The organism is Streptomyces sp. NPDC038280 (assembly GCF_055600045.1).
The window spans coordinates 54496-109453 of sequence record NZ_JBVJYZ010000018.1; the positions used below are offsets into that span (position 1 = coordinate 54496).

The window sequence follows — 54958 nt, forward strand, 5'->3', positions numbered from 1 at the left end:
GATGAGGTCACCGAGCCGCCCGGCGAGCAGCAGCAGGCTCCCGAAGGCGATCAGGTAGGCGTTGACGACCCAGCTGAGGCCGACGGGGGTGAAGCCCAGGTCGGCCTGGATGGCGGGCATCGCCACGGTGACGATGGAGCCGTCGAGGATGATCATCAGCAGGCTGGTGGCGATGACCGCGAGGGCGAGCCAGCGGTTGCGGGGCGCCGTGGGGGAGGGGACGGGGCTGGAGGTGGCGGACATGACGGCTCTCCTGTCGAATGGGCCAACAGGAGAGACCGTAGCAGATAGTTTTGTTGCAGACTATTTCTTTCGGATCGGCTTGGTACCCCTCGGGCTTGGGTGGGGGCCGGTCGCGGGCGCCTCGGGTTGCCGTGGGCCTATCGCTCCCGCTGACGGGCCCGCCGGGCCGGCCGGGGGCTCTCGGCGGGAGTGGCCAGATGACCCTCGGTCAAGTGCTTCAGTGCCCGCACCAGTACTTCGCGGTCCCCGTCGGTAAGCGCGGCGAGCGCCCGCTCGTGGACGCCGTCGACGATCCCCTGACTGCGGCCCGCGACCCGCGCGCCCTCCTCGGTCACCGCGATGATCCGGGCCCGCCGGTCGTGCGTGGCCGGCCGCCGCTCGGCGAGCCCCGCCTTCTCCAGCGCGTCGACGGTCACCACCATCGTCGTCTTGTCCATGTCCCCGAGCTCGGCCAGCTGCGCCTGTGTCCGCTCCTCCTCCAGGGCGTGGACCAGTACGCAGTGCATCCGCGGCGTCAGCCCGATCTCGGCGAGCTCGGCCGCCATCTGGGTCCGCAGTACATGGCTGGTGTGGTCCAGGAGGAACGACAGGTCCGGTTCGGTGCGGGTGGGCGCCATGGCAGTCATGCGGTCAGCCTAGCAATTCGATCCGTGGCGGATTATAAACAAGCGGACTTTTTGACGCTCGAGAAGCACGCGCCCGGGCCGCCAACTCGGGACCATCGACGCATGGCCTCCCGCGGGCGAATCGTTAAGGATGATCTTCAGGGCGCCATGAGGGCGTTCAGGGGAAGGGACGGGGCGGCGTGGACGGGATTACTTTGCCGGTGGAGGAGTTCGAGGCGCACAGGCCCCGGCTGCGGGCGGTGGCCTACCGGATGCTGGGGTCGCTCAGCGAGGCCGAGGACGCGGTGCAGGAGGCCTGGCTGCGCTACGACCGCGCCGACACCGGCGACGTCGAGAACCTCGCCGGGTGGCTGACCACGGTGGTGGCGCGGGTGTGCCTGACCATGCTTCGCTCGCGTGAGCAGCGGCGCGAGGACTCCATCGAGATACGGATGCCCGACCCCGTCATCAGCAACGAGCGCGGGATCGAGCCCGAGCAGGAAGTGCTGCTGGCCGACTCGGTCGGCCTCGCGCTCATGGTGGTCCTGGAGTCGCTGTCCCCGGACGAGCGGATCGCCTTCGTCCTGCACGACATGTTCGCCGTGCCCTTCGACACGATCGCCCCGCTGCTGGAGCGGACCGCGGCCACGACGAGGCAGCTCGCGAGCCGTGCCCGCCGCCGGGTGCAGGGCCGGGCTCCGGTCCCCGATCCCGACCTCATCCGCCAGCGCGAGGTCGTGGACGCCTTCTTCGCCGCCTCGCGCGACGGTGACTTCGAGGCGCTCGTCGCCGTACTCCACCCGGACGTCATCCTGCGTGCCGACGGCGACCGGGGCGCCCGCGGCACACTCGTGCTCAACGGCGCGCGGACGGTGGCCTCGCAGGCGGTCACCTACCGCAAGCTGTCCCCGTTCGTGCGCCCGGCACTGATCAACGGCGCCGCTGGCGTCGTGGTGATCGCCAACGGTCGGCCGATGTCCGTCATGGCCTTCACCGTCAGGGACGGGAAGACGGTCGCGATCGACGTCCTCACCGACCCGGAGCGGCTGCGCAGGCTGGACCTGACGGTCCTGGAGGGGTGACGCGGCACGGGTGACACCGGGCGGGTGACACGGCGCACTATTGCAAGCGTGTGCTTGCAATAGTTAGCGTCCCGGTGCACCATCGAACGCATGGCATCACTCAACGTCGGCAATCTCGGTGACTACCTCCGTGAGCAGCGGCGCACCGCGCAGCTGTCCCTGAGGCAGCTCGCCGAAGCCGCCGGGGTGTCCAATCCGTATCTCAGCCAGATCGAGCGCGGTCTGCGCAAGCCCAGCGCCGAGGTGCTGCAGCAGGTCGCCAAGGCCCTGCGGATCTCCGCCGAGACGCTGTACGTGCGGGCCGGGATCCTCGACGAACGGGAGCGGGACGAGCTGGAGACGCGAGCCGTCATTCTGGCCGATCCCTCGATCAGCGAGCGGCAGAAGCAGGTGCTGCTCCAGATCTACGACTCGTTCCGCAAGGAAAACGCACTCGAGAACGAGACCGCGGAGCGTGCCGGGCGCAAGGATGCCGAGAGCACGAACGGCTCCGAAAGCACCAGGAACGTCGAAAGCGCCCACAACGCCGATGACACCGCCGAGGACGGCCCCCGCACGGCCGACGGCAGTGGTGCCGCATCACCCGCATCACCCTCATCCGACCTCTGACTCTGCGATCCGGGAGGACCACAGTCATGGCCATCATCGAAGAGCTGCGCACGCCCCTCTACTTCGCGGCCGGCACGGCCGACCTCGCCGTCCAGCAGGCCAAGAAGGTGCCCGGCCTGATCGAGCAGATCGCCGCCGAGGCGCCCGCGCGGATCGACGCCGTGCGCAACACCGACCCGAAGGCCGTGCAGGAGAAGGTGACCAGCCAGGCCAAGGAGGCCCAGGCCACGGTCCAGGCCAAGTTCACCGAGGTGCTCGGGAACTTCGACACCGACCTGAAGAAGCTCGGCGAGACCGCCCAGGACCTGGCCCTGCGCGGTGTCGGCGTGGCCGCCGAGTACGCCGTCAAGGCCCGTGAGAAGTACGAAGAGGTCGCCGCTCACGGCGAGGAGGCCGTACGGGCGTGGCGCGGTGAGGCCGCCGACGAGATCGCCGAGATCGCGGTCGCCGTCGAGCCGGACGCCAAGCCGACCGTGCCGGCGCAGGAGGACGCCCCCGCCGACTCCACGACCACGGGGTCCGAGGCCGCCCCGGCGGGCAAGAAGGGCCCCGCCCGCAAGACGCCGGTGCGCAAGGCCGCCCCGGTCACCGAGAAGTAGTCAAGAGAAGCAGGCGCCAGGAAGACGTAGGCGCGAAGAAGCAGACCGGTCCCGGGGCGGGCACGTTCGCCGTGCCCGCCCCGGCCGCTCCACTCATGCCGCGGACGCGTTCCCGGGATAGGTTTCCGGGGTATGCGGGTACCTTGGCCGCGAGGCGCTCCATCCACTCACTAGGCGGTGCTCACCCATGTTGCGTGCGGGATTCGACAGCATTCTCTGGCTGGTCCTCAGCCTGGTCTTCCTCGGTACTTGCATCGCCGCCTTCGTCCTCGCGGCGATGGCACGCGAGGACGCCTACCGCGCGGCCGAGAAGCAGACCAAGAAGTTCTGGCTGATCATCCTCGGCATCACGGTGGTCGTGAACCTCGTGCTGCCCATGCTCTTCCTGCAGATCGCCGGGCTGATCGCGTCGATCGTGTTCTTCGTCGACGTCCGCCCCGCGCTCAGGCAGGTCTCCGGCGGCGGCCGTGGCCGCAGCGGCGGGTCCAGCAGCGACGGACCGTACGGCCCCTACAACGGCGGCCGGTAGCCGCCGCGCCCCTCAGGGGCGGTCGCGGTCCAACAGCAGCACCGCCACGTCGTCGGTCAGCTCACCGCCGTTCAGCTCCCGCACCTGCGCCACCGCCGCCTCGAGCAACTCCTCGCCGCCGAGGCCCTCGGCCAGCTGGCGGTTGATCATCTCGACCATGCCCTCCTGGCCGAGCCGCGGCGATCCGGGGCCCGCCGAGCGCCCCTCGATCAGGCCGTCGGTGTACATCATCAGGCTCCACGAACCGCCCAGTTCGACCTGACGGCGCGGCCAGCGCGCACGCGGCAGCAGGCCGAGCGCGGGGCCGCTGTCCTCGTACGGAAGCAGCTGCGCGGCCCTGCCGTGCCGGGTGATCAGAGGTGAGGGGTGGCCGGCCAGGCACAGCCCGGCCCGGCGACCGTCCGGCGCGATGTCCACCGTGCACAGCGTCGCGAAGATCTCCTCGCTCTCCCGCTCGTGCTCCAGCACCTGCTGCAGCGTGGAGAGCAGCTCGTCGCCGCACAGGCCCGCGAAAGTGAGCGCGCGCCAGGCGATCCGCAGCTCCACGCCGAGCGCCGCCTCGTCCGGGCCGTGGCCGCAGACGTCCCCGATCATCGCGTGGACCGTGCCGTCGGGCGTGCGGACGGTGTCGTAGAAGTCCCCGCCGAGCAGTGCCCGCAAGCGGCCGGGACGGTAGCGCGCGGCGAACCGCAGGTCCGAGCCCTCCAGCAGCGGGGTCGGCAGCAGTCCGCGCTCCAGGCGCGCGTTCTCCTGGGCCCGCAGCCGGGACTCCGCCAGCTTCACCTGGACCGCGTCGGCGCGCTTGCGCTCCACGGCGTACCGGATGGCCCGGCTCAGCAGCCGCCCGTCGAGCTCCTCGCGCACGAGATGGTCCTGGGCGCCGACCCGGACGGCCTCCGCCGCCAGCTCCGCGTCGCCGGACCCGGTCAGCGCCAGGACGGCGTGGCGGGGCGCGAGACGCAGGACGTGCTTCAGGGGGGCCAGCTCGTCGTCCTCCGGGCGTCCCGGCAGGGCGAGGTCCACGAGGATGCAGTGGATGTCGTCGGTGAGGAGCCGCTCCGCCTCCGTGAGGTTGCGGGCGGTGCGTATCCGGACCCTCGTACCGGCCGCGTCGAGCAGCTCGGGGACGGTGAAGGTACCCGTCGGGTCGTTCTCGATCACCAGAAGGGTGAGATCGGTGCCGTTGACGCCGCCATGCGCGGCCTCCGCGACGGCGGTGTTCCTCTGTCGCGGTACGGGTACGGCCATCGGTCCGGTTTCCTTCCCTCCCCCCGAGGGCGCGGCAGAACGCCGATCGACGCACCGCCAGACGGGGACCATAGCGGTAGGCGGCGGCCCAGCGGAATGGTGATCGACGAAGAGCGGATGGCATATGCCGCGCATGGGGAGGTAGTTGCCCCCCGGGCCATGACGAACATCACGCCGGGGGCGGCGGGCAGCGCCATGGCGTGGGTCACATGTCATGGCGCCGCGCGTACGGTCACTTCCGGCGAAGTCACCTCAATACGGCCGCCGGTGACATGGCACCGCGCCCCCTCACATCGGGCGGACGACCCCCAGGATCGCCATCGAGCCCGCCCCGGTCATCGTCACGTTCCGCCCCGGACGCGGCGCGTGCACGATCGCCCCGCCGCCCACGTACATCCCGACATGGCTCGCGTCGGCGTAGTAGATGATCAGGTCCCCAGGGCGCATGTCCTTGATCTGGACCTTCGGCAGCAGCCGCCACTGCTCCTGCGAGGTCCTCGGAATGCCGCGTCCCGCCGCGCCCCAGGCGCTCTGCGTCAGCCCGGAGCAGTCGAACGAGCCGGGGCCCTCGGCGCCCCACACGTACGGCTTTCCGATCTGCTGGGTCGCGTAGGCGACGGCCTTCTTGCCCTGTTCGGTCGTCGCGCCGCTGAGGCCCTTCAGCACACCGGTGTTCAGCCAGGCCGTCTGCCGCTTGTACTGGTCCTGCTCCTCCAGCTCGAGCAGCCGCGCCAGTTCGGCCGCCGCCAGCCGGGATTCCAGCTTCTTGGCCGCGGCGATCTTGTCGTTGATGTCCTTCTTGGCCTTCGCCTGCTTGACGCGGTTGGCCTCCAGCTTGGTCCACCGGTCGCTGGCGTCCTTGGTGTAGACCGTCAACTCGCTCTGCGCCCGCGTCAGTTCACCGAGCAGGTCCTTCGTCGCCTTCTGGCCCTCCTGAATGCGGCCCGCGCCGTCCAGAAAGAGCTGAGGGTCGTCGGTGAGCACGAGCTGTGCCTCGGGGGGCAGGCCGCCGCCCCGGTACTGCGCGCGGGCGGCCGCGCCGGCCCGGCCCTTCAGGTCGCTGATCCGGTTCTGGCCGGCCACGATCGCCCGTGCCAGCTTCACGATCTCGGCGGACTGCTTCCTCGTCTGCTCCTCGGCGAGGTTGTACGCGTCGGTGGCGACCGCGGCCTTGCGGTACAGGCCGTCGATCTCCTTGCGTACCTCTTCGAGGCTCTTCTTGGGGAGCGGCGGCGGGAGCGGTGACGCGTACGCCGTCTGCATGGATGACGCCAGCACCGTCAGGGCGCAGGCCGCGGTGATCGCGGCGGTGGCACAACGGCGTCGGTTCACTAGCTTCCCCCTCCGGAAACACGCCAATACGCGTATGTGATTTACCGTCAGTAACTTCTCGGTGACGTGGGCGATGGTGCCACGGCCCACGGCAAAGCAACAGGGCCAACCGCCGCCCGACGGGTCACATCCACCCGTGTGGGACGAATGATCGCGGCGATCCGTTCCATTTGGGGGCCAACCATTCGGCGCACACCTGCGCGCGGTTCACCGGGAGTTGGGCGCGAGGGCCGTCCACGCCACCGTGATCTCGCCCTGCCGCCACCGCCGACGCCCGTCCGCGAGCGGCCAGTCGGCCGCCAGGTCCTTCGCCGTCCTGATCCAGCGCTGCCGGGCGCCGAGCGAGGCGTAGGGAGCCGCCGCCGCCCACGCCCGGTCGAAGTCGCGGAGGAAGGCGTGCACCGGTTCGCCGGGCACATTGCGGTGGATCAGCGCCTTCGGCAGCCGCTCCGCGAGGTCCGACGGGCGGTCCAGCGAGCCGAGCCGAGTGGCGAAGGTCACCGTGCGCGGACCCTCCGGCCCGAGCGCGACCCACACGTGCCGACGCCCGATCTCGTCGCAGGTCCCCTCGACCAGCAGACCCTCGGGCGCGAGCCGGCCGCACAGCCGCCGCCAGACGGCGGCCACCTCGTCCTCGTCGTACTGCCGCAGCACGTTCGCCGCCCTGATCAGCATTACCTCGCCCGTCACGGGCACCTCGAACCCTCCGTGGACGAAGGAGAGGCCCTCGCGTGCGTACGGAGCAGCGGCCGCGACGCGCGCCGGCTCGATCTCGACGCCCACCACCCGGGTGCGCGGGGCGGCGGTGCGGAGCCGTTCGAGCAGCTCCACGGCGGTCCAGGGAGCCGCTCCGTACCCCAGGTCCACCGCGACGGGCGCGTCGGCGGCACGCCGCAGGGCCGGGCCGTGCGTGGCGGCGATCCAGCGGTCCATGCGGCGCAGACGGTTGGGGTTGGTGGTCCCGCGGGTGGGCGTGCCGACGGGGCGGGTGCTGCGCGGGGCCATGGAACGAGCGTAAGCCGTCCCTTTGCCCGCCCCGCACGCCTCCCGCCACGAGGCCGGCCCGTCCCCCACGCCTTCCCTCACCGGGCCCGCCCGTCCCGCACGCCTCCCGCGCCCGGCCCGTTCGTACGGGACACGCCGACGCCAGGGCAATGAATTGGCAAAGCGGAAATGAAAGGAGGCGTTCCGCTGTTGAGCGGGTCGTGGAGGCAGGCGCTCGCCTCCCGGTTCGCCATGCCATGCCCCGAGCGGAAGGACCGTCGACGTGAGCCAGTACGTGTCCCGGTTCGCCGGCACCCTGGCGGCGCCGTCCCGGCTGCGGCTCCCCGGCCGCTCCCGGGCCCCCCGCCGGGTCGCGATGCTCAGCGTCCACACCTCGCCGCTGCACCAGCCGGGAACGGGCGACGCGGGCGGTATGAACGTCTACATCGTCGAGCTCGCCAAACGGCTCGCGGCCATCAACATCGAGGTCGAGATCTTCACTCGCGCGACCACCGGCGGGCTCCGCCCCGTCGTCGAGCTGGCGCCGGGCGTGTTGGTCCGCCACATCGACGCGGGGCCGTACGAAGGACTGCCCAAGGAGGACCTGCCGGCCCAGCTCTGTGCCTTCACGCACGGCGTGATGCAGGCCTGGGCGGGTCACCGGCCGGGCCACTACGACCTGGTCCACTCGCACTACTGGCTCTCCGGCCACGTCGGCTGGCTCGCCGCCGAACGCTGGGGCGTCCCCCTCGTCCACGCCATGCACACCATGGCCAAGGTCAAGAACGCGGCGCTCGCCGAGGGCGACACCCCCGAGCCCGCCGCCCGCGTCATCGGCGAGACCCAGATCGTGCGCGCGGCGGACCGGCTGATCGCCAACACGGACGAGGAGGCCGACGAACTCGTCCGCCACTACGACGCCGAACCCGCCAAGGTCGCCGTCGTCCACCCAGGCGTCAACCTCGACCGGTTCCGCCCGCTGGACGGCCGCGCCGCGGCCCGCGCCCGCCTCGGGCTGCCCGTCGACGCGTTCATCCCCGTCTTCGCGGGCCGCATCCAGCCCCTGAAGGCCCCGGACATCCTGCTGCGCGCGGCCGCCCGGCTGCTCGACGAGGACCCCTCGCTGCGCTCCCGCATGGTCGTCCCGATCGTCGGCGGTCCGAGCGGCAGCGGGCTCGCCAAGCCCGAGGGGCTTCAGAAGCTCGCGGCGCGGCTCGGTATCGCGGACGTCGTCCGCTTCCACCCGCCGGTCGGCCAGGACCGGCTCGCCGACTGGTTCCGGGCCGCCTCGGTCCTGGTGATGCCCTCGTACAACGAGTCCTTCGGCCTCGTCGCCATCGAGGCACAGGCCGCCGGGACGCCCGTCGTCGCGGCGGCCGTCGGCGGCCTGCCGGTCGCCGTCCGGGACGGCCTCACCGGATACCTGGTCCCGGGCCACAACCCGGCCGACTACGCACACGCCCTGGGCCGTTTCGTCGACGACCCGTCCCTCTCGGCCCGCATGGGCGCGGCGGCGGCCCGGCACGCCGGATCGTTCGGCTGGGACACGGCGGCCTCGGGGACGGCCGACGTCTACACCGCGGCGATGCACGAACACCGGCGTCGCGTACGCTCCCACCATGGCTGACGTGCGGCAGGTCATCGAGGACACGTTCAAGGACGCCGAGCTGGAGTGGGAATCGCCCGAGCCCGGCTCGTACGTCGTCAAACTCCCCGGCACGCGCAAGCTCTCCACCACGCTGTCCCTGCGGGTGGGCCGCCACTCCCTCTCCCTGAACGCCTTCGTGATCCGTCACCCCGACGAGAACGCCGACAGCGTGCACCGCTGGCTGCTGGAGCGGAACCTGCGGTTGTACGGGGTGAGTTACGCGGTCGACAGCCTCGGCGACATCTATCTGACCGGCAAGCTCCCGCTGTCGGCGGTGACTCCCGAGGAGCTGGACCGGCTCCTGGGGTCGGTCCTGGAAGCGGCGGACGGCTCGTTCAACACCCTGCTGGAGCTGGGGTTCGCGAGCGCGATCCGTAAGGAGTACGCGTGGCGGGTCTCTCGCGGCGAATCCACGCGCAACCTTGACGCGTTCACGAATCTGACCGGTGGCACCTCCGGCTGACGGGCTGTCCCGTACCGGCTCCCTTTCCGAAACCGCCGCACCGCCCCTTCCCGCGCTCTGCCTTGCCATGGCATGCTCACGGCCGTTGTGCACGTACACCTGAACGGCGTTCACATACTGGGAGAGCGGTCATGGCTGGAACCGATATCACCAGGCGCACTCTGCTCGTCGGCGCGACTGCCGTGGGCATCGCGGCGACCACGGGAGCGGCCCCCGCCGCCGGCCCCGCGGCGCAGCACCCCGCTGTCACACCGCTGTGGCGCGAGTTCCTCCAAGGCCCGTACGCCCACCCCCAGATCCCCTACGTCGGTCACGCCGGCGCCCACCCGCGCCCCCGCCGCCCGCTCCTCGTCGACGCCCGCGACCACGGGGCCGACCCGCGCGGCGCCACCGACTCCGCCCCCGCCATCAACCGCGCCCTCACGGCCGCCGGCGAACGCGGCGGGGGCACCGTCCTGGTCCCACCCGGCACGTACCGCGTCGACGGCCTCATCCACATCGGCCACAGCAACGTCGTTCTGCGGGGCGCCGGTTCCTCCCGCACCACCCTCCTCGCGACGAGGAGCCTCACCGAACTCATCGGCCCCTACGGCTCCCGCTACGGCGGCGACAAGTCCTCCTGGTCCTGGGCCGGTGGGCTCATCTGGCTCAGTCCCGCCGCCCGCCACGCCTCGCTCACCGCCGCGATCCGCTCCCGGAACTGGCCCTTCGAGGGCTGGACCGGCAACACCCGCGACGAGTGGCGCACCCTCACCGCCCTTCGCCCCGCCCGGCGCGGCGACTGGTCGGTCACGGTCGACGACCCGTCAGAACTGCGGCCCGGCCGGCTGGTCCTGCTGCGCCTCGCCGACGACACCTCGCACACCCTCCTGCGGCACATGGCGGGTGACGGGCCGGGCCCGGCGGCGTACACCTGGGACGACAAGACCAAGCTGACGTCGTACGTCCCCTACGAGTGGCCGGTGCGCGTCACCTCCGTCCACGGTCGCAGGGTCTGCCTCGAACGCCCCCTGCCGCTGGACGTCCGCCCCGAGTGGGACCCGAGGTTCACCACCCTCGCCACCGCGCTCACCGGCTCCGGCGTCGAGGGGCTCACCCTCGAAGCCGTCGAGACCCCGCAGGCCCCGCACCTCCTCGACACGGGCTACAACGGCGTCACCTTCCAGTGCGCGTACGACTGCTGGGCCGACGACGTCACGGTCCGCCATGTCGACAACGGGTTCGGCCTGGTCGCCGCCTCCGCCTGCACCCTGAGCCGGACCCGGGTGGAGGGCCGGGGCTCCCACCATCCGTACTTCTGCCGCGAGGGCTCCCACGACAACCTGATCGAGGACTTCACGCTCGCCGCGCGCACGACGCCCGCTCCTCCCGGCACCCAGCTCCACGGCATCAACGTGGAGGGGCTCTCCAGCCACAACGTGTGGTCGCGCGGGCTGATGGAGATGGGGACGTTCGACACCCACCGGGGCATGCCGTTCGCCAACGTCCGTACCGAGATCACGGTGAACAACACCGGCCGCCACGGCGGCGACGCCTCCGCCGGACCGCTCTACGGCGCCCGCTTCGCCCACTGGAACGTCACCGTCACCAATGAACGCGCGGGACTCGTCAAGATCGACGGAATCGCGCCCTGCAGCGCGACCGTCGGCGTCAGCGAGGTCCGGGAGTTCGACCAGGTCGACGTCCCGGACTTCGCGGGCGCACTGAACGCACGCCTGGAGGCGTACGGCGCGCCCGGCGCCGTACACCCCCGGAACCTCTACGAGGCCCAGCGCGACCTCAGGCGGTGACCCTCTCGCCGTGGGTCTCGGGGGCGGGGACGGGAGCGGCCGCCACCGCCGGGGCATCTTCCTCCGCCGCCGTCACCGTGCCCGCCCCGGGCTCGGACTCCGCGAGCACCCGCCGCAGCCGCGTCGCGTACCCGACGGCCGCCAGGCACCCGGTGATCCCGCACCCGATCCACAGCACGTCCGGTCCCGGCCCGTCCACGATCCAGCCCGCCAGGATCGGCGCCAGGAAGGCGGCGAGCGACCAGGAGATGCCCATGACGCCCTGGTACTGCCCGCGCGCGTGCTCCGGTGCCAGCCGCGCGGTGGCGGCGGCGTTGGTCGGCACGTGCACCATCTCGCCGAGCGTCCACACCACCACGGTCACCGCGAACAGCGGGGGCGACCCGGCCAGCGCGGTCGCCCCGGTCCCGGCGGCGAACAGCAGCGAGGAGACGGTGAGCAGCGCGGCCGGCGAGCGCCGGTCGGTGATCTTGTTGACGAGCAGCTGGAAGCCGACGATGACGACACCGTTGACCGCGATGACCATGCCGTACGCACTCGGCTCCAGGCCCGCGCCGGCCATCGTCAGCGGCAGCCCGACCCAGGGCGCGGTGAAGATGAGACAGACGAGCAGGTTGAGCAGCACCAGCGTCCGGAAGGGCCCGTCGCGCAGGACCTCGAGCACGTTCACCCGCGGCTCGGCGGGCGCTTGCTCGCCCTTGACGGCCCCTGGGGCGTCCGGCCGGGTCTCCGGCAGCCGCAGGAAGACGATCAGCGCACAGAGCACGGTTGCCGTGGCGTCGACCAGGAACAGCGTCCGGTAGCCGAAGACGATCGCCGCGCCGCCGCCGAGCGCGGCGATGGCGAAGCCGAGGTTGAGCGCCCAGTAGTTCAGGGCGTACGCGCGCCGGCGCTCCTGTTCCGGCACCAGGTCGGCGATGGTGGCATCGATCGGCGGGCGTACGGACGCCATGGCGACGCCCATGACGAGCACCACCACGGCGACGCCGACCGCGCTGGTCACCACGGCGAGCGCGGCCGCCCCGGCCGCCGTGCCCACATGCCCGGCGATCATCGTGGGCCGCCGCCCCCACCGGTCGGCGAGCATCCCGCCGAGCGGCGAACCGGCCACGCCGCCGAGCCCGTGCAGCGCGACGACCAGGCCCGCGTACCAGGCGGAGTAGCCGAGCTCCTGCGTCAGATACAGCGACAGGAAGGTGAGCACGAAGGCGCCGGTGCGGTTCACCAGCGTCGAGGTCCACAGCCACCAGAAGCCGTCAGGCAGGCCCGATACGGTCGCCTTCGTGGCACGTTTGAGCGTGGCCATGGACATTCGCGCATTCCCCCTGGGCCGTCGGCGGCACCGCCGCCTGTAAGTGGCTGATCCGGCACCAGGAACTTACAAGCGCGTGCTCTGGCCCGGCCACTCAATTGACGGGAGTCGTCAAGCGTCGCGCGGCCCGCGAGCCGGTCGGGACGTCCATTAGGCTCGTACGCATGGCCGACGCACCGTACAAGCTGATCCTCCTCCGCCACGGCGAGAGCGAATGGAACGCGAAGAACCTGTTCACCGGCTGGGTGGACGTCAACCTCACCGAGAAGGGCGAGAAGGAGGCAGTCCGCGGCGGTGAGCTGCTCAAGGACGCCGGTCTGCTCCCCGACGTACTGCACACCTCGCTCCAGAAGCGCGCCATCCGCACCGCGCAGCTCGCGCTGGAGTCCGCGGACCGCCACTGGATCCCCGTGCACCGCTCCTGGCGCCTGAACGAGCGCCACTACGGCGCGCTCCAGGGCAAGGACAAGGCGCAGACGCTCGCCGAGTTCGGCGAGGAGCAGTTCATGCTGTGGCGCCGCTCGTACGACACCCCCCCGCCGCCGCTCTCCGACGACAACGAGTTCTCGCAGGCCCACGACGCCCGCTACGCGACGATCCCGAGCGAGCTGCGTCCGCGCACCGAGTGCCTCAAGGACGTCGTCGACCGGATGCTGCCGTACTGGTACGACGGCATCGTCCCGGACCTGCTGGCGGGCCGCACGGTCCTGATCGCCGCCCACGGCAACAGCCTCCGCGCGCTGGTCAAGCACCTCGACGGCATCTCGGACGCCGACATCGCGGGCCTGAACATCCCGACGGGCATCCCGCTCGCCTACGAGCTGGACGCCGACTTCCAGCCGATCAAGCCGGGCGGCACCTACCTGGACCCGGACGCGGCGGCGGCGGCCATCGAGGCCGTCAAGAACCAGGGCAAGAAGTAAGCGGTACTGATCGGGCCCCCTGCCGCGGTTCCTCCGCCGGTAGGGGGCTTCGTCAGCTGCGGGTGCACGCGGGGCGTCAGGCCGGGGCCTTGACCGCCGCGCCCGCCTGGGCCGTCTCCCGCACCACGCGGCGGGGCCGGGTCGGCACGAGCAGCGGGTTGGCGACGCCCCAGGCCGCGCCCTTGCAGACCAGCTCCTTGTAGACGGCGGCGAACCGTCCCGTCAGGGCCGCCCGGACGGCGCGGTCGTCGGCGGTGACGTACTGGATCAGGCCTTCCCTGCGCCCCAGCGAGATGCACTGGTTGAAGTAGCGCACCGGCACGTTCGGCAGCTTCCCGCCGGTCAGGCGCGCCGCGATGGCGTCGGCGGCCTGCCACGCGACGGGGACGCCCGAGGCGCACGACATCCGCAGCGGCTTGTCGCCGGGCCCCCTCACCATGGCCGCGTCGCCGACCGCGTACACGTCCGGGTGCGAGACCGAGCGCATGGTCCGGTCGACCACGATCTGGCCGGTGTCGGTGACCTCCAGGGCGGTGGCCTTCGCGATCGGGTGGACGGCGAAACCGGTGGTCCACACGGTGACCGCGGCCGGGAGGGACGTTCCGTCGGCGGTGGTGACGCGGTCGGCCGCGACGCCGGTGACGGCGGTGTGCTCGCGCACGGTGATGCCGAGCTTGTCGACGACCTTCCGCAGGTGCCGGCTGCCCTTGGGCGAGAGCCAGTCGCCGAGCTCGCCGCGGGCGGCGAGGGTCACCTCGACCTCCGGGCGGGCCTCGGCGATCTCGGTCGCGGCCTCCAGACCGGTGAGGCCGCCGCCGACCACGACCACGGGCTCTCCGGCGGCCAGCCGGGCCAGGCGCTCGCGCAGCCGGAGCGCTCCGGGGCGACTGGCGATCTCGTGGGCGTGCTCGGCGGTGCCGGGGACGCCCTGGTCGTTCCAGCCGCTGCCGAGGGCGTAGACGAGGGTGTCGTACTCCAGCTCCTGGGCGCCGTTCGCGTCGACCACGGCGACCGTCCTGCGGTCGACGTCGACGCCGGTGACCTTCCCGAGCTTCAGTTCGACACCGGTGCCCGCGAACATCTCGCTGAAGGGCCGGGGCTTGAGGTCCTGGCCGACCGCAAGCTGGTGCATCCGGACGCGCTCGACGAAGTCGGGCTCGGCGTTGACGAGGGTGAGGGCGACGTCTTCGCGGTGCAGTCGCCTGGCGAGGCGCCCGGCGGCGATGGCTCCGGTGTATCCGGCTCCGAGGACGATGATGCGGTGCTGCATTTTCTTGCTCCTGTCTTGAGCGGATTCGCCACCTGAACCGGGCGGCCGACCGTTTCCTGACAGGAACGCGATGTGAAGCACCTCACATCAGGGTCAGAAGGCGTTTTTGAGCAGGGGTTCGCCGTGGTCGGCGGCCGCCCATTGCCGGGTCGCGCGTTCGAGCTTGTCGGGGTTGGCCTGGTTGCGGACAGCGGCAATGCCGTCGGCGGTGACCTCCAGGCACATGATGCCGATGACCCGTCCGTCGAGCACCGCCACGAGGGCGGGGTCGCCGTTGGCGGTCGTGGCGTAGACCTCGGGCGAACCGCCGACCAGGTTCCGCTTGGCCTTGCCGGGCTTGAACAGGCCCCGCATGAACGTCGCGACCGCGAGAGCGCCCTCGAACGCCTTGGTGCGGGCCGGGACCTTCCCGCCGCCGTCGCCGATCGAGATGGCGTCCTGGGTGAGCAGCCGTACGAGCGGTTCGGTCCGACCGCTGGTGGCGGCCGCGAGGAACTCGTCGACGATCCGCCGGGCGGCGGCCTCGTCGATCTCGGTGCGGGCCTTGCCGTCCGCGACGTGCTTCTTGGCGCGGTGGAAGATCTGCTGGCTGGCGGCCTCGGTGAGGTCGAGGATCTCGGCGATCTCCCGGTGCGGGTAGCCGAAGGCCTCCCGCAGCACGTACACCGCCCGCTCGTTGGGGGAGAGGCGCTCCAGGAGGGCGAGAACGGCGTACGAGACCGATTCGCGCTGCTCGGCGGTTTCGGCAGGGCCGAGCATCGGGTCGGTCCCGAGCAGCGGCTCGGGCAGCCACTGGCCCACATAGCTCTCGCGCCGCGCGCGGGCCGAAGTGAGCTGGTTGAGGCACAGGTTGGTGAGAACCTTCGTCAACCAGGCCTCGGGGACCACGATGTGGTCGACGTCGGACGCCTGCCAGCGCAGGAACGTCTCCTGCACGGCGTCCTCGGCCTCGCTCGCTGAGCCGAGGAGGCGGTAGGCGATGGCCTCCAGGCGGGGCCTGGCGGCCTCGAAACGGTCGACGTCGTTCATGGTCAGGGCCATGGCCCGGATCCTAGCTCTCGCGGTGCGGACCTTGCCGTGATCCGGGCGGTCTTCAGCCGGTGAACCCCAGGACCAGCGCGCCGACCACCGGCGCCGCGTACACCAGCGGGAAGGGGGCGTGGGCGTACCAGCGCGCCCGGATCACGGTGATGACGGCGCCCGCGTAGTAGAGGACCAGGCCGATGCCGGCGAGGACGCCGATGACCGGGACGGCCAGGCCCACCAGCAGGCCCACGGCTCCGGCGGCCTTGGCGAGGCCGAGCCAGGTCCACCAGGACCGCGGGACGCCGTAGTCGGCGAGGGGCTCGACGACCCACTTGGCGCGGAAGAAGACGGATCCGGCGGAGAAGCCCGTCATGACGGCGGCCAGGACGGTGACGACGACGTAGGTGGTGGACATCGGGAACGCTCCTCTTCGGGCGGAAGCCGGTGCGGAGTCGCTCCGGCGCGGTGCGGTGGGCTTTCACCGCATTGACCCGGCGCGGCGCGCGAATGTGACAGGACGGGGGAAGATTTTTATGGTGCGTGCATGACACCCCGCCTGGAGAAGGTCACCCCCGCCACCGTCGACGCCGCGACAGCCCTGCGCGTCCGGCCCGATCAGGAGCGCAACGTCGCACCGGTCGTCACGTCCCTCGCCGAGGCGTATGCGTACGGTGACACCGCCTGGCCCCGTCTGATCTTCGACGGGGACGCGCTCGTGGGCTTCCTGATGGCGTTCCTGGACATCCGCTGGAACCCGGAGGAGGACCCGGACGACCGCCGCAGCGGACTGTGGCGGCTGAACATCGCCGCCGACCAACAGGGCCGCGGATATGGGCGGTTCGCCGTGGAGGCGGTGTGCGAGGAGGTGCGCCGGCGCGGCGGGACGCGGGTCTACACGACCTGGGAGCCGGACGACGAGGGCCCGGGGGAGTTCTATCGGCGCCTCGGCTTCCGCCCGACCGGCGAGACCAGCGGCGGCCAGACCGTCGGCGTACGGGACCTGCCCACCGGGTGAGCCGTCAACGGCGAAGGGCCCCGCCCCGGGAGGGGGAGGGCCCTTCGTCGTCGTCCGTACGGAACGGCCTCAGCCTCCGCACTGGCACGGCGCGCCGGACTGGCAGCCACAACCGCAGCCCGAGCCGCAGCCGCAGGCGCCGAGAACGGGCAGGAGCACCACTTCAACAGGCGCTTCCTGCGGGGAGTCGGTCGTGGGGGAATCGGCCATGGGGTCCCTCCTCAAAGGCGTACATCGCCTCTCCCCATTGCATGCCCACAACTCCCGGCGCATCAACGGCGCATCGCGGCATCAGGCGCCTTCGACCGGAGCCTCCGACTGCTGGAGATCGTCCGCGTGCTCGCCCGTCACCAGGTAGACGACACGCTTCGCCACCGACACCGCGTGGTCCGCGAAGCGCTCGTAGTAACGACCCAGCAGCGTCACGTCGACGGCGGTCTCGATGCCGTGCTTCCAGCGGTCGTCCATCAGGTGCTGGAACAGCGTCCGGTGCAGCAGGTCCATCTCGTCGTCGTCCTGCTCCAGCTGGAGCGCCAGATCGACGTCCTTGGTGATGATGACCTCGCCGGCCTTCGCCATCAGGCGCTGCGCCAGCTGACCCATCTGAAGGATGGTCGCGTGCAGGTCCCGGGGCACGGCCGTGTTCGGGAACCGCAGCCGGGCCAGCTTGGCCACGTGCTGTGCCAGGTCGCCCGAGCGCTCCAGGTCCGCGCTCATGCGCAGCGACGTCACCACGATCCGCAGGTCCGTGGCGACCGGCTGCTGACGGGCGAGCAGAGCGATCGCCCGGGCCTCCAGATCGTGCTGCAGATCGTCGACCTTCTGGTCCGCCGCGATCACGCTCTCGGCGAGCTTCAGATCCGCGTCGAGCATGGCCGTCGTGGCGCGCCCGATCGCCGACCCGACCAGCCTGGCCATCTCGACCAGGCCCTCGCCGATCGAGTCAAGTTCCTCGTGGTACGCGTCCCGCATGGGTGTCCCTCTCTACACGGCAACCGGGGTCCGGGTGGGGCTCGGACCCCCACGTTCCCACGGTCAGCCCCCTACGCGTCCGGCTCTCCCACCACAAGTGAACCGGCACTTTCACCCGAGTGAACTCTGGGCGACGCGGGCCGGGGTCCGCCGCGGACCAAGTGAACCCGCACCATCCCCTCGGTGAACTCTGGGCGACGACTGTTCGAGCAGCCACCCGGACGGCTGGGAGAGTGTCTGTGACCACGCATAACCTGGATGCATGGACGTGAACGCGGCGGTTGCCGCATTGGCCGCTATCGCCGGGGTGTGCACCGGCGTGATCGCCATGCTGGCGTTCCGCTGGAGCGAGCGCGACCAGGCCAGGCCCACCCGCACCTCCCTGCACACCGACGCCGTGCTCCCGCCCGGCGTCGACACCGTCCTGTCCGTCCTGCGCTCCTCCGCGGTCGTTCTCGACGAGAGCGACTCGGTGGTGAAGGCGAGCTCCGCGGCGTACGCCCTCGGCCTGGTCCGCGGCGGAAAGCTGGCCGTGGAGCCCATGCTCCACATGGCCCGCGACACCCGCAGGGACGGCGAGATACGCCAGGTGGAACTGGACCTGCCCCGGCGGGGCACCGGCCGCGGCGAGGCTCTGGCCGTCTCCGCCCGGGTCGCCCCGCTCGGCTCCCGGCTCGTGCTGCTGCTCGTCGAGGACCTCACCGAGGCCCGCCGTATCGAAGCGGTGCGCCGCGACTTCGTGGCGAACGTCAGCCATGAACTCAAGACTCCGACGGGTGCGCTATCGCTCCTCTCGGAGGCCGTCATGGACGCCTCCGACGACCCCGAGGCGGTCACCCGCTTCGCCGGCCGGATGCAGATCGAGGCCACCCGGCTGACCAACCTCGTCCAGGAGCTGATCGACCTCTCCCGGGTGCAGAACGACGACCCGCTGGAGGACTCCGAGCCCGTCCGGGTCGACGAACTGGTCGCCGAGGCCATCGACCGCTCCCGGCACACCGCCTCCACCAAGCAGATCACCATGGCCTCGGGGGGCACCGCGGACCTGCTCCTGTGGGGCAACCGCGGCCAGCTCGCCGCCGCTCTCGGCAACCTCGTCGAGAACGCCGTCAACTACTCACCGGCCCGCACCCGCGTCGGCATCGCCGCGCGCCGCGTCACCGCCCCCGGCGGGGACATGATCGAGATAGCCGTCACCGACCAGGGCATCGGCATCTCCGAGAAGGACCGCGAGCGGGTCTTCGAACGCTTCTACCGCGTCGACCCCGCCCGCTCCCGCGCCACCGGCGGTACGGGCCTCGGCCTGGCCATCGTCAAGCACGTGGCCGCCTCGCACGGCGGTGAGGTGACCGTCTGGAGCACCGAGGGTCAGGGCTCCACCTTCACGCTGCGGCTGCCGGAGGCCGGAGCCGGCCGCGACCGCTCGTCCTCCGCCTCCCCTTCGTCGGCCTCGACCGCCGACCACGACACCGACCCTGTGACCACCACCGAACCGCTCCCCGCCCCGGAGGTCCTTCCGTGACCCGAGTGCTTGTCGTCGAGGATGAGGAATCCTTCAGCGACGCCCTGTCCTACATGCTCCGCAAGGAGGGTTTCGAAGTCGCTGTGGCGGCCACCGGGCCCGACGGTCTCGACGAGTTCGAGCGCAACGGTGCCGACCTGGTCCTCCTCGACCTGATGCTGCCGGGTCTGCCCGGTACGGAGGTCTGCCGCCAGCTGCGCGGCCGCTCCAACGTCCCGGTCATCATGGTGACCGCCAAGGACAGCGAGATCGACAAGGTCGTCGGCCTGGAGATAGGAGCCGACGACTACGTCACCAAGCCCTTCTCCTCGCGCGAGCTGGTCGCCCGCATCCGCGCCGTCCTGCGGCGCCGCGGAGAGCCGGAGGAGGTCACCCCGGCCGCCCTGGAGGCCGGTCCGGTCCGGATGGACGTGGACCGCCACGTCGTCACGGTCTCCGGCGGGAAGGTCGACCTTCCGCTGAAGGAGTTCGACCTGCTGGAGATGCTGCTGCGCAACGCGGGCCGCGTGCTGACCCGGATGCAGCTCATCGACCGGGTGTGGGGGGCGGACTACGTGGGCGACACGAAGACCCTCGACGTCCATGTGAAGCGTCTGCGGGCCAAGATCGAGCCGGACCCGGGCGCGCCGCGCTACCTGGTCACGGTCCGCGGCCTCGGCTACAAGTTCGAGCCGTAGGCCGGCCGGCGCGGGGCTCCGGGGGCTTCCGCGTACACACGGGACCCATGGCATACACGTGCGCCCCGCCGGATCCTTCCGGCGGGGCGCACGTGGCGTTTCACGGGGTCGGTGACGCGCGGCCTCAGTGACCGGCGGCCGAGTGCGACGCGGAGGCGTCGTCCGACGGGGCGGTCGCGCCGTCGGCCGGCTTGTCCGACTGCTCACCCTCGCCGTGCGCACCGTCGGCGGGCTCACCCGTCGCCGAGCCCGACGGCTTCTCGTCCGGCCCGCCGGCCGGCGGCGCCGGCACCTCGGCCGGGCCGTAGTTCTTGAAGTAGCCCGTCGCCGAGACGACCAGCGCCTGGATCTTCACGTCACCGGTCTTGCTCAGCTTGAAGACGACGTCCTGCACATCGCCGTCCTTCGTCGCCTCGCGGCCGTTCGCGATCACCGCGGTGGGGTTGCCCTTGCCGCCGAGGACGATCGAGCCGTTGGCCGGCACGGTGATGCCGGACGAGCCCTTGACGCCGGTGAGCTTCACGGCGCCGGAGCTTCCGGGCAGGGTGATCGATTCGAGCTTCTGCTCCTCGCGGCCGTTGTTGAAGATCGTCGCCGAGACGGCGGCGGGACCCTCGGCGCCCTTCGGCTGGGTGATCACCGCGACGTTCTGGATCTTGACGTCATCGACGGTGACGGCGGCGTTGTCCGGCCTTACTTCGAGGGTCTGGGCGTCGTTGCCCGCACCGCAGGCGGAGAGCGAGGCGATCGAGAGAACGATGGCGGTGGCGGCGAGGGCGCCGCGTCGAAGGCTGCGGCTCACGGCGGCGGCATCTCCTTGGACGTACGGACGGGCTTATGGACAGGCTGTGCATGGTTCAGCGCGCTCAGGTTACCGAGCCGTCCTGCCCCCGCCGCACCCGACCCGCCCCCAAGGCCCCGCCGCCGCCACGGACTCCGACCGCCGCCCGCCACGGAGCCGGACCGTCATCGCCTCGGTCGCGGACCGCCGCCGACCCGCCGCCGACCCGGAGTCGTACCGGGCCGACGGCGGGATCCCGCCGATTCGTCCGCCGTTCACATATCCGCCTTGATCAATTAAGTGGCCGCCGCGCATTACTTCCCGGCCGTTACCGAATAGCCGTGCGTGAGCGACCGGTGATCAATTCGTGGATTCGGCGCGGATGCGTCCGTACGGGTGACCGACATCCGAACGGAGTACGGGAAGATCACCTCTTGGAACCGGCAAAACGGGACATCACAGCTCTCCGGAGGGCTTCCAAGTGCGTGTAACGTCCGGGTTTCTCGCCCCCCGCGCAGCCGCTCCGACCTGCGAATACCCCCTTCCGCAAGCCCCGCGCAGCACGTGCCCGTCGCTGTTGTCAAGCCCCGAGATATGCCCTGACCTGCGAAAACGCCATTCAGAAGAAGCCGTATCCGTGTTACCCTGGATAGCCACGGAAGGGGTACCTGTCACATGACGTTCAAGGTTGGCGACACCGTGGTCTATCCCCATCACGGGGCCGCGCTGATCGAGGCTATCGAAACTCGCCAGATCAAAGGCGTGGACAAGACCTACTTGGTGCTCAAGGTCGCCCAGGGCGACTTGACGGTACGTGTGCCTGCGGACAATGCGGAGTTCGTCGGCGTGCGCGATGTGGTCGGACAGGACGGGCTGGACCGGGTCTTCGAGGTGCTGCGCGCGCCGTACGCCGAAGAGCCGACGAACTGGTCCCGTCGCTACAAGGCAAATCTCGAGAAGCTCGCCTCCGGCGATGTCATCAAGGTCGCCGAAGTGGTGCGCGACCTGTGGCGCCGCGAGCGTGAGCGCGGACTTTCCGCAGGTGAGAAGCGCATGCTTGCCAAGGCTCGGCAGATCCTGGTGAGCGAGCTGGCCCTCGCGGAGAACACGAACGAGGACAAGGCCGAGGCTCTGCTCGACGAGGTCCTCGCGTCCTGAGTGACCTGCTCCAAGGTCGCTGGTCGCTGTAGTCAATGCCGCGGTGCCCGCTGACATCCTGAGAAATCAGGCTTGTCGCCGGGCGCTGCGGCATGTCTGCACCACAGACGTCGGCGACCACAGACATACCGCGCCTCCCACCACAGGCGCACCACTGGCCATCACACCGAAACCACGGACCACCACACCCCAGCGCCTCACGCCCACCGCACCCCTGGTGTGCCGGGCCGGGCAGCTGACACAGCTGGTGCTCAACCGGTGTCACGGAAGGGTCCGGTCGAGCGCCCGGCACTCCCTCGATCCTTGGGACTCGATCCTTGAGAATCCTTGGGCCGGGGGGTGCCCCCAAGGCCATACCCATGTCGGCCGAGCAAACAAACCTGCCGGAGTGCAACCGATGTCAGACGAAACGCGGCCTGGCCGCACCGCCGCGGTGATCCCAGCGGCCGGCCGGGGCGTCCGCCTCGGCCCCGGCGCCCCCAAGGCGCTCCGCGCCCTGAACGGCACCCCCATGCTGATCCACGCCATCCGCGCGATGGCCGCCTCCCGCGCGGTCTCGCTCGTCGTCGTGGTCGCCCCGCCCGACGGCGCCCCCGAGGTCAAGAACCTCCTCGACGCCCACGCCCTGCCCGAGAGGACCGACTACCTCGTCGTCCCCGGCGGCGACACCCGCCAGGAGTCGGTCCGGCTCGGCCTCGAAGCGCTCCCCGAGGGCATCACCACCGTCCTCGTCCACGACGCGGCCCGCCCCCTCGTCCCCGTCGACACCGTCGACGCGGTGATCGAAGCGGTACGGGACGGCGCCGTCGCCGTGGTCCCCGCGCTGCCGCTCGCGGACACCGTCAAGCAGGTCGAGCCCCGTGAGAAGGGCGAGCCCGAGCCCGTCGTCGCGACGCCCGAGCGGTCCCTGCTGCGCGCGGTTCAGACCCCGCAGGGCTTCGACCACGACACCCTGGTCCGCGCCCACGCGACCGTCACCGACAACGTCACCGACGACGCGAGCATGGTCGAACAGCTCGGCCTCCGGGTCGTCGTCGTCCCCGGTCACGAGGAGGCCTTCAAGGTCACCCGGCCCCTCGACCTCGTACTCGCCGAGGCGGTTCTCGCCCGCAGGAGGGCCAACGATGGCTTCTAGCACGCTCCCCCTCGTCGGAATCGGCACCGACGTCCACGCCTTCGAGAAGGGCCGCGAACTGTGGTGCGCCGGCCTGCTCTGGGACGGAGCCGAGAACGACGGGTACGGCCTCGCCGGCCACTCCGACGGTGACGTCGCCGCCCACGCCGCCTGCGACGCCCTCTTCTCGGCCGCCGGCGTCGGCGATCTCGGGGCCCACTTCGGCACCAGCAGGCCCGAGTGGTCCGGCGCCTCCGGAGTGACCCTCCTCGCCGAGGCCGCCCGGATCGTCCGCGCCGAGGGCTTCGAGATCGGCAATGTCGCCGTCCAGGTCATCGGCGTGCGGCCCAAGGTCGGCAAGCGGCGCGACGAGGCCCAGAAGGCGCTCTCCGAAGCGGCCGGCGCTCCCGTCTCCGTCTCCGGCACGACGACGGACGGACTCGGCCTCACCGGCCGCGGCGAAGGCCTCGCCGCGATCGCCACGGCGCTGGTCTTCCGTACGGCCTGAGCCCTCCGCCGCCACCCACAGGCGAAAGCGTGCCGAAAAAGACGCCCCGCGACCGGGAATAGGTCGCGGGGCACTGCTATGGGGCCACTACCCTGGATGCCGTGACTATTCGCCTGTACGACACCAGCGCCCGGCAGATCCGTGACTTCACCCCGCTCACTCCGGGCTGCGTCTCGATCTACCTCTGTGGCGCGACCGTGCAGGCCGCCCCGCACATCGGGCACGTCAGGTCCTACCTGAACTTCGACATCCTGCGCCGCTGGTTCACCTACCGCGGCCACGACGTCACCTTCGTCCGGAACGTCACCGACATCGACGACAAGATCATCGCCAAGTCGGCCGAACAGGGCCGCCCCTGGTGGTCCATCGGCTACGAGAACGAGCGCGCCTTCAACGACGGCTACAACGCCCTCGGTTGCCTGCCGCCGACCTACGAGCCGCGCGCCACCGGCCACGTGCCCGAGATGATCGAGATGATGCGCGCCCTGATCGAGCGCGGCCACGCGTACGAGGCCGACGGCAGCGTCTACTTCGACGTGCGCTCCTACCCCGACTACCTGGCGCTGTCCAACCAGGACATCGACGACCTGCGCCAGCCCAGCGAGGAAGGCATCACCGGCAAGCGGGACCCCCGCGACTTCGCCATGTGGAAGGCCAGCAAGCCCGGGGAACCCGACTGGGAGACCCCGTGGGGCCGCGGCCGCCCCGGCTGGCACCTCGAGTGCTCCGCGATGGCCCACAAGTACCTGGGCAGCGTCTTCGACATCCACGGCGGCGGTCTCGACCTGATCTTCCCCCACCACGAGAACGAGATCGTCCAGGCCAAGGCCTTCGGCGACGAGTTCGCGCGGTACTGGATGCACAACGCCTGGGTCACCCTGAGCGGCGAGAAGATGTCCAAGTCGCTCGGCAACTCGGTGCTCGTCTCCGAGATGACCAAGACATGGCGCCCCATCGTCCTGCGCTACTACCTGGGCACCCCGCACTACCGCTCGATGATCGAGTACAGCGAGGAGGCCCTGCGCGAGGCCGAGTCGGCGTTCGCGCGGATCGAGGGCTTCATCCAGCGCGTCGTCGAGAAGGCGGGCGGCCCCGTCGAGCCCTCCGCCGAGGTCCCGCCGGCCTTCGCCGAGGCCATGGACGACGACCTGGGCGTCCCACAGGCGCTCGCGATCGTCCACACCACGGTCCGCCAGGGCAACTCCGCCCTCGCCGCCGACGACAAGGACGCCGCCATCGCCCGCCTCGCCGAGGTACGTGCGATGCTCGGTGTCCTCGGCCTGGACCCGCTCGACCCGCGATGGGCCGGCGAGACCGAGCGCGGCGAGGACCTGCACGGCGCCGTCGACACCCTCGTACGGCTGGTGCTCCAGCAGCGCGAGTCGGCACGGGAGCGCAAGGACTGGGCGACCGCCGACGCGATCCGCGACCAGCTGAACCAGTCCGGCCTCGCCATCGAGGACAGCCCCGACGGGCCGCGGTGGACGCTGGGAGCGCGCTGAGCCGCCGCTGATGTGCCGCCCGGCAGCCCGGGCGGCACACTTTGACTTATGTACGCGATCCACATTCCTCATGTGGATGGAGATTGACGGGAAACAGATAGCCATGGCCGGGAACAGCCAGCGCAGGAACCGCCGCACGTCCAACAAGAAGGGCGCGCAGGTCGGCAGCGGTGGCCAGCGACGCCGCGGCCTCGAAGGCAAGGGCCCCACGCCGCCCGCCTCCGCCCGCAAGGGACACAAGAAGAACCGCATCGCCAACGCCCAGGCCAAGCAGGCCGCGGCCCGCCGACCCGCGCCCCGCCGCGGTGGCGCCAAGGGCACGTCCGAGATGGTCGTCGGCCGCAACCCGGTCTACGAGGCCCTGCGCGACGGCGTCCCCGCGATCACGCTCTACGTCCAGCAGTTCATCGACAACGACGAGCGCGTCCGCGACGTCCTCAAGCTCGCCGGCGAGCGCGGCAACATCAACCTGATGGAAGCCCCGCGCCCCGAGCTCGACCGGATGACCAACGGGCTCAACCACCAGGGTCTCGTCCTCCAGGTCCCGCCGTACGAGTACGCCCACCCCGAGGACCTCACCGCCGCCGCCTACGACAACGGCGAGGACCCGCTGATCGTCGCCCTCGACGGCGTCACCGACCCCCGCAACCTCGGCGCGATCGTCCGCTCCGTCTCCGCCTTCGGCGGCCACGGCGTGGTCGTGCCCGAGCGGCGCGCCGCCGGAATGACGGCCGGCGCCTGGAAGTCCTCCGCCGGCACCGCCGCCCGTACGCCGGTCTCCCGCGTCACCAACCTGACCCGGGCCCTGGAGAGCTACCAGAAGGCCGGCCTCACCGTCGTCGGCCTGGCCGCCGACGGCGAGCACACCGTCGAGGACCTCGAGCAGCTCGACGGCCCCGTCGTCATCGTCATTGGCAGCGAGGGCAAGGGCCTCGGCCGCCTCGTCGGCGAGACCTGCGACTACCGCGTGCGCATCTCGATGCCGGGCGGCGCCGAGTCGCTCAACGCCGGAGTCGCCGCCGGCATCGTGCTCTACGAGGTCGCCCGGCGCAGGGCCCACTAGCCCGGAGGTACGGGCGGGGCCACCCGCGGCGACGCCGTTCGGAACACCGGCGTCCGGCGCTCTGAACTGGGCGCTTTCCGCGGCCCCTGCCCGCCCCCCGCGCTTACTCCGTCCGGCCGAAAGCGATCTTGACGGGTCTCGGACATTCCGAGCCCGTCAAGGCAGTGTCCTAATCCCGCGTCACTCGGTTAGATGAGTGTGGACACCAGAACGCCCCGGCCGGGGTTCGACGATCAGCCTGCATTGAGCATGGTCAAGGTGGATTGCGATCCCGCGCAGGTCATCGTGAACCACGCCAGTTTCCGTGTGCGGCTCGCCCCGGCCCAGAAGCCGAAGTTCGCCGTGAGCGCCAGGGCTTCCGCGCTCAGCGGGGCGGGCGCGGCGCGGCGCAGGGCCCCCCTCGTCTGGAGCGGACGCTCCTCCCCCGGAGACCCGGGCGCGACCGGCCTGCTCCAGGCCGTCCGCGAGAGCGGCGCGGTGGGAACCCTCGACGCCGGCGCCACCCAGGTCATTCCGCGCCTCGGCCTCGCCGACGACACCATGGAGACCCCCGTCGTCCCCGGCCCCTCGCGCGGCGGCGCCGCCACTCCGCTGCTGCCGCCGATGCGGCGCGCCGAAAGCGCCTACGACGAGTACGAGGCGTACGAGTCATACGCGCGCGACACCGACGAGGACGAGCGGTTCGACGTCCGGCCCCAGCGGCACGGCGACACCCGCCCCGCGGCCTCCGACGGCGCCGGCGTCCGCCACGCCTACTACCCCGGCCGCCGCATGAACCTCGGCGTCGTCCTGCTCCCGCTGCGCGTCTTCCTCGGCTTCATCTCCATCTACGCCGGCATGGGCAAGCTCTGCGACCCCGTCTACTTCGACGGCGGCGAGCGCGGCTCCATGGTGAAGTGGCTCACCTCACTCCACCCGTGGCCCCTCGCCGAACCGCTGCGCGACTTCGCCCTCCAGCACCCCGTCGGCGCCGGACTCACCGTCGCCTTCCTCCAGGTCGTCGTCGGCGTACTCACCGTCTTCGGCCTCTGGCAGCGGGTCGCGGCCGTCGGCGGCGCACTCCTGTCGGCCGCGCTGATCCTCACCGTCAGCTGGAAGACCGTCCCGGTCTACGACGCGCCCGACATCATCTTCCTCGCCGCCTGGTCCCCGCTGATCATCGCGGGCGCCCCCGTCTACTCGCTCGACGGCCGCCTCGCGGGCGAGGCCTGGCGCAGGCTCGGCCCGCGCGCCGAACTCTGGGACCTGCGGCGCCGCGTACTGCGCCGCGGCACCGTCATGGCGGCCCTCGTCGTCGGCCTCACGCTGCTCACCGGCTCGGTCCTCGGCGGAGCCGTACGGTCCACCGACATGGTGACCGTGCCCGGACCCGACGACGACCCGATCAACCACCTGCCCGGCCAGCCCCTTCCGCAGGAGCCGGGCGAGCGCAGCCCGTCCTTCAAGGCGCCGACCAAGCGGCCCAAACCGTCCCCGTCCGGCGGCGCCGACAGCAGCCCCTCCGCGGAGAAGTCCTCACCGGCGGGCAAGGTCCGCGAGTCGGGCCGGATCGAGGGCGGCCGACCCAGCTCCTCCCAGGGCACCGGCCAGCGTCCCCCGCAGCAGTCGAAGCCGGCGCCCCCGCCCGCGACCAGCACCGGCCCGACCTCCACGGGCGGCACGGGCGGCGGCGGTTCGACGGGCGGCTCCGACGACGGCGGCTCGGGCGGCGACAGCCGGAACCCGATCGGCGGCCTGCTGGGCTGACGTCACCACGGACACGGAGAAGGGCGGCCACCGCGGAAGCGGTGGCCGCCCTTCTGCGCGCGAGGGGGAGCCGTGGGCCGGCGGGGTTCTCCGGCAGGGGCGCCCACGGCCCTCACGGCCCCGGGGCGCGCCCGGGGCCGGGGACTGGAGCCGTAGGGCGGGAGAAGACGCTCAGGGGGCGTGGAGCGCCAGTTCCTTCGCCGCCTCCGTCAGGTCCTTCGCCGTGTCGATGGCGCGCCAGTACGCTCCCTGCGGCAACGGGAAGCCGGCCAGGCTCCGTTCGCGGGCCAGCCGCGGGAACGTGGTGCGCTCGTGGTCGCCCTGGTCCGGCAGCAGCGCGGTGAACGCGGCGGAGAAGACGTACACACCCGCGTTGATCAGATACGGCGACGGCGGCGACTCGATGAAGTCGGTGATGTGGCCGAACGCGTCGGTCTCCACGGCCCCCCACGGAATCCGGGGCCGGGCCAGGGCCAGCGTCGCCGTCGCGTCACGCTCGGCATGGAACGCGGCCATCTCCCGCAGGGAGAAGCGGGTCCAGATGTCGCCGTTGGTGGCATACCAGGGCTGCTCGGGCTCCGGCAGGTGCGCGGCCGCGTACTTGAGGCCGCCACCGCGGCCCAGCGGCTCCCTCTCCACGACCGTCTTGACCCGCAGCGGCAGATCGGCGCCCGCGAGCCAGTCCTCGAGCACCCCGGCGAGATGCCCGCAGGACACCACGGCGTCCGTGACGCCCTCGGACGCGAGCCAGGAAAGCTGATGGCCGATGATCGGGACCCCTGTTCCCGGGATCTCGACCATCGGCTTGGGGCGGTCGTCGGTGTACGGCCGCAGGCGCGAGCCCTGGCCGCCCGCCAGGATCACGGCCTGCGTCGGAGAGGTATGCATACCGCGCACGATATGCGCACCTCTGGGACCGGCTCAGCTCTGGTACAGAACGCCGGAGGCGAACGACGTGTCACAGACGGGGCGGGAGTACGACTGCGCGCGCGTGGGGCCGTAGTGCTGGACCGCGGCGCGGCCGAGGGCGCGGGCGATCGACATGCAGTGCTTGGCCAACGACGGGCGCGCCTCGACCTCACGCTGCAGGTGGGTGAGCGCCGTACCGGGGTCCTTCTCCTGAAGTTCTGCGAGAAGGCGGTCGCGGAGAATATCCTGCGGTGCACGCGGCTTGGCGCGTACGGAGACGTCCTCCGAGGATGCGGTGAGCATCTGGGAGTCGGTTCCATGACCTGCCCACGGGACACTGGTGACCGCGAGAGTTCCGGAGAGCACCAGGACGACGGGCAGGACGAGGGCGAGAGAGCGGCCGATTCGGCGGGCTGTGTGGGTCACGGAGGCGAGCGTAGCGCCCAGTGATGATTTGGCGACATTTAGTCACTCTCGCGGGGGACGGTTCGAGGGTTCTTTTCGAATCGGGTGTTGACGCCGGAGTCCGAATTGGCCGATCTGCCGGGGTATTTGTCGACATGAGTTCGAGGGTGCCCGGAGCACGCACAAGGCCCCGCACCGGAGTGCGGGGCCAGGTGGCGGAACTGCGGTTGCGGATCAGTCGCTGAGGCGCTCGCCCGTCGACGTCGAGAACACATGGATCTCACCCGGGCGGGGGACCACGTGCAGCACGGCGCCCTTGTCCGGGACGGCACGGCCACCGACGCGGACGACCAGGTCCTTGTCCTCGCCGCCGACCCGGGCGGAGCCGTACACGTAGCCGTCGGCGCCGAGCTCCTCGACGACGTTCACGGAGACGGCCAGGCCCTCCTCGCTGTCCGCGCCGGACACGTCGAAGTGCTCGGGGCGGACGCCGACGGTCACCGTGGTGTCGCCCTTGTCGGCGGCGGCGGTGAGCGCCTCACGGGAGACCGGGACGACGCTGTTGCCGAACTTCACGCCACCGTCGGTGATCGGGACCTCGACCAGGTTCATGGCGGGGGAGCCGATGAAGCCGGCGACGAAGAGGTTCGCCGGGCGGTCGTACATGTTGCGCGGCGAGTCGACCTGCTGGAGCAGGCCGTCCTTGAGGACGGCCACACGGTCGCCCATGGTCATGGCCTCGACCTGGTCGTGCGTGACGTACACGGTGGTGATGCCGAGGCGCCGCTGCAGCGAGGCGATCTGCGTACGGGTCGAGACACGGAGCTTGGCGTCGAGGTTCGACAGCGGCTCGTCCATGAGGAACACCTGCGGTTCCCGCACGATGGCCCGCCCCATCGCGACACGCTGCCGCTGGCCACCGGAGAGCGCCTTCGGCTTGCGGTCCAGGTACTCGGTCAGGTCGAGGATCTTCGCCGCCTCCTCGACCTTCGCGCGGATCTCGCTCTTGTTGACCCCGGCGATCTTGAGCGCGAAGCCCATGTTGTCGGCGACGGTCATGTGCGGGTAGAGCGCGTAGTTCTGGAACACCATGGCGATGTCCCGGTCCTTCGGCGGCAGATGCGTGACATCACGGTCACCGATGCGGATGGCACCGCCGTTGACGTCCTCGAGCCCGGCGAGCATCCGGAGCGAGGTGGACTTGCCGCAGCCGGAGGGGCCGACGAGTACGAGGAACTCGCCGTCCGCGACTTCCAGCTCGAGCTGGTCGACGGCGGGCTTGGTGGACCCCGGGTAGAGCCGGGTCGCTTTGTCGAACGTGACAGAAGCCATGGTGATGTGTCCCTTCACCGGCAGGAACGTGCCGGACGATCCGATTGGAAGGAAGAATGGGTCTAGTCCACTAAATGGACCGTCCGTGACGCTACCTGGCCGCAGGCGATCTGTCAGTAGCCCTGAGGCGCGGAAATTTTCGGCCGGGGCGGTGCGGGCGTTGGTTACACTGCACTCCTTGCCTCCTTAGCTCAGCTGGCCAGAGCAACGCACTTGTAATGCGTAGGTCGTCGGTTCGAATCCGACAGGGGGCTCCAGCAGAGGCGTGGCCCGGACCTTTTCAGGTCCGGGCCACGTGTGTTTTCAGTGGCGGCCCGAGATGCGGTTCGCCGCTTGGGCGAGGCGGGCCGTTTCGGAGGTGGGGGACCGGGACTCCTGGCGGTCCGCGGTGCGGTAGGCCGCGTAGAGGGCGTGGACGCCGAGCCAGCGGAAGGGTTCCGGTTCCCAGGTGCGGACCTTGTGGTTGACCCAGGGGAGCGTGGTCAGGTCGGTGGGGCCGCTCTGGCCGGAGTCCTGCTGGATCAGGTCGCGCAGGGTGCGGGCGGCGAGGTTGGTGGTGGCGACGCCGGAGCCGACGTACCCGCCGGCCCAGCCGAGGCCGGTGGAGCGGTCGAGGGTGACGGTGGCGCACCAGTCGCGGGGGACGCCGAGGACGCCGGACCAGGCGTGGCTGATGCCGACCCCGGCGAGCTGGGGGAAGAAGCGGACGAGGATCTCGCGGAGCGCGTCGATGGTCTCGGGCTGGGTGCGGCCGTCGTTGTCGGTGCGGGAGCCGTAGCGGTAGGGGATGCCGCGGCCGCCGAGGGCGATGCGGTTGTCGGCGGTGCGCTGGGCGTACATGTAGGCGTGGGCCATGTCGCCGAGGGTTTCGCGGCCTTCCCAGCCGATCTGTGCCCACATCTCTTCGGAGAGGGGCTCGGTGGCGATCATGGAGGAGTTCATGGGGAGCCAGGTGCGCTTGAGGCCCTTGAGGTTGGCGGTGAAGCCTTCGGTGCAGCGCAGGATGTACGGCGCGCGGACGGTGCCGTACGGGGTGATGGCGTGCTTGGGGCGGATCTCGGAGACGGGCGTCGATTCGTGGATGGTGACGCCGAGTGCTTCGACGGCGGCGGCGAGGCCCTGGACGAGCTTGACCGGGTGGAGACGGGCGCCGTGGGGGGTCCAGGTGGAGCCGACGGCTCCGGTGACGCGGATGCGCTCGGCGGTTTCGCGGGCGCCGAGGAGTTCGCGGTCTTTTTCGCCGAAGGCGGTCTCGGCGGCGTGGAAGGCCTTGAGGCGGGTCAACTGGGCGGGCGAGTGGGCGACTTCGAGGACGCCGCCGTGGTGGATGTCGGCGTCGATGCCTTCGGTCTCGCAGACCTGGATGACCTCGGTGACGGTGTGGTTCATGGCCTGCTGGAGGCGGACGGCGGCGTCCTGGCCGTGGAGTTCGGCGTAGCGGTCGCGGCCGGCGATGCCGTTGTAGAGCCAGCCGCCGTTGCGGCCGGAGGCGCCGTAGCCGCAGAACTTGGCTTCGAGGACGGTGATGTTGAGGAAGGGGACGGCCTTCTTGAGGTAGTAGGCCGTCCAGAGTCCGGTGTAGCCGCCGCCGACGATGCAGACGTCGGCCGTGGCGTCGCCGGGCAGCGGCTCGCGGGGGGCGGGGACCCCCTCCTGCGCGTACCAGAACGATATGCCGCCGTTGACGGTGCTCATGGTGTTCCTCGGTGCGAGTGGGTGCGGACGAGTGCGTCTGGCGGGACGTTACTGGATGCGGTGGGGCTTTGGACCTGCGGATTCCGTCGTGTGGGGAGCGGCTGGTCGCTCGATGTGCTGCTGGCGCGGGAGGGCGGGCTTGGGGGAGGCTGCGTTCATGATTCGTACTGCCACACCTGCCGATGTCCCTGTCATTCACGCGATGGTCCGTGAGCTCGCCGAGTACGAGCGGGCGCTCGATGAGGCGCGGGCGAGTGAGGCGCAGCTGAGGGAGGCGTTGTTCGGGGAGCGGCCGGCGGCGTTCGCGCACATCGCGGAGACGGAGGAGGGTGAGGTGGCCGGGTTCTGTCTGTGGTTCCTCAACTTCTCGACGTGGCGTGGGGTGCACGGGATCTATCTGGAGGATCTGTATGTCCGGCCGGAGATGCGGGGTGGCGGGCATGGGAAGGCGCTGCTGACGGAGCTGGCGCGGATTTGTGTGGAGCGTGGGTACGAGCGGTTGGAGTGGTCGGTGCTGGACTGGAACACCCCGTCGATCAACTTCTACAAGTCGCTGGGTGCGAGGCCGCAGGATGAGTGGACCGTGTACCGGCTGACCGACGAGGCGCTGACGGAGTTGGGTTCGTAGGCCCTGGGCCGTCTCGTCCCGTCGAGGGCTCAGGGCGGCGGGGGACCAGGGGCTCAGGGGCTCAGGGGATCAGGACGACCTTGCCCATCGTGCCCCGGTTCTCCAGGGCGTGGTGGGCGGCCGCTGCCTCGGCGAGGGGGAAGCGCTGGACGGCGGGGCGCAGGCGGCCGGAGGCGGCTTCGGCGAGGGAGCGGGTTTCGAGGGCGCGTACGTCTCCGCCGGCCTTCTGGATCATGGCGTGGCCGAGGACGCCCTCGGAGGTGATGCCGCGTTCGGCGAGTTCCTCGTCGGTGAAGGTGAGGGGGGTCCCGTCGTGGGGGCCCTTTCCGGACCAGCCGAAGACGAGGTGCCGGCCGCCCTTGCCGAGGAGGTCGACGGCGGCGCGGCCGGTGTCGCCCCCGACGGAGTCGAAGACGTCGGTGGCGCGCCTGTCCTTGAGGAAGGCGCGGACGTGGTCGGGCCAGTCGGGTTGCTTGTAGTCGACGGCGAGGTCGGCGCCGTTCTCACGGACGCGGGCGACCTTCCGTGGTCCGCCGGCGAGGCCGATGACGGTGGCGCCGGCGTTCTTCGCGTACTGGACGAGGAGGGTGCCGATGCCGCCGGCGGCGGCGGGGACGATCGCGATCGAGTCGGGGCCGAGTTCGGTGAACTGCAGGATGCCGAGTGTGGTGCGGCCGGTGCCGATCATGGCGACGGCTTCGGCGTCGCCGAGGTGCGGGGGCAGTGCGTGGAGCTTGGCGGCGTCGACGACGGCGAGTTCGGCGTAGCCGCCGGGGGCGAGGCCGAGGTGGGCGACGACGCGCTTGCCGAGCCAGGAGGGGTCGGTGCCTTCGCCGAGCCGGTCGACGGTGCCGGCGACTTCGCGGCCGGGGATGGTGGGCAGTTCGGCGGGGGCGGGGAAGGGGCCTGTCATGCCTTGGCGCAGCGCGGTGTCGAGGAGGTGGACGCCTGCGGCGGTGACGGCGATCCGCACCTGGCCGGGGGCGGGCTGCGGGTCGGGCGTCTCCTCGTAGGTGAGGTTCTCGGCGGGGCCGAAGGCGTGGAGGCGGATGGCGTGCATGTCGGGCTCCCCTGGTGGGCGGCTGCTACGGGGAACAGCCTCCGACCTCAAGCGCGCTTGAGGTCAAGCCGTGGTGGGTGCGGGCGCCGGCCGGGGGTGCGGCGGCCCGGGGGTCGGCCGTGGTGGGTGCGGGCGCCGGCCGGGAGGTGAGCCGGGCGCCGGCAGGGGTGCGGCGGGCGGGGGTGCGCCGAGGTCAGGGGGTGCGGGGGAAGCGGGCCTGGAGGTCCCAGATCACCGGGTTGTCGGCGAGGCCCTCGTGCATGTCGGTGAGGTCGGCGATCAGGTCGTGCAGGAAGTCGCGTGCCTCCCGGCGCAGTTCGCCGTGGCTGAAGGTGAGCGGGGGTTCGTCGCCGGGCATCCAGTCGGCTTCGACATCGACCCAGCCGAAGCGTCGCTCGAAGAGCATCCGGTCGGTGGATTCGGTGAAGTCGAGTTCGGCGTACTGCGGCTGGGAGGCGCGGCTGCCCCGGGGGTCGCGGTCGAGCTGCTCGACGATGTCGCACAGGGCCCAGGCCCAGTCGAGCACCGGGACCCATCCCCAGGCTGTGGACACTTCGCGGTCGGCCTTGGTGTCCGCCAGATAGACGTCCCCGCAGAAGAGGTCGTGGCGGATGGCCTGGACGTCCGCGCGCCGGTAGTCGGTCTGCGGGGGGTCCGGGAAGCGACGGGAGAGGGAGTAGCCGATGTCGAGCACGTACGCGATGGTGTCATGCCGCGTGGTGTGCGCGGTGCCGCTTCGCGTAGGACCAGGTCACGGCGGTCATCAGGGCGGGGATGGCGAACAGCGGGGCGAAGAAGAACCACCAGACGGTGTTGGCCGTGGGGGTCATGTAGGTCTGGCTCTCGACGGTGAAGAGGACCACGATCTGCGACAGCACGCCCAGGACCAGCACGGCCGAGGCCGTCCACGCCGATGCGGCGAGGGTCCGGGGGCGCAGGGGCCGCCACCGGTCGGTGACGAGGAGCAGGGGCAAGAGGGCGGCCAGCTCGGAGATGACGGAGAGGCCGACGACGTACGCGATGCCCCACCCGGGGATGTCGAAGACGTCGCGCAGGATCTGCTCGCTGTAGCCGACGTAGATGCCGGCGGCCATGGCGATGCGCCACAGGCCGGAGGGGAGGGCGCACAGGGCGATGGCGTGGGCGGCACGGCGGGCCCAGCGGGGTGCCGGTGCGGGGGCGGTGGCGGGAGAGGAGGCGGCGGCGTTCCGGGGGGTGGGCGTCTGTGCCGGCGTTGTCGTCATGGCTCTCACTCTGGCCCTGGACAGGGGACCCGCGCTTCGTCCCCCGCGGCGGACTCCCTCCGCCGTGCGGGGGAGGCGCCGCACCCTACGGGAGGAGCCGGCGCTCCTTGGCCACCGCCACCGCGCCCGCTCTCGTGTCCACACCCAACTTGCCGTAGATGCGGCCCAGATGGGTCTTCACCGTGGCCTCGCTGATGAACAGCGCCCTGGCGATCTCCCGGTTGCCGAGCCCCTGCGCGAGCTGGCCGAGGATGTCCCGCTCGCGGTCGGTCAGTGGGGGCGGCGCCGAGCCGCGCATCCGGTCCATGACCCGCCCGGCCACGGGCGCGGACAGGGTCGTACGGCCCTGGGCGGCCGAGTGGATCGCCGCGAACAGCTCCTCCGGGCGCTCCGCCTTCAGCAGGTAGCCGGTGGCGCCCGCCTCGATGGCGCGGGTGATGTCGGCGTCCGTGTCGTAGGTGGTCAGGACGAGGACGTGCACGGTCGGGGTCGCGATCCGGCGGGTCGCCTCCACGCCGTCGATGCCCGGGCCGAGCTGGAGGTCCATCAGTACGACGTCGGGGGCGAGCTTCGCGGCCATGGCCACGGCCTCCTCGCCGCTGCCCGCCTCGCCGACGACCTCGATGTCGGGCTCGCTGCCGAGCAGCGCGAGCAGCCCGGCGCGTACGACGGCGTGGTCGTCGCAGAGCAGGATCCGGACCGTCACGGCGCGACCTCCAGGGGGATCGCGGCGGAGAGCACGGTGCCCTCGCCGGGGGCGGACTCGATGGTGAGGGTGCCGCCGAGCTGCTGGACGCGGGCCCGGATCGCGGGCAGGCCGTGTCCTCGTACGCCCTTGTCCGGCGACAGCGCCGGGTCGTGCGGGTCGAAGCCGCGGCCGTCGTCCGCGATGTCGAGGACGACCTGGTCGTCGAGGTAGGTCAGGGTGAGCGCGGCGGCGGTGGCGTTCGCGTGCTCGCGTACGTTCGCCAGCGCGCCCTGGGCGATGCGCAGCAGCGCCGACTGGACCCGGTCGGGCAGCGGGACGGGTGTGCCGTCGACGCGGCAGCCGGCGGACTCGCGGGCGGCGAGGGCGCGCAGGGCTTGTTCCAGTCCGCCGCCCTCGGCGAGGTCGGCGGGTGCGAGGTCGTGGACGAAGCGGCGGGCTTCGGCGAGGTTGCGTTCGGCGATGGACTCGGCCGTACGGACATGGCGGCGGGCGGTCGACGGGTCGCTGTCCCAGGTGCGTTCGGCGGCCTGGAGCAGCATCTGCTGGCTGGACAGGCCTTGGGCGAGGGTGTCGTGGATCTCCATGGACAGGCGCTGTCGTTCGGCGAGGGTGCCTTCGCGGCGTTCGGTCGCGGCCAGTTCGCGGCGGGTCCTGATCAGGTCGTCGATCAGGGTGCGCTGACGGTCGGTCTGGCGCTGCGCGTGGACGAAGACGGCGGTCGCGACGGCGGCGACGGCGGGTGGCGCGACCACCAGGTTGGGGTCGAACGCGCCGTGGGTGAGCGGGAGCTGGGCGGCGACGACGAACGCGGTGAGCAGGGCGACGAGGACGATCGCGGCGCGGGGCGGGAGGGTGCGCAGGCCTGTGTAGAAGAGGGGGACGGCGCACCAGGCGAAGCTCGGCGCGAGGACGACGAGGACCATCCAGACGGCGACGACGGTGGACAACCAGGCGATCCGGCGGGGAGTGGCGCGGGTGGTGCCGAGGACGGGCCCGAGGACGTACAGCGAGACGAGCGCGCCGCTCAGGGCGACGATCCAGGGGCTGCGGCCCTCCCACGGGTGGCGCAGCAGATAGCGGGCGAGGGAGGCGCCGAGGAGCACGAAGAACGCCGCGTGCATGACCCGGGCTAGCCAGTGGGCGTCGGGGTCGTGCTCGTGGGTCACCGCTTGCTCCTCTCACCTGGCGCGCGGCACGGGTACTGGTCCGGGATCCGGGCCGGTCTGTCCTTTCGGCCGGCCCTGGACCCGTACGGCCTTGGACCCGTACGGCCCTGCATCCGCACCGGCCCGGGATTCCCGGGGTCCCGGGACTGGTCTGACCTGGGCCGATGTCTTCATGGTGACCCGGCGGGACCAGATCGGCATCAACCGATCGGCTGACCCTCCTGTCGTCCATCATGCGCGACGGAGGCATCCGCTTCGTGGACCGTACGGCCCCGGACACGGCTCCAGGATCGAAGGCAGGGCGAACGACCTCCGCCCTGCCCCGCCACCCCACGTCCGAGGAGCCCTCCCCATGAAGAAGATCCTGATCGGTGCGACCGTCGCCGCCGCCCTCGCCGCCGGTACCTTCGGCGCCGTCTCCGCCAGCGCGTCCGCTCCGGCGGCCGAGAGCCGGTCGAGCGTCGAGGCCGACGCCGCCCACGGCAACCTCCAGCAGTCCACCCATCTGACGGTCGCGGCCGCGACCGAGGCCGCCCAGGCCGTCCTGGAGGCAGCCGGCAAGGAGAACCAGCGGGTCTCCGTCGCCGTCGTCGACCGCAACGGCAACACCATCGTCACCCTGCGCGGCGACGGCGCCGGCCCGCAGTCCCCCGAGTCCGCCGAGCGCAAGGCGTTCACCGCGGTCTCCTGGAACGCGCCGACCTCCGAGCTGGCCAAGCGGCTCGCGCAGGCCCCGAACCTGAAGGACATCCCCGGCACGCTGTTCCTCGCGGGCGGTGCCCCGGTCACCGCGAAGGGTGCCCCGATCGCCGGCATCGGCGTGGCGGGCGCGCCGAGCGGCGACTTGGACGAGAAGTTCGCCCAGGCGGGCGTCGCCTCCCTGGACAAGTAACCCGGTCAGGTAACGGGACGAGCACCCGGCCGAGCAGCTCGACAGGTGTCCGCGCTCCGAGGGCGTCCGGGCTTCCCGGGCGCCCTGGGGCTTCCCGTCCGCGGCCCGGCGCTCGCACCCGCCGCGAGCCCGCGTCCGTACGGACCCCGACGCCCCGACCGGACCCGGATATTCCGCGCATATGATCACGTGGTGGAACCGCGAAGCCGTGCCTGTGCCCTGACCGCAGCCGTTCTCGCCCTGCTCGCCTCCGGCTGCACCGGGAGCGGCGTTCACGGCACCCCCGGCGCCTCCGGGCTGCGCGACCCCTACTTCCCCAAGCTCGGCAACGGCGGCTACGACGTCAGCCACTACGCCCTGACCCTGGACTACGACCCCGCCCGCCACCGGCTCGTGGGCACCGCCGACATCACCGCCCGGGCCACGCGAAACCTCAGCGCCTTCAACCTCGACCTGGCCGGGCTGACGGTCGACGGCGCCACCGTCGACGGCGCCCCCGCCGCCGTCAGCCGCGCCGGCAACGAGCTGACCCTGCGCCCCGGCGACGACCTGCGCAAGGGCAGGACGTTCCGGGCGACCGTCACCTACTCCGGCTCCCCGGAGAAGATCACCGACGCGGACGGCGCGGACGAGGGCTGGCTGAGGACCGCCGACGGAGCCCTCGCCGTCGGCGAACCGACCGGCTCCATGGCGTGGTTCCCCGGCAACCACCACCCCTCCGACAAGGCGACGTACGACATCACCGTGACCGTCCCCGCCGGGCTTCGGGCGCTGTCCAACGGCGAACTGCGGTCCCAGCGCACCGCCAACGGCCGCACCACCGCCGTCTGGCACTGCGCCGAGCCGATGGCGAGCTATGTGGCCACCCTCGCCATCGGCCGGTACGACGCCAGGAGCACACCCTCCCGCCCGCCGGTGCTCACCGCCACCGACCCGGCCGTCACCGCCGTGAGCGGCCCGCTCCTCGCCCGTATCCCCGAGCTGCTGGAGTGGCAGGTGGAGAACTTCGGGCCGTACCCCTTCTCCTCCGCCGGTGCGATCGTCGAGCGGACCGGTGACCTCGGCTACGCCCTGGAGACGCAGACCCGGCCCGTCTTCCCCCAGGCCGCCTTCGACACCGCGACGCTCGTCCACGAGCTGGCCCACCAGTGGTACGGCAACTCCGTCTCACCCGCGTCCTGGCAGGACATGTGGCTGAACGAGAGCTTCGCGACGTACGCGGAGTGGCTGTACGCGGAGGACTTCGAGGACACCCCGGCCCGCGACAGCTTCGAGGCCGCCTTCGCCGATGACGACAACTGGGCCTTCCCGCCCGCCGAACCACCGACCGCGGAGGACATCTCCGAGGCCCCGGTGTACGGGCGGGGCGCGATGGTCCTGCACAAGATCCGCGAGGCGGTGGGCGACGACACGTTCTACGAGATCCTGGCGGGCTGGCCCGCGAAGTACCGTCACTCCAACGCCTCCACCGACGACTTCACCGCGTACGTGGAGAAGGTGTCCGGCCAGGATCTGACGAAGCTCTGGGACGTCTGGCTGTACGGGGACGAGAAGCCGGACGGGGTCTAGAGGCTGTCCTTCTCCCGGAAGGTCCCGCGGACGCACCGAGCCCCGGCGGGGGCTTCCGCCGGGGCTCGGTACGGCGCCGCGTCAGGAAGGACGCGCCACCTGTGTGACCGTCAGAGGTTGACGCCGAAGTCGCGGGCGATGCCCTCGAGGCCCGACGCGTAACCCTGGCCCACCGCGCGGAACTTCCACTCCGCGCCGTTGCGGTACAGCTCGCCGAAGACCATCGCGGTCTCGGTGGCGGCGTCCTCGCTCAGGTCGTAGCGCGCGAGCTCGGCGCCGCCGGCCTGGTTGACGATGCGGATGTAGGCGTTGCGCACCTGGCCGAAGTTCTGCGAGCGGTTCACCGCGTCGTAGATGGAGACCGGGAAGACGATCTTGTCGACGTCGGCCGGGAGGCCCGCGAGGTTGACGTTGATCTGCTCGTCGTCACCGCCGCCCTCACCGGTGCGGTTGTCGCCGGTGTGCACGATCGTCTGGTCCGGCGTCGACTTGTTGTTGAAGAAGACGAAGTGCGCGTCGGACGCGACCTTGCCCGTGGGGTTCACGCCGATCGCCGAGGCGTCGAGGTCGAAGTCGGTGCCCGTGGTCGTACGGACGTCCCAGCCGAGGCCCACCGTGACGGCGGTCAGGCCCGGCGCCTCCTTGGTCAGCGAAACATTGCCGCCCTTGGACAGGCTTACAGCCATGGGAAGTGCCTTTCCTCGTGATCGTCCTGCCCAGCGGCCGGACTCGTCATCCCCCATAACGCGGCGCGTGCCGGACTGGTTCCAGGAGCCGAAAAGAGGGTGACGGAAAGGGCCGGGAACGGGGAACATGAACGGCATGTCCGGTCCCTATGTCATCAGAGGCTCCGTCTCCCTGCCGGAGGCCGAGCTCATGTGGCGTTTCTCGCGCTCCTCGGGCCCGGGCGGCCAGCACGTCAACACCAGTGATTCCCAGGTGGAGCTGCGCTTCGACCTCGCGGCGACGGAGTCGCTGCCGCCGGTGTGGAAGGAGCGGGCCCTGGAGCGCCTCGCCTCCCGCCTGGTCGGCGGGGTGGTCACCGTACGGTCCTCAGAGCACCGCTCGCAGTGGCGCAACCGCGAGACGGCGGCGGTGAGGCTGGCGTCCCTGCTGGCCGAGGCGACGGCTCCGCCGCCGAAGCCGCGCCGTGCGACGCGGATTCCGAGGGGGATCAACGAGCGGCGGCTGCGGCAGAAGAAGGCGCGGGCGGAGACGAAGCGGGGCCGGTCGGGCCAGGGCTGGACGTAGTCCGTTCCCGTTCGTCGTCCGGTGCTCGTTCCGGTGCGCGCCGTGGTGCTCGTCCAGGTGCTCGCCGACACCGGCCCGGAGGGCCCCGGGTTCGGAGCGCCTCGCTATCCCAGGTGCCGGTAGCGGCCCTTGAAGTACAGCAGCGGTCCGTCCTCCGCGCTCGGCAGCGCCGCCCGCAGGACCCGGCCGATCACCAGCGTGTGGTCGCCCGCCTCGACCCGCTGTTCGGTGCGGCATTCAAGTACCGCCAGCGCGCCGCCGATCAGCGGCGCCCCGCAGATGTCGCCGCGCGTGTGCGGGATGTCCTCGAAGAGCAGTCGGTCGCTGATCCGGCCCTTCATGGCGAATCGCCCCGCCACGTGCCGCTGGCTCTCCGACAGCACGGACACCCCCCACACCGGCTCCTCCGCCAGCAGGTCGTCCATGCGGGAGCCGTTCCGCAGGCTGACCATGACCAGGGGCGGGTCCAGCGAGACGGACATGAACGCCGTCGCGGTCATGCCGACGTCCTCGCCGTAGGGGCCCTCGTCGGGGGAGTGGGCGGTCACCAGGACCACGCCGGCGGCCAGCCGGGACATCGCCGCACGGAACTCGTCGTTGCTCACCCCCTCAGGATGGGGGATGGCATGGGCGGGGGCGGGAGTCGTCTGCAACACACCCGGCACGCTAGCCGCGGCCGTCCGGCCGGCGCATCGGGCCTTGGGACCAGCCCGGTCCTAGGACCGAGGGTCCTCCCCTGCGGCCCGCGCGGCGCACGGAGTCGTGGCCGGGTGTTCAATTTGCGTTCAATAAAGCGATGGAGCGCTCCCGCGCTTCTCGTGCCACCCTTCATCATCGTTTGTGACTTGAGTCACAGAGGCCAGGAATTGTTGACCCTGTGTACCGGGTGCACAGCTCGCTGTGATTCAGTGGCTGGGACAGTGCAGCAAGAGTGCCGATGAGAACCCAGGAGTTGCTGTCGAGGTCTCGGGGAGAGCGAGCAATGGAGACCGAGTCGGAGCCGTACGTCCGCCTTGCGACCCTGCGGCAGCTGCATCAGGCCGTGGCGGACCTCAACACGGCCCGCAGCCTGGCTGACACGCTGCAGACCGTCGCCGACGGCATCGTCGCGGGGCTCAACTACGAGCTGGCCTGCGTGAATCTCGTACGCCCCGACGGTGACCTGGTCGTCGCCGCCTTCGCCGGCAGCCCCGCCGCCGAAGCCCTGATCACCGGCCGGGTCGGCTCCCGCGCCTCCTGGGAACGCCGCCTGTCGATGGGTGAGGCCTGGGGCGACCTGCGGTTCATACCGCACACGGAGGGATGGGTCCTCATCGAGGACGACGTGCCGCAGTGGCACACCGAGGGTCCCGCTCCGCGCTTCGAGGACGAGTGGCACCCCCAGGACCGGCTCTACGCCCCCATGTACGCGTCCGGCAGCGGCCGCGAGCTGCTCGGCGTGATCTCGGTCGACCGGCCCCGCAACGGCAGACACCCCGGGCCCTGGGGCCAGGAGGCCCTGCAGATGTACGCCTCCCAGTCGGCGATTGCGATCAGCAACGCACGCCTGCGAGCAAACATGCAGCGCGCCCTCGTCCGCCTGGAGCGCGAGCAGCAGGCGCTGCGCGCCAGCGAGGAGTCCTTCCGGCAGGCCTTCGAATACGCCCCCTCCGGCATGGCCATCGCCGAGATGGGCGGCGACCAGCACGGCCGGCTGCTGCGGACCAACGACGCGCTGTGCCGGCTGCTCGGCCGCCCCGCGTCCGTGATGCGCCGCTACTCCTTCTCCGACCTCGTCCACCCCGAGGACATCGGCACCCTGCTGCGGACCTCCGCCGAGGGCGGCCGCGCCGAGCTCCGGCTCGCCCGGCGCGACGGCACGTACGTATGGGTCTCCCTGCGCAACTCCGTCGTCGCCGACACCACCGACGGCCCCCGCTTCCTCCTCACCCATGTCGAGGACATCGAGGAGCGCAAGCGCCATGAGCTGCAGCTCGCCCACCGGGCCTCGCACGACTCGCTCACCGGTCTGCCCAACAGCGCCGAGCTGCGGGCCCGCCTCAGCTCCCGGCTGTGCGAGCGGCCCGGGGCGGCGCGGACCACGGCGGTGGAGGCGCTGGACGCGGCGTTCGCGGACCGGCGCGATTACCCGCACCAGGGCGAGTACCCGCAGCCCGGGGAGTACGAGCACCGTGACTATGAGCACAGCTTTCGCGCCGACGGCTTCGACTTCGACCGGATGGCGGCCGGCGGACCGTACGACCACCATGTGCACACCGTCGCGCCCACCGGTGGTGACATCGACGACGGCACGAAGGGCCTCGCGGTGCTCTTCTGCGACCTGGACGGCTTCAAGTCGATCAACGACCGCTTCGGGCACCACACCGGTGACGCGGTCCTGATCGAGGTCGCGCGCCGGCTCACCACCGGCGTACGGGACGGGGACACCGTCGCCCGGCTCGGGGGTGACGAATTCGTCGTCCTCGCCGACGGCCTCGGCGCCGCCGACGCCGCCGACCTGGCCGTACGCCTGCGCAACGCCATCATTCCGCCGATCCGGGTGGACGGACGGGCAGTCCGCGTCGGGGCCAGCTTCGGCATCGGCTGGGCGGAGTGCGGCATGACCGTCGAAGAGGTCCTGAACTCCGCCGACCAGCGGATGTACATCGAAAAGCGCTCCCGCGCGAAGGTCCACCGGCGGGCCGGATAGCCCACGCTCCCACCCCGCGGGCGCCACCGGCCTGTCAAGGGCCGGGGCCCGGGGTGGCCCGTTCGGGGTAGGCTCGGCCGGTCGGCGACGGCTGGCGAGCATGGATAGGAGTGACCAGGGATGGCTGCCGGTAACGACGGCGCGAACACGCCCGAGAACGACGATCCGTTCGGCTACCTGTACGCGGACGGACAGGCGTCGGGCGCTCAGTCGCCGCGCCAGGGCGGTGGCTACGGCTACCCCGGTCCGGCCGCGCAGCCCGGCGTTCCCAGAACGTCGTACAACCAGGTCAGGACGGTCGGCGAGCGCCAGTACGGCCAGGCGCCGCAGCAGCAGTACGCGCAGCCGACCGCGCAGTACGCGGCTCCCGAGACCTATGGCCAGGTCCCCCCGCAGGGCGGTGCCCGCCAGCCCCAGCGAGGCGGCCGCGGCGACGGCCCCAACACCCGGGGTCTGCTGATCGGCGCCATCGCGGTGGTCGCGGTCGTGGTGATCGGCATCACGGCGGCGCTGCTCACCAACGGCGAGAAGGACAAGAACGGCACCGGTTCGAACAACAACGCCGGCGGTGGCCCGACGAAGGTCCAGGAGTCCCCGAGCGCGGAGCCCTCCGGCGAGGACAAGCCGCAGCAGAAGCTCCCGAAGCAGGACGCGGCGACGCTGAAGCTCGGACCTCCTGCGATGCTCGCGAAGGACATCAAGGGTGCCGAGGGCACGGACGGCGCGTATGTCACCGGCTTCAACGCGGTGGGCGCGTCGGTCACCTGGAAGGCCAAGCTGGAGCAGGCGGGTAAGTACAAGCTGTACGTGCGCTACGCCATCCCGATGGTCGACGCCAACGCGACCCTGACCGTCAACGGCAAGGCGAACACCAGCCCCATAGGGCTGAAGAACTTCCGTCACTCCACGGACCCGGCGTGGGAGAACAACTGGCAGACCACCTGGGCGCCGGTCGACCTCCAGGAGGGCGACAACGAGATCAAGATCTCGTGCGAGCAGGGCAATCAGTGTGACGCGATCCTCGACTGGCTCGAGGTCCGGCCCAACGACTGATCACGTCGCTGTCCCGTCGTCCGCCTCGTCCCGGTCTCGCTCCGCGAGCCGGGACGAGCAGTTTGTGCGGCGCTTCGTGTGGGGGACCGCCCGCGCGCGTCTACGCCGCCGCGTGCTCCCGCACCACGACCCGCGTGAGCAGATCACCGTACGCCTCCGCGTCGAACTCGCCCGCCACCGGTGCCAGGACCGTCGCCGTCGACAGTGCCACCGCGCGGGACAGGCGGTCCGGCCAGGGGAGGTGTTCGACCAGGCCTGAGAGGAGGCCCGCGACCGTGGAGTCGCCGGCGCCCGTGGGGTTGCCCTTGACCGTGGCCGGTGGGGTGGCCTGCCAGGTGCCGTCGGCCGTCGCCGCCAGGAGGCCGTTCGGGCCGAGGGAGGCGACGACGGAGTGCGCGCCGCGGCGTCGGGCGTCGTGGGTGGCGCGCAGGGGTTCGCGGGAGCCGGTGAGCTGGGCGAGCTCGTCGGCGTTGGGTTTGACCAGGGCGGGGCGGGCGGCGATGCCCCGGCGCAGCGGCTCGCCGCTGGTGTCGAGGAGGGCGGGGACGCCGGCGGTGCGGGCGAGCCGTATCAGCTCGGCGTAGGCGCCGACGTGGATGCCGGGCGGCAGGCTGCCGCAGAGCGCGACCGCCGCGCAGCCGTCGCGCAGGAGCCGCTCGTAGGTGGTGAGGAAGGCGCCCCATTCGCCGGGGGAGATGTGCGGCCCCGGCTCGTTGAGCTGGGTGGTGTCGCCGGACGCCGCGTCGACGACGGCGAGGGTGCGGCGGGTGGTGCCGGTGACGGGCACCAGCGCGTCGCGCACCGGACCGCCGGCCAGCAGGCCGCGCAGGACCTCTCCGGTGGCGCCGCCCGCGAAGCCGGTGACGACCGTCTCGTGGCCGAGGGCGGCCAGCACGCGGGCGACGTTGAGGCCTTTGCCGCCGGGGCGTTCGGTCACCTCGGTGACGCGGTGGGAGGCGTGCGGGACGAGCGCGGGGACCCGGTAGGTGAGGTCGAGCGCGGTGTTGAGCGTGACCGTCAGAATCACCAGTACACCCCGTCAATCCCCGTGCAGAACGCGCTTGCTGTCCCCGTACGCGCCCTGATCATGTCAAACGGAGGGCGGTTGGCCCAGACCCCTGGGTCAACCGCCTTGCGGGAATGCGCGGAGCGGATCAGCCCAGGTGGGGCTCAACCACCCAATCGCCCCTGCGCATCACGCCCTTGAGCGTGAAGTCGGCGTCCAGGACGACCAGGTCCGCGTACTTGCCGGGTTCCAGCGAACCGATCCGGTCGTCCATGCCGAGGAGCTTCGCCGGGTTGGCGGAGATCGCCCGCACGATCGACTCGACGGGCAGCCGGTCCACGGTCGCGGCCCGCTTGAACGCCGTGTCCAGGGTGAGTGTGGAGCCCGCGATCGAGCCGCCCTCGACGAGCCGTGCGACGCCCTCCCTCACCTCGACCTCCAGCGTCCCCAGGTGGTAGATGCCGTCGCCGAAGCCGGCCGCGTCCATGGCGTCGGTGATGAAGGCGACCCGGTCGTGGCCGGCGTGGTGGAAGGCCAGCTCCAGGGCGGCGGGGTGCAGGTGCGTGCCGTCGTTGATCAGCTCGACGGTGATCCGCTCGTCCTCCAGGAGCGCTGCGATGGGGCCGGGCGCGCGGTGGCCGAGGGCGGGCATCGCGTTGTAGAGGTGGGTGGCGACGGTCGCGCCCGCGTCGATGGCCTCGCGCGTCTGCTCGTACGTCGCGTCCGTGTGGCCGATCGCGGCGATCACGCCGTGCTCGGCGAGCAGCCGTACGGAGTCGATGCCGCCGGGCAGCTCGGTGGCGAGGGTGACCATCGTGGCCCGTCCGCGCGCCGCGTCGATCAGCTTGCGGACCTCGGCCGGGTCGGGGTCGCGCAGCAGCGATGCGTCGTGGGCGCCCTTGCGGCACGGCGAGATGAACGGGCCCTCGAAGTGGATGCCGGCGATGTCGCCCTGCTCGGCCAGCTCGGAGAGGAGCCCGGCGCGCTGCCTGAGGAAGTCCGCCTCGCCGGTGACGAAGGAGGCGACGAGGGTGGTCGTGCCGTGCAGCCGGTGGGTGCGGATGCCGGTCAGGACCTCGTCGAGGGTGCCGCTGGTGAAGGAGGCGCCGCCGCCGCCGTGGTTGTGGATGTCGACGAAGCCCGGCACGACCCAGTGACCGGAGAGGTCGAGGGAGGCCGCGCTGTCCGGGGCGGTGCCGCCCGCGATGCGGTCGTTCTCGACGATCACCCGCCCGTTCTCGACGATTCCGGTCGGCAGCACTACGCGGGCGCCGGCGAGAACCTTGCGATCGGCCATCAGGCGGATACCTCCGGGTCGGGCTCGGTGGGGGTGGCGAGCAGGTCCCAGGCGAGGAGCCCCGCGCCCAGGCATCCGGCGGTGTCCCCGAGGGCCGCCGGGACGATGGCGGGCAGCTTCTGGAACGTCACGCGTTCCTCGACGGCGGCCCGCAGTGGTGTGAACAAGGTTTCACCGGCCTCGGCGAGACCGCCACCGATGATGAGCGTGCGGGGGTCCAGCAGGGTGAGCGCGGTGACCAGGCCGTCGGCGAGGGCGTCGACGGCGTCCTGCCACACCCGTACGGCGGCGGGGTCGCCGGATTCGACGGCCTTGGCGCAGTCGGCGGCGTCGGCGGCGGGGTCGCCGGAGGCCTCGGCCCAGGCGCGGGTGACCGCGGAGGCGGACGCGAGGGTCTCCAGGCAGCCGCGCTGGCCGCAGCCGCAGGCGGGGCCCTGGGGGCGTACGACGATGTGCCCGATCTCGCCGGCGTAGCCGTGGGCGCCCGCCTCGATGGAGCCACCGATGCCGATGGCGCCGGCGATGCCGGTGCCGAGCGGGACGAAGAGGAACCGGTCGGCGCCCTGTCCCGCGCCGATCCGGCCCTCGGCGAGACCGCCGGTGCGGACGTCGTGCCCGAGGGCGACGGGCACGCCGTCGAGGCGCTCGCTCAGCAGGGCGCGCATGGGGACGTCGCGCCAGCCGAGGTTCGCGGCGTAGACGGCGATGCCGTTCTCGGCGTCGACAATTCCGGGCACGGCGACTCCGGCGGCCGAGGCGGGCCGGCCGTAGCGCTCCTGCCCGTAGGCGCGCAGCTCCGCGGCGAACCCGAGGATCGTGTCCACGACGGCCTCGGGGCCGCGCTCGCGGCCGGTGGCCCGGCGCGCTTCGTGGAGCAGTGCCCCGTCCGCCCCGACGAGGGCGGCCTTCATACCGGTGCCGCCCACATCGAGGGCGATGACGTGTCTCACGGGGACAGTCTGGCCCGTGACCCAGGAAAGGTCTAGTCCACTGCCGAGGATTGTTGCGTTCGCATACAAATCCGCGGGCGTTCACCCGCTCCCTGGGCGTGTGTTGCGGAAGCGATATGCAACTGGTGTAGACCTCATCCCGTTTCATGGGGGAAAATCGCAGCTCAATGATGAGCAGAGGGTGGGACAGGGCTGTGCAGCGGCGCTTCTTGGCAATCACCGCGACGATCGCGGCGTTCGGTATGACGGCAACGTTGTCGGGCTGCGGTACCACCGGTGATTCCGGTGACGTCACCCTCACCCTGGTCGCCGCGGACTACGACCTCAACGGTGGCGACTCCACCAAGCGGTACTGGGCCGAACTGGTCGCCGCGTACCGGACCAAGCACCCCGGGGTGAAGATCGAGGTCCAGGTCGAGTCCTGGAACGACGTCGACCGCAAGGTCGCCGAGATGGTCAAGGCCGGCCGGGCCCCCGACATGGCGCAGATCGGCGCGTACGCCGACTACGCCGCCGCCGGCCAGCTGTACTCCGCCGACGAGCTGCTCTCCGTACCCGTGCAGGCCAACTTCCTCGCTCCGCTGGTCGCCGCCGGGCAGATGAAGAACGTCCAGTACGGGCTTCCCTTCGCCGCCTCCACCCGGCTGCTGTTCTTCAACAAGGACCTGTTCGAGCAGGCCGGTATCGATGGCGCGCCGACGACCTGGGCCGAGCTCGCCGAGGATGCCGAGAAGCTCGGGAAGAAGAAGGTGAAGTACCCCTTCGCGCTGCCCCTGGGCCCGGAGGAGGCGCAGGCCGAGACGCTGATGTGGCTGCTCAGCGGCGGCGACGGCTACACCGACGAGGTCGGCCGCTACACGATCGAGTCGGACGAGAACATCAAGACCTTCGACTGGGTGAAGAAGAACCTGGTCGACAAGGAGCTCACGGGGCCGGTCGAGCCGGGGAAGCTCAACCGCAAGGAGGCCTTCGCCGCCTTCTCGCGCGGTGAGGTCGGCATGCTCAACGGCCACCCCTCGCTGATGCAGGAGGCGGAGAAGAACGGCGTGAAGGTCGGCGAGGTGGCCCTGCCCGGTATGAACGGCAAGGCCAGGTCGGCGATGGGCGTCGCCGACTGGATCATGGGCTTCAAGCAGAACAACCACCGCCGCGAGATCGGCGAGTTCCTCAACTTCGTCTTCAGCGACGAGAACGTGCTGAAGTTCGCGGGGGACAACGATCTGCTGCCGGTCACCGTCAGCACCAGCGACGCCATGCGGCAGGACCCGTCCCACGCGAATCTGCGCGCGTTCCTCGACGAGCTGCCGACCGCGCAGCTCCCGCCGGTCGGCAAGACCTCCTGGGCGCAGGTCAGCGAGAACATCAAGAAGAACATCGGCAAGGCGGTCGCGCCCGGTGGTTCGCCGAAGGTCGTGCTGAACCAGATAGGCCGCGACGCGACGGCGGCGGAGAACGCCGAATAAGTTGGCTCGTATGACCGCGAGCACGCCCCCCGGCCCCTCCGATCCCCTGGGCCCGGCCGACGGCCCCGCCGACGCGCCGGGCCGTACCGACGCCCCGGACGGGACCGCCGTTCCGGACCGGACCGAGGCGCCGGACCGGCCCGACGTCGTCGCGGGCCCGGCCGGCGGTCTCAGTGACCGCGACCTCGCCGTCCTCGCCCTGGAGCGGCGGTCGTGGCCCGGTCCCGGCGCCAAGGAGCGGGTCGTACGGGAGCGGCTCGGGCTCTCCGCCACGCGCTACTACCAGCTCCTGAACGCCCTGCTCGACGATCCGCGCGCCCTGGCCCACGACCCGGTGACCGTCAACCGGCTCCGTCGTGTCCGCGACGCGCGCCGGGAGCGCCGCTGACTTCGTGGGGGACTTCCGTGGGCGCCATGGCCGCCCTCCGCCCCGCTCGATAGGGTCGACGCATGGGCAGCCTTCCGCATCCCACGACACCCGCCGGCCGTGACGGCCTCGCCGCGCTCCTGGCCCGCCCGGAGCAGGCCGTCGTCGCACTCGACTTCGACGGCACCCTCGCCGAGATCGTCCCTGACCCGGAGCAGGCCCGGGCCCACCCGGAGGCCGCTCCGGTCCTCGCCGGTCTCGCCCCGCACATCGCCTCGGTCGCCGTGGTGACCGGGCGGCCCGCCGGGGTCGCCGTCCGGTACGGCGGATTCGCCGGCGTTCCGGGCCTGGAGCACCTCGTCGTCCTCGGTCACTACGGCGCCGAGCGCTGGGACGCCGTCACCGGCACCGTGCGGGCCGCGCCCGCCCACCCCGGCGTCGCCGCCGTCCGCGCGGAGCTGCCCGGGGTCCTCGACCGGGCGGGCGCCTGGCGTGGGACCTGGATCGAGGAGAAGGGCCGCGCGGTCGCCGTCCACACCCGCCGCGCCGAGGATCCGCAGGCCGCGTTCGAGGCGCTGCGCGAGCCGCTCGGCGACCTGGCCGCCCGACACGGCCTCGTCGTCGAACCGGGCCGTCTCGTCCTGGAACTGCGCCCGCCGGGCATGGACAAGGGCGTCGCGCTCTCGGAGTACCTGCGGGAGACCGGCGCCGGGGCCGTGCTGTACGCGGGGGACGACCTGGGTGACCTGGCGGCCTTCGCGGCCGTGGAGAAGCTGCGGTCGGACGGTGTGCCGGGGCTGCTGGTGTGCAGCGGCTCGTCCGAGGTCCCCGAACTGGCGGACCGGGCGGACCTGCTGGTGCCCGGCCCGGAGGGGGTCGTGAGGCTGCTCAGGTCGCTGAGGGACGCGATCATGGTCCCCCAGTAGGGAATATCAGTCGCCCCGGCCCAGCGCCTCGAGCTGGTCCAGGAACCACCGCTGCGGCGGCAGAGCCGTCGCTGCGGCCGCCAGGCGCTTGGTGCGCTCGGCGCGGTCGCCGTCCGGCATGGTCAGGGCCTCGTGGAGGGCCGCCGCCGTGCCCGTGACGTCGTACGGATTCACCGTGATCGCGTCGTCCCGCAGCTCCTCGTATGCCCCCGCCTCCCGGGACAGCACCAGCGCCACGCCCCGGTCGGAGACGACCGGAATCTCCTTGGCGACCAGGTTCATGCCGTCCCGGATGGGGTTGACCAGGGCCACGTCCGCCAGCCGGTACGCGGCCAGGGAGCGGGCGAAGTCGTCCTTGACGTGCAGGACGACCGGGGTCCAGTCGGCCGTCCCGAAGCGGGAGTTGATCTCCTGCGCGACGCGGGAGACCTGTGCCGTGTAGTCGCGGTAGACCGCGAGGTCCTGACGCGAGGGGTACGCGAAGGCGACGTGCACCACCCGGCCGCGCCACTCGGGGTGGTCCTCCAGCAGGGTGCGGTAGGCCAGCAGCCCCCGCACGATGTTCTTCGACAGCTCGGTCCGGTCGACCCGGACGATCACCCGCCGGTCCGGGCCCCCGATCTGTTCGCGCAGCGCGGCCAGCCGGTCCTCCACATCGGATCTCCGGGAGCGCTCGCGCAGGAAGTCCGCGTCCGCGCCGAGGCCGTGCACGCCGAGCGCGGTGCGTCCCGTGCCGCCCACCACGGCCTCGCAGCAGGCGGCGAAGGCGTCCGCCCACCGCCGCGTCAGGAACGCCACCCGGTCCGCGCCGAGCATTCCCCGCAGCAACTGCTCCGCGATGTCGTCGGGCAGCATCCGGAAGTACTCGGGCGGCGCCCACGGGGTGTGCGAGAAGTGACCGATGCGCAGGTCGGGACGGAGCTCGCGGAGCATGCCCGGCACCAGCGCCAGGTGGTAGTCCTGCACCATGACCGAGGCCCCGTCCGCCGCCTCGGCCGCCAGCGCCTCGGCGAAGGCCCGGTTGTACGCCTCGTACGCGCCCCACTGCCGCCGGAACTCGGTGTCGAAGACCGGCTCCAGCGGTGTCTGGTAGAGCATGTGGTGGACGAACCACAGCACCGAGTTCGCGATGCCGTTGTACGCGTCGGCGTGCACGGCGGCGTCGATGTCGAGCATCCGGACGCCCGCCTCGCCGACCCCGGAGCGCACGGCCGTGCGGTCGCCGTCGCTCAGGGCCGCGCACACCCACAGGCTGTCCTCCCCGGACACGGCACTCAGGCCGGACACGAGCCCGCCCCCGCCCCGCCGCGCGTCGAGCGTGCCGTCCTCTCGCTGTACGTAGGACACCGGACCGCGGTTCGAGGCGACGAGTACAGAAGACATGTGCCGAAACCTAGCCCGCGGGCCAAACGCTCAAACGTACGGCCGGGCTCCCGGGGGAGCCCGGCCGCGAAACCGGTCACGAATGGCGGGATCGGTGGCGGGACACCGGCGGACAGGGGCGGGCGGACGCGCCGACGGCGGCCCGGTTCAGAGGTCGCGGCGGCTCCGCACCGCCGCCAGCGCGATCGCGCCGATCGCGGCCAGTGTCAGCGCGACGCCCGCCAGGAGCCACAGCTGCTCCGAGCCGGTGTCGCTGTGGGCCATATGGCGTCCCGCCGCGTTGGCCGGGGCGGGGAGGGGGGTCACCAGGGCGGTCGCCAGCGCACCGACGACACATGCTCTCAATCCATGTCTGATCCACATAAAACGGAAAGGTAGACAAAACACATGATCATTAGGTGTCACGCCACGCGGCGCTGCCGGTACTCCACGACATCCGCCATCGGCGGGCGCTCCTCCGTGTCGACCTGATGGGTCAGCGGTACGAAACCGTCCTCGCCGCGCTCGAACTGGGTCAGCCGCGGCCGCACCAGATGGCCCCGTGACAGTCGCAGCTGCGCCGTCCGGTAGATCGCCGCCGCCATCCGCCCCAGTGCCTGCCCGTCCTGGTGGCGGTGCTTGCGCACGCCCACGTCCACCTGCGCCAGCGCGTCGAGGCCCACCATGTGCAGCGCGTCCACGAGCAGGCCGAGCTCGACTCCGTAGCCGACCGGGAAGGGCAGTCGCTCCAGCAGCGAGCGGCGTGCCGCGTACTCGCCGCCGAGCGGCTGCACGAAGCCGGCCAGTTGCGGCCAGTGCAGATTGAGCAGGGGCCGGGCCACCAGCTCGGTCACCCGCCCGCCCTGGCCGGGGGCGTCGCCCAGCGGCCGGTCGTACATCGCCTTGACGAAGTCCACCCCGGGATCGGTCAGCAGTGGGCCCACGATCCCCGAGACGAAGTCCGCCGAGAAGTCCCGCAGGTCCGCGTCGACGAAGCAGACGATGTCCCCGCCGGTCACCAGCAGCGACCGCCACAGGACCTCGCCCTTGCCGGGTACGGCCGGGATACGGGGAAGGATCGAGTCCCGCGCCACCACGCGCGCTCCGGCCGCGGCCGCGACCTCGGCCGTACGGTCCGTGGAGCCGGAGTCGACGACGACCAGCTCGTCCACGAGCGGCACGGCGGCCGACATCAGCTCGCGCCGGATCACGGAGACGATGTCGCCGACCGTCGCCTCCTCGTTCAGCGCGGGCAGCACGACGCTGACCGTTGTGCCACGCTTGGCCGCGAGCAGCTGGTCGAGCGGGCGGTCAGCCACGGACCAGGACCGCCGGGTCAGCCAGCGCTCCACCTCATCCAGCAAAGTGATCTCCATCTCGCGGATCGGACGACCATCTCAACCGTCCGGGGGTTCGGTTACAGTCTTGAACAACGCGGATGACCGTCGTATGTCGGGGGTCCTCTCGCGGAGACACACACAATCGAATACCGCTCATCCAGAGGGGCAGAGGGAAACGGCCCGTTGAAGCCCCGGCAACCCTCCAGCCGGTCTCGTCCGCAGTCACTGCGCAGCGAGGCTCCCGGCTAGGGAAGGTGCCAAATCCGTCTCATGGCGACGTTCGTCATGGGAAAGATGAGGAGAAAGGGCCTCGCCTCCATGGCTGCGCAGACTGTTGCAAGCACCGGAAACACCAGCGACACCACCACCGTCGACCTCGGTCCCGCGTCGGGACTTTCCTGTCGCGAATGCGGTGAGCGTTTCCCCCTCGGCCCGATCTTCGCCTGCGAGCTGTGTTTCGGCCCGCTGGAAGTCGCGTACGACCTTCCCGTCGGTGACCCCGAGTCCCTGCGCAAGCAGATCGAGGCCGGTCCCGACAACATCTGGCGCTACGCGCCGCTGCTGCCCGTCCCGGCGGACGTGGCCACCAAGCCGAACCTGAACCCCGGCTGGACCAAGCTGGTCAAGGCCGACAACCTCGCCCGTGAGCTGGGCGTGACCGGTGGCCTGTACATCAAGGACGACTCCGGCAACCCGACGCACTCCTTCAAGGACCGCGTCGTGGCCCAGGCGCTGGAGGCCGCCCGCGCCTTCGGCTTCACCACCCTCTCCTGCTCCTCCACCGGCAATCTGGCCGGCGCGGTCGGCGCCGCGGCCGCCCGGGCCGGATTCCGCTCGTGCGTGTTCATCCCGCACGACCTGGAGCAGGGCAAGGTCGTCATGGCCGCGGTGTACGGCGGTGAGCTCGTCGGCATCGAGGGCAACTACGACGACGTCAACCGCTTCTGCTCCGAGCTCATCGGCGACCCGCTCGGCGAGGGCTGGGGCTTCGTCAACGTCAACCTGCGCCCGTACTACGGCGAGGGCTCCAAGACGCTGGCGTACGAGATCTGCGAGCAGCTCGGCTGGCGGCTCCCCGACCAGCTGGTGATCCCGATCGCCTCCGGCTCGCAGCTCACGAAGATCGACAAGGGTCTCCAGGAGCTCATCAAGCTGGGCCTGGTCGAGGACAAGCCCTACAAGATCTTCGGTGCGCAGGCCGAGGGCTGCTCGCCCGTGTCCGCCGCCTTCAAGGCCGGCCACGACGTCGTACGGCCCCAGAAGCCGAACACGATCGCCAAGTCCCTGGCGATCGGCAACCCGGCCGACGGCCCGTACGTCCTGGACATCGCCCGTCGCACCGGCGGCGCGGTGGAGGACGTCAACGACGAGCAGATCGTCGACGCGATCAAGCTCCTCGCCCGTACGGAGGGCATCTTCGCGGAGACCGCGGGCGGTGTGACCGTCGGCGTGACCCGGAAGCTGATCGAGGACGGCCTGCTCGACCCGGCCCTCACCACGGTCGTGCTCAACACCGGCGACGGCCTCAAGACCCTCGACGCGGTCTCCCCGACCACGGGACCGTCCGCGACGATCCGCCCGAGCCTGGACGCGTTCCGCGACGCCGGCCTGGCCGGCTGACCACTCACGCAACGGAAGGCAGAACGACCATGAGCGTCAACGTCCGCATCCCCACCATCCTCCGTACGTACACGGGCGGCCAGGCCGAGGTCTCGGCGCAGGGCTCGACCCTCTCCGAGGTCATCGCGGACCTGGAGAAGAACCACACGGGCATCGCGGCCCGCGTCCTGGACGACCAGGGCAAGCTGCGCCGCTTCGTCAACGTGTACGTGAACGACGACGACGTCCGCTTCGAGCAGGGTCTCGAGACGGCGACGCCGGACGGGGCGGGCGTGTCGATCATCCCGGCCGTCGCGGGCGGTTG

At 71.4% G+C, this 54958-nt stretch carries 56 protein-coding genes, 1 tRNA gene and 1 riboswitch (2 of these 58 running past the window's edge); of the genes, 29 read left to right on the forward strand and 28 right to left on the reverse strand.

What is annotated here, in order from left to right; translation table 11 throughout:
• Positions 1-243, reverse strand: the start of a protein-coding gene (locus ACZ7J0_RS28260) for an MFS transporter (protein ID WP_470891995.1). Its footprint begins 1230 nt before the window's first position; only the first 243 of its 1473 coding nucleotides appear in the window; its start codon is at positions 241-243; its stop codon lies beyond the left edge, outside the window.
• A gap of 137 nt (positions 244-380) precedes the next feature.
• Positions 381-869, reverse strand: a complete 489-nt coding sequence (locus ACZ7J0_RS28265; RefSeq protein WP_470891997.1) for a MarR family winged helix-turn-helix transcriptional regulator — start codon at positions 867-869, stop codon at positions 381-383.
• Between the two features lie 179 nt (positions 870-1048).
• Between ACZ7J0_RS28265 and sigJ (ACZ7J0_RS28270) the strand changes: the two genes are divergently transcribed.
• The 4 genes from sigJ (ACZ7J0_RS28270) to ACZ7J0_RS28285 all read left to right on the forward strand — a co-directional run bounded on the left by sigJ (ACZ7J0_RS28270) (position 1049) and on the right by ACZ7J0_RS28285 (position 3667).
• Positions 1049-1930: an RNA polymerase sigma factor SigJ gene (gene sigJ / locus ACZ7J0_RS28270; protein WP_470891999.1), complete on the forward strand. Its 882-nt coding sequence runs from the start codon at positions 1049-1051 to the stop codon at positions 1928-1930.
• Between the two features lie 90 nt (positions 1931-2020).
• A complete protein-coding gene (locus tag ACZ7J0_RS28275) occupies positions 2021-2539 on the forward strand; it encodes a helix-turn-helix domain-containing protein (protein ID WP_470892001.1) in 519 nt (172 codons plus the stop codon).
• 26 nt (positions 2540-2565) lie between these two features.
• Complete coding sequence (locus ACZ7J0_RS28280) at positions 2566-3138, forward strand: hypothetical protein (protein ID WP_470892003.1); 573 nt, start codon at positions 2566-2568, stop codon at positions 3136-3138.
• A gap of 187 nt (positions 3139-3325) precedes the next feature.
• Positions 3326-3667 (forward strand): DUF2516 family protein, encoded by a 342-nt coding sequence (locus ACZ7J0_RS28285; RefSeq protein ID WP_470892005.1) that lies wholly within the window; start codon positions 3326-3328, stop codon positions 3665-3667.
• Positions 3668-3679: 12 nt separating this feature from the next.
• On the opposite strand, the gene ACZ7J0_RS28290 is transcribed toward ACZ7J0_RS28285, so the two are convergent.
• From ACZ7J0_RS28290 to ACZ7J0_RS28300, 3 genes are all read right to left on the reverse strand, one after another.
• Complete coding sequence (locus tag ACZ7J0_RS28290) at positions 3680-4915, reverse strand: PP2C family protein-serine/threonine phosphatase (protein ID WP_470892007.1); 1236 nt, start codon at positions 4913-4915, stop codon at positions 3680-3682.
• Between the two features lie 288 nt (positions 4916-5203).
• A complete protein-coding gene (locus ACZ7J0_RS28295; RefSeq protein ID WP_470892009.1) occupies positions 5204-6247 on the reverse strand; it encodes a C40 family peptidase in 1044 nt (347 codons plus the stop codon).
• 207 nt (positions 6248-6454) lie between these two features.
• The gene (locus tag ACZ7J0_RS28300) at positions 6455-7252 is read right to left on the reverse strand and encodes a class I SAM-dependent methyltransferase (RefSeq protein WP_470892011.1); all 798 of its coding nucleotides are present in this window, start codon (positions 7250-7252) and stop codon (positions 6455-6457) included.
• A 262-nt stretch (positions 7253-7514) separates the two neighbouring features.
• Between ACZ7J0_RS28300 and mshA the strand changes: the two genes are divergently transcribed.
• The 3 genes from mshA to ACZ7J0_RS28315 all read left to right on the forward strand — a co-directional run bounded on the left by mshA (position 7515) and on the right by ACZ7J0_RS28315 (position 11132).
• The gene (gene mshA / locus ACZ7J0_RS28305) at positions 7515-8858 is read left to right on the forward strand and encodes a D-inositol-3-phosphate glycosyltransferase (protein ID WP_470892013.1); all 1344 of its coding nucleotides are present in this window, start codon (positions 7515-7517) and stop codon (positions 8856-8858) included.
• Positions 8851-9342 carry a type III secretion system chaperone family protein gene (locus ACZ7J0_RS28310; protein WP_470892015.1) on the forward strand — a complete coding sequence of 164 codons (492 nt, stop codon included), beginning with the start codon at positions 8851-8853 and terminating at the stop codon, positions 9340-9342. Before mshA ends, ACZ7J0_RS28310 begins: the two co-directional genes overlap by 8 nt.
• 131 nt (positions 9343-9473) lie before the next feature.
• Complete coding sequence (locus ACZ7J0_RS28315) at positions 9474-11132, forward strand: glycosyl hydrolase family 28-related protein (protein WP_470892016.1); 1659 nt, start codon at positions 9474-9476, stop codon at positions 11130-11132.
• Here the strand turns inward: ACZ7J0_RS28315 and ACZ7J0_RS28320 are convergent.
• Positions 11122-12438, reverse strand: coding sequence for an MDR family MFS transporter (locus ACZ7J0_RS28320; protein ID WP_470892018.1), 1317 nt, complete (start codon positions 12436-12438; stop codon positions 11122-11124). The genes ACZ7J0_RS28315 and ACZ7J0_RS28320 overlap by 11 nt on opposite strands.
• Positions 12439-12608: 170 nt before the next feature.
• On the opposite strand from ACZ7J0_RS28320, the gene ACZ7J0_RS28325 reads away from it, so the two are divergent.
• Positions 12609-13367 carry a phosphoglyceromutase gene (locus ACZ7J0_RS28325; protein ID WP_470892019.1) on the forward strand — a complete coding sequence of 253 codons (759 nt, stop codon included), beginning with the start codon at positions 12609-12611 and terminating at the stop codon, positions 13365-13367.
• Positions 13368-13443: 76 nt separating this feature from the next.
• Here ACZ7J0_RS28325 and ACZ7J0_RS28330 read toward each other — a convergent pair whose 3' ends face one another.
• The 3 genes from ACZ7J0_RS28330 to ACZ7J0_RS28340 all read right to left on the reverse strand — a co-directional run bounded on the left by ACZ7J0_RS28330 (position 13444) and on the right by ACZ7J0_RS28340 (position 16078).
• A complete protein-coding gene (locus ACZ7J0_RS28330; protein WP_470892021.1) occupies positions 13444-14637 on the reverse strand; it encodes an NAD(P)/FAD-dependent oxidoreductase in 1194 nt (397 codons plus the stop codon).
• Positions 14638-14730: 93 nt separating this feature from the next.
• Entirely contained in the window at positions 14731-15678 is a 948-nt protein-coding gene (sigJ, locus tag ACZ7J0_RS28335) for an RNA polymerase sigma factor SigJ (protein ID WP_470892023.1), read from the reverse strand.
• A 52-nt stretch (positions 15679-15730) separates the two neighbouring features.
• The gene (locus ACZ7J0_RS28340) at positions 15731-16078 is read right to left on the reverse strand and encodes a DoxX family protein (RefSeq protein ID WP_470892025.1); all 348 of its coding nucleotides are present in this window, start codon (positions 16076-16078) and stop codon (positions 15731-15733) included.
• Between the two features lie 129 nt (positions 16079-16207).
• Between ACZ7J0_RS28340 and ACZ7J0_RS28345 the strand changes: the two genes are divergently transcribed.
• On the forward strand, positions 16208-16678 hold the full coding sequence (locus tag ACZ7J0_RS28345; protein ID WP_470892027.1) for a GNAT family N-acetyltransferase: 471 nt from the start codon (positions 16208-16210) through the stop codon (positions 16676-16678).
• A gap of 291 nt (positions 16679-16969) precedes the next feature.
• Here the strand turns inward: ACZ7J0_RS28345 and phoU are convergent, their stop codons facing one another.
• Positions 16970-17650: a phosphate signaling complex protein PhoU gene (phoU, locus tag ACZ7J0_RS28350; protein ID WP_470892029.1), complete on the reverse strand. Its 681-nt coding sequence runs from the start codon at positions 17648-17650 to the stop codon at positions 16970-16972.
• A 262-nt stretch (positions 17651-17912) separates the two neighbouring features.
• On the opposite strand from phoU, the gene phoR reads away from it, so the two are divergent.
• Together phoR and phoP are read left to right on the forward strand one after the other, a co-directional pair.
• Positions 17913-19172 carry a two-component system sensor histidine kinase PhoR gene (phoR, locus tag ACZ7J0_RS28355; protein ID WP_470892031.1) on the forward strand — a complete coding sequence of 420 codons (1260 nt, stop codon included), beginning with the start codon at positions 17913-17915 and terminating at the stop codon, positions 19170-19172.
• Between the two features lie 5 nt (positions 19173-19177).
• Complete coding sequence (gene phoP, locus ACZ7J0_RS28360) at positions 19178-19849, forward strand: response regulator transcription factor (RefSeq protein WP_465270246.1); 672 nt, start codon at positions 19178-19180, stop codon at positions 19847-19849.
• Positions 19850-19973: 124 nt separating this feature from the next.
• On the opposite strand, the gene ACZ7J0_RS28365 is transcribed toward phoP, so the two are convergent.
• Positions 19974-20651 carry a copper chaperone PCu(A)C domain-containing protein gene (locus tag ACZ7J0_RS28365; protein ID WP_470892033.1) on the reverse strand — a complete coding sequence of 226 codons (678 nt, stop codon included), beginning with the start codon at positions 20649-20651 and terminating at the stop codon, positions 19974-19976.
• Between the two features lie 654 nt (positions 20652-21305).
• Between ACZ7J0_RS28365 and ACZ7J0_RS28370 the strand changes: the two genes are divergently transcribed.
• The 6 genes from ACZ7J0_RS28370 (at position 21306) to ACZ7J0_RS28395 (ending at position 27721) form a co-directional block, all read left to right on the forward strand.
• A complete protein-coding gene (locus tag ACZ7J0_RS28370; protein ID WP_003953493.1) occupies positions 21306-21788 on the forward strand; it encodes a CarD family transcriptional regulator in 483 nt (160 codons plus the stop codon).
• Positions 21789-22185: 397 nt separating this feature from the next.
• Positions 22186-22923 (forward strand): 2-C-methyl-D-erythritol 4-phosphate cytidylyltransferase, encoded by a 738-nt coding sequence (ispD, locus tag ACZ7J0_RS28375; RefSeq protein WP_470892034.1) that lies wholly within the window; start codon positions 22186-22188, stop codon positions 22921-22923.
• Positions 22913-23410: a 2-C-methyl-D-erythritol 2,4-cyclodiphosphate synthase gene (gene ispF / locus ACZ7J0_RS28380; protein ID WP_469123186.1), complete on the forward strand. Its 498-nt coding sequence runs from the start codon at positions 22913-22915 to the stop codon at positions 23408-23410. The genes ispD and ispF overlap by 11 nt, the downstream gene beginning before the upstream one ends.
• A gap of 101 nt (positions 23411-23511) precedes the next feature.
• Complete coding sequence (gene cysS / locus ACZ7J0_RS28385) at positions 23512-24912, forward strand: cysteine--tRNA ligase (protein WP_470892037.1); 1401 nt, start codon at positions 23512-23514, stop codon at positions 24910-24912.
• A 103-nt stretch (positions 24913-25015) separates the two neighbouring features.
• Entirely contained in the window at positions 25016-25975 is a 960-nt protein-coding gene (gene rlmB / locus ACZ7J0_RS28390) for a 23S rRNA (guanosine(2251)-2'-O)-methyltransferase RlmB (protein WP_468712494.1), read from the forward strand.
• Positions 25976-26167: 192 nt separating this feature from the next.
• On the forward strand, positions 26168-27721 hold the full coding sequence (locus ACZ7J0_RS28395; protein WP_470892039.1) for a DoxX family protein: 1554 nt from the start codon (positions 26168-26170) through the stop codon (positions 27719-27721).
• 171 nt (positions 27722-27892) lie between these two features.
• Here the strand turns inward: ACZ7J0_RS28395 and ACZ7J0_RS28400 are convergent, their stop codons facing one another.
• The 3 genes from ACZ7J0_RS28400 to ACZ7J0_RS28410 form a co-directional block, all read right to left on the reverse strand.
• Positions 27893-28609, reverse strand: a complete 717-nt coding sequence (locus ACZ7J0_RS28400; protein WP_470892041.1) for a nucleotidyltransferase family protein — start codon at positions 28607-28609, stop codon at positions 27893-27895.
• A gap of 33 nt (positions 28610-28642) precedes the next feature.
• Positions 28643-29056: a hypothetical protein gene (locus ACZ7J0_RS28405; protein WP_468712489.1), complete on the reverse strand. Its 414-nt coding sequence runs from the start codon at positions 29054-29056 to the stop codon at positions 28643-28645.
• Positions 29057-29269: 213 nt separating this feature from the next.
• Complete coding sequence (locus ACZ7J0_RS28410) at positions 29270-30367, reverse strand: ABC transporter ATP-binding protein (RefSeq protein WP_469123190.1); 1098 nt, start codon at positions 30365-30367, stop codon at positions 29270-29272.
• A 180-nt stretch (positions 30368-30547) separates the two neighbouring features.
• Between ACZ7J0_RS28410 and ACZ7J0_RS28415 the strand changes: the two genes are divergently transcribed.
• Positions 30548-30624: transfer RNA gene (locus ACZ7J0_RS28415), tRNA-Thr, on the forward strand.
• 46 nt (positions 30625-30670) lie between these two features.
• Here ACZ7J0_RS28415 and ACZ7J0_RS28420 read toward each other — a convergent pair.
• Complete coding sequence (locus tag ACZ7J0_RS28420; protein WP_470892043.1) at positions 30671-32062, reverse strand: NAD(P)/FAD-dependent oxidoreductase; 1392 nt, start codon at positions 32060-32062, stop codon at positions 30671-30673.
• 157 nt (positions 32063-32219) lie between these two features.
• On the opposite strand from ACZ7J0_RS28420, the gene ACZ7J0_RS28425 reads away from it, so the two are divergent.
• Entirely contained in the window at positions 32220-32690 is a 471-nt protein-coding gene (locus ACZ7J0_RS28425; RefSeq protein WP_470892045.1) for a GNAT family N-acetyltransferase, read from the forward strand.
• 61 nt (positions 32691-32751) lie between these two features.
• Here the strand turns inward: ACZ7J0_RS28425 and ACZ7J0_RS28430 are convergent, their stop codons facing one another.
• From ACZ7J0_RS28430 to ACZ7J0_RS28450, 5 genes are all read right to left on the reverse strand, one after another.
• Complete coding sequence (locus ACZ7J0_RS28430) at positions 32752-33750, reverse strand: zinc-binding dehydrogenase (protein WP_470892046.1); 999 nt, start codon at positions 33748-33750, stop codon at positions 32752-32754.
• A gap of 193 nt (positions 33751-33943) precedes the next feature.
• Positions 33944-34444 carry a hypothetical protein gene (locus ACZ7J0_RS28435; RefSeq protein ID WP_470892048.1) on the reverse strand — a complete coding sequence of 167 codons (501 nt, stop codon included), beginning with the start codon at positions 34442-34444 and terminating at the stop codon, positions 33944-33946.
• Positions 34445-34457: 13 nt separating this feature from the next.
• Positions 34458-34994 (reverse strand): hypothetical protein, encoded by a 537-nt coding sequence (locus tag ACZ7J0_RS28440; protein ID WP_470892050.1) that lies wholly within the window; start codon positions 34992-34994, stop codon positions 34458-34460.
• 85 nt (positions 34995-35079) lie between these two features.
• Positions 35080-35700, reverse strand: a complete 621-nt coding sequence (locus tag ACZ7J0_RS28445; protein ID WP_470892052.1) for a response regulator — start codon at positions 35698-35700, stop codon at positions 35080-35082.
• Positions 35697-36824, reverse strand: a complete 1128-nt coding sequence (locus ACZ7J0_RS28450) for a sensor histidine kinase (RefSeq protein ID WP_470892124.1) — start codon at positions 36822-36824, stop codon at positions 35697-35699. The genes ACZ7J0_RS28445 and ACZ7J0_RS28450 overlap by 4 nt, the downstream gene beginning before the upstream one ends.
• Before the next feature lie 397 nt (positions 36825-37221).
• Here ACZ7J0_RS28450 and ACZ7J0_RS28455 point away from each other — a divergent pair, with 397 nt between their 5' ends.
• Both ACZ7J0_RS28455 and ACZ7J0_RS28460 read left to right on the forward strand, forming a co-directional pair.
• Positions 37222-37761, forward strand: a complete 540-nt coding sequence (locus ACZ7J0_RS28455) for a GlcG/HbpS family heme-binding protein (protein WP_470892054.1) — start codon at positions 37222-37224, stop codon at positions 37759-37761.
• A 192-nt stretch (positions 37762-37953) separates the two neighbouring features.
• A complete protein-coding gene (locus ACZ7J0_RS28460) occupies positions 37954-39330 on the forward strand; it encodes a M1 family metallopeptidase (protein WP_470892056.1) in 1377 nt (458 codons plus the stop codon).
• A gap of 110 nt (positions 39331-39440) precedes the next feature.
• Here the strand turns inward: ACZ7J0_RS28460 and ACZ7J0_RS28465 are convergent, their stop codons facing one another.
• Positions 39441-40016 (reverse strand): TerD family protein, encoded by a 576-nt coding sequence (locus ACZ7J0_RS28465; RefSeq protein ID WP_470892058.1) that lies wholly within the window; start codon positions 40014-40016, stop codon positions 39441-39443.
• Between the two features lie 127 nt (positions 40017-40143).
• Between ACZ7J0_RS28465 and arfB the strand changes: the two genes are divergently transcribed.
• Complete coding sequence (gene arfB / locus ACZ7J0_RS28470) at positions 40144-40581, forward strand: alternative ribosome rescue aminoacyl-tRNA hydrolase ArfB (protein ID WP_470892060.1); 438 nt, start codon at positions 40144-40146, stop codon at positions 40579-40581.
• 104 nt (positions 40582-40685) lie between these two features.
• Here arfB and ACZ7J0_RS28475 read toward each other — a convergent pair whose 3' ends face one another.
• Positions 40686-41186 (reverse strand): flavin reductase family protein, encoded by a 501-nt coding sequence (locus ACZ7J0_RS28475; RefSeq protein WP_470892062.1) that lies wholly within the window; start codon positions 41184-41186, stop codon positions 40686-40688.
• Between the two features lie 377 nt (positions 41187-41563).
• Here ACZ7J0_RS28475 and cdgB point away from each other — a divergent pair, with 377 nt between their 5' ends.
• Positions 41564-43270, forward strand: coding sequence for a diguanylate cyclase CdgB (cdgB, locus tag ACZ7J0_RS28480; RefSeq protein ID WP_470892064.1), 1707 nt, complete (start codon positions 41564-41566; stop codon positions 43268-43270).
• 120 nt (positions 43271-43390) lie between these two features.
• Positions 43391-44323, forward strand: a complete 933-nt coding sequence (locus ACZ7J0_RS28485) for a CBM35 domain-containing protein (RefSeq protein ID WP_470892066.1) — start codon at positions 43391-43393, stop codon at positions 44321-44323.
• Positions 44324-44423: 100 nt separating this feature from the next.
• On the opposite strand, the gene ACZ7J0_RS28490 is transcribed toward ACZ7J0_RS28485, so the two are convergent.
• The 3 genes from ACZ7J0_RS28490 to ACZ7J0_RS28500 form a co-directional block, all read right to left on the reverse strand.
• Positions 44424-45350, reverse strand: coding sequence for a 1-phosphofructokinase family hexose kinase (locus ACZ7J0_RS28490; RefSeq protein ID WP_470892068.1), 927 nt, complete (start codon positions 45348-45350; stop codon positions 44424-44426).
• Positions 45351-45477: 127 nt separating this feature from the next.
• On the reverse strand, positions 45478-46626 hold the full coding sequence (gene nagA / locus ACZ7J0_RS28495; RefSeq protein ID WP_470892070.1) for an N-acetylglucosamine-6-phosphate deacetylase: 1149 nt from the start codon (positions 46624-46626) through the stop codon (positions 45478-45480).
• Entirely contained in the window at positions 46626-47576 is a 951-nt protein-coding gene (locus tag ACZ7J0_RS28500) for an ROK family protein (RefSeq protein ID WP_470892072.1), read from the reverse strand. Before ACZ7J0_RS28500 ends, nagA begins: the two co-directional genes overlap by 1 nt.
• A 242-nt stretch (positions 47577-47818) precedes the next feature.
• On the opposite strand from ACZ7J0_RS28500, the gene ACZ7J0_RS28505 reads away from it, so the two are divergent.
• From ACZ7J0_RS28505 to otsB, 3 genes are all read left to right on the forward strand, one after another.
• On the forward strand, positions 47819-49039 hold the full coding sequence (locus tag ACZ7J0_RS28505) for an ABC transporter substrate-binding protein (protein ID WP_470892074.1): 1221 nt from the start codon (positions 47819-47821) through the stop codon (positions 49037-49039).
• A gap of 10 nt (positions 49040-49049) precedes the next feature.
• Complete coding sequence (locus tag ACZ7J0_RS28510) at positions 49050-49427, forward strand: DUF3263 domain-containing protein (protein ID WP_470892076.1); 378 nt, start codon at positions 49050-49052, stop codon at positions 49425-49427.
• 62 nt (positions 49428-49489) lie between these two features.
• Entirely contained in the window at positions 49490-50332 is an 843-nt protein-coding gene (gene otsB, locus ACZ7J0_RS28515) for a trehalose-phosphatase (RefSeq protein ID WP_470892078.1), read from the forward strand.
• 6 nt (positions 50333-50338) lie between these two features.
• Here the strand turns inward: otsB and ACZ7J0_RS28520 are convergent, their stop codons facing one another.
• The 3 genes from ACZ7J0_RS28520 to ACZ7J0_RS28530 form a co-directional block, all read right to left on the reverse strand.
• Positions 50339-51715: an alpha,alpha-trehalose-phosphate synthase (UDP-forming) gene (locus tag ACZ7J0_RS28520; protein ID WP_470892080.1), complete on the reverse strand. Its 1377-nt coding sequence runs from the start codon at positions 51713-51715 to the stop codon at positions 50339-50341.
• A 147-nt stretch (positions 51716-51862) separates the two neighbouring features.
• Positions 51863-52078, reverse strand: a complete 216-nt coding sequence (locus ACZ7J0_RS28525; protein ID WP_470892082.1) for a hypothetical protein — start codon at positions 52076-52078, stop codon at positions 51863-51865.
• A gap of 38 nt (positions 52079-52116) precedes the next feature.
• The gene (locus ACZ7J0_RS28530; RefSeq protein WP_470892126.1) at positions 52117-53058 is read right to left on the reverse strand and encodes a glucosyl-3-phosphoglycerate synthase; all 942 of its coding nucleotides are present in this window, start codon (positions 53056-53058) and stop codon (positions 52117-52119) included.
• Positions 53059-53184: 126 nt separating this feature from the next.
• Positions 53185-53335: riboswitch (SAM riboswitch) on the forward strand.
• Here ACZ7J0_RS28530 and thrC point away from each other — a divergent pair.
• Positions 53329-54654, forward strand: a complete 1326-nt coding sequence (thrC, locus tag ACZ7J0_RS28535) for a threonine synthase (RefSeq protein ID WP_470892128.1) — start codon at positions 53329-53331, stop codon at positions 54652-54654. It overlaps the preceding riboswitch by 7 nt.
• 29 nt (positions 54655-54683) lie before the next feature.
• Positions 54684-54958, forward strand: partial view of a MoaD/ThiS family protein gene (locus ACZ7J0_RS28540; protein WP_468712436.1) — the 5' portion only. 4 nt of this gene lie beyond the right edge of the window; the window shows 275 of its 279 coding nt (coding positions 1-275); its start codon is at positions 54684-54686; its stop codon lies beyond the right edge, outside the window.

Excerpts from the sequence above, each read along its gene's own strand:
- ACZ7J0_RS28265 (WP_470891997.1), bottom strand. The coding sequence starts at position 869 with ATGACTGCCATGGCGCCCACCCGCACCGAACCGGACCTGTCGTTCCTC.
- ACZ7J0_RS28275 (WP_470892001.1), top strand. The coding sequence starts at position 2,021 with ATGGCATCACTCAACGTCGGCAATCTCGGTGACTACCTCCGTGAGCAG.
- ACZ7J0_RS28280 (WP_470892003.1), top strand. The coding sequence starts at position 2,566 with ATGGCCATCATCGAAGAGCTGCGCACGCCCCTCTACTTCGCGGCCGGC.
- ACZ7J0_RS28285 (WP_470892005.1), top strand. The coding sequence starts at position 3,326 with ATGTTGCGTGCGGGATTCGACAGCATTCTCTGGCTGGTCCTCAGCCTG.
- ACZ7J0_RS28290 (WP_470892007.1), bottom strand. The coding sequence starts at position 4,915 with ATGGCCGTACCCGTACCGCGACAGAGGAACACCGCCGTCGCGGAGGCC.
- ACZ7J0_RS28300 (WP_470892011.1), bottom strand. The coding sequence starts at position 7,252 with ATGGCCCCGCGCAGCACCCGCCCCGTCGGCACGCCCACCCGCGGGACC.
- ACZ7J0_RS28310 (WP_470892015.1), top strand. The coding sequence starts at position 8,851 with ATGGCTGACGTGCGGCAGGTCATCGAGGACACGTTCAAGGACGCCGAG.
- ACZ7J0_RS28315 (WP_470892016.1), top strand. The coding sequence starts at position 9,474 with ATGGCTGGAACCGATATCACCAGGCGCACTCTGCTCGTCGGCGCGACT.
- ACZ7J0_RS28320 (WP_470892018.1), bottom strand. The coding sequence starts at position 12,438 with ATGGCCACGCTCAAACGTGCCACGAAGGCGACCGTATCGGGCCTGCCT.
- ACZ7J0_RS28325 (WP_470892019.1), top strand. The coding sequence starts at position 12,609 with ATGGCCGACGCACCGTACAAGCTGATCCTCCTCCGCCACGGCGAGAGC.
- ACZ7J0_RS28330 (WP_470892021.1), bottom strand. The coding sequence starts at position 14,637 with ATGCAGCACCGCATCATCGTCCTCGGAGCCGGATACACCGGAGCCATC.
- sigJ (WP_470892023.1), bottom strand. The coding sequence starts at position 15,678 with ATGGCCCTGACCATGAACGACGTCGACCGTTTCGAGGCCGCCAGGCCC.
- ACZ7J0_RS28340 (WP_470892025.1), bottom strand. The coding sequence starts at position 16,078 with ATGTCCACCACCTACGTCGTCGTCACCGTCCTGGCCGCCGTCATGACG.
- ACZ7J0_RS28345 (WP_470892027.1), top strand. The coding sequence starts at position 16,208 with ATGACACCCCGCCTGGAGAAGGTCACCCCCGCCACCGTCGACGCCGCG.
- phoU (WP_470892029.1), bottom strand. The coding sequence starts at position 17,650 with ATGCGGGACGCGTACCACGAGGAACTTGACTCGATCGGCGAGGGCCTG.
- phoR (WP_470892031.1), top strand. The coding sequence starts at position 17,913 with ATGGACGTGAACGCGGCGGTTGCCGCATTGGCCGCTATCGCCGGGGTG.
- ACZ7J0_RS28370 (WP_003953493.1), top strand. The coding sequence starts at position 21,306 with ATGACGTTCAAGGTTGGCGACACCGTGGTCTATCCCCATCACGGGGCC.
- ispD (WP_470892034.1), top strand. The coding sequence starts at position 22,186 with ATGTCAGACGAAACGCGGCCTGGCCGCACCGCCGCGGTGATCCCAGCG.
- ispF (WP_469123186.1), top strand. The coding sequence starts at position 22,913 with ATGGCTTCTAGCACGCTCCCCCTCGTCGGAATCGGCACCGACGTCCAC.
- rlmB (WP_468712494.1), top strand. The coding sequence starts at position 25,016 with ATGGCCGGGAACAGCCAGCGCAGGAACCGCCGCACGTCCAACAAGAAG.
- ACZ7J0_RS28395 (WP_470892039.1), top strand. The coding sequence starts at position 26,168 with ATGAGTGTGGACACCAGAACGCCCCGGCCGGGGTTCGACGATCAGCCT.
- ACZ7J0_RS28400 (WP_470892041.1), bottom strand. The coding sequence starts at position 28,609 with ATGCATACCTCTCCGACGCAGGCCGTGATCCTGGCGGGCGGCCAGGGC.
- ACZ7J0_RS28410 (WP_469123190.1), bottom strand. The coding sequence starts at position 30,367 with ATGGCTTCTGTCACGTTCGACAAAGCGACCCGGCTCTACCCGGGGTCC.
- ACZ7J0_RS28420 (WP_470892043.1), bottom strand. The coding sequence starts at position 32,062 with ATGAGCACCGTCAACGGCGGCATATCGTTCTGGTACGCGCAGGAGGGG.
- ACZ7J0_RS28425 (WP_470892045.1), top strand. The coding sequence starts at position 32,220 with ATGATTCGTACTGCCACACCTGCCGATGTCCCTGTCATTCACGCGATG.
- ACZ7J0_RS28430 (WP_470892046.1), bottom strand. The coding sequence starts at position 33,750 with ATGCACGCCATCCGCCTCCACGCCTTCGGCCCCGCCGAGAACCTCACC.
- ACZ7J0_RS28440 (WP_470892050.1), bottom strand. The coding sequence starts at position 34,994 with ATGACGACAACGCCGGCACAGACGCCCACCCCCCGGAACGCCGCCGCC.
- ACZ7J0_RS28450 (WP_470892124.1), bottom strand. The coding sequence starts at position 36,824 with ATGCACGCGGCGTTCTTCGTGCTCCTCGGCGCCTCCCTCGCCCGCTAT.
- ACZ7J0_RS28455 (WP_470892054.1), top strand. The coding sequence starts at position 37,222 with ATGAAGAAGATCCTGATCGGTGCGACCGTCGCCGCCGCCCTCGCCGCC.
- ACZ7J0_RS28465 (WP_470892058.1), bottom strand. The coding sequence starts at position 40,016 with ATGGCTGTAAGCCTGTCCAAGGGCGGCAATGTTTCGCTGACCAAGGAG.
- arfB (WP_470892060.1), top strand. The coding sequence starts at position 40,144 with ATGAACGGCATGTCCGGTCCCTATGTCATCAGAGGCTCCGTCTCCCTG.
- cdgB (WP_470892064.1), top strand. The coding sequence starts at position 41,564 with ATGGAGACCGAGTCGGAGCCGTACGTCCGCCTTGCGACCCTGCGGCAG.
- ACZ7J0_RS28485 (WP_470892066.1), top strand. The coding sequence starts at position 43,391 with ATGGCTGCCGGTAACGACGGCGCGAACACGCCCGAGAACGACGATCCG.
- nagA (WP_470892070.1), bottom strand. The coding sequence starts at position 46,626 with ATGGCCGATCGCAAGGTTCTCGCCGGCGCCCGCGTAGTGCTGCCGACC.
- ACZ7J0_RS28505 (WP_470892074.1), top strand. The coding sequence starts at position 47,819 with ATGACGGCAACGTTGTCGGGCTGCGGTACCACCGGTGATTCCGGTGAC.
- ACZ7J0_RS28510 (WP_470892076.1), top strand. The coding sequence starts at position 49,050 with ATGACCGCGAGCACGCCCCCCGGCCCCTCCGATCCCCTGGGCCCGGCC.
- otsB (WP_470892078.1), top strand. The coding sequence starts at position 49,490 with ATGGGCAGCCTTCCGCATCCCACGACACCCGCCGGCCGTGACGGCCTC.
- ACZ7J0_RS28520 (WP_470892080.1), bottom strand. The coding sequence starts at position 51,715 with ATGTCTTCTGTACTCGTCGCCTCGAACCGCGGTCCGGTGTCCTACGTA.
- ACZ7J0_RS28525 (WP_470892082.1), bottom strand. The coding sequence starts at position 52,078 with ATGTGGATCAGACATGGATTGAGAGCATGTGTCGTCGGTGCGCTGGCG.
- thrC (WP_470892128.1), top strand. The coding sequence starts at position 53,329 with ATGAGGAGAAAGGGCCTCGCCTCCATGGCTGCGCAGACTGTTGCAAGC.